The sequence below is a fragment of the Enterobacter cloacae complex sp. HYC003_NIDB genome (assembly GCF_056673375.1).
The window spans coordinates 171273-227587 of sequence record NZ_CP114221.1 but is presented as its reverse complement, the minus strand read 5'-3'; the positions used below and the strand labels follow the sequence as shown (position 1 = coordinate 227587).

Here is a 56315-nt window from a genome sequence, read left to right as displayed (position 1 = left end):
ACTGCCGGTCCAGCCTAAACCGCTCTAATAAGGTTCGATTTGGCGGTAAAATCTCTAGCCTGATAGCTCGAGAGATACAAACTGCCCCACCGCCCCGTTTAAAAGTTGGCAGTGTTGAGCAGTGTTGGATTTGGGGTCGTCAGTCAAAGAGACGACTCTGTGATGGATCGAACAGGCTGGGAGTCAGTGGCGGCGCTCGTTCTGGTGGCAGCTCACGCTGCTTGGCGGCATTCGCCTTGGCTGTTTTCTGTTTCAGATGCTTGAGAATCTGCTCAATGACCTTCGGATCTTCGATGCTGGCAATCACTTTGACGTGACCGCCGCAGTGTTCGCAGACTTCAATATCAATATTGAAGACTCGCTTGAGGCGTTGCATCCAGGTCATGGCGCGGTGGCGCTCTGCAGGACTCTTGTCACGCCAGTTAGTATCGAGACCTTCCGATTTGTCGGGCTTCTTGCCCCGCTTGGCGGGTGTTACTTGAACTCGGTGTTTGCTGTTCGGTGCAAAGACGCCGTGGAAGCGTGTGAGGTTGACTCGCGGCTTAGGTACCAACGCAGCGAGTTTGGCGATGAAGTCCAGCGGCTCGAAGATCACATGGGTGGTGCCATTGCGGTACGGAGTTTTGAGGGCACTGTTGCAAATAGTCGGTGGTGATAAACTTATCATCCCCTTTTGCTGATGGAGCTGCACATGAACCCATTCAAAGGCCGGCATTTTCAGCGTGACATCATTCTGTGGGCCGTACGCTGGTACTGCAAATACGGCATCAGTTACCGTGAGCTGCAGGAGATGCTGGCTGAACGCGGAGTGAATGTCGATCACTCCACGATTTACCGCTGGGTTCAGCGTTATGCGCCTGAAATGGAAAAACGGCTGCGCTGGTACTGGCGTAACCCTTCCGATCTTTGCCCGTGGCACATGGATGAAACCTACGTGAAGGTCAATGGCCGCTGGGCGTATCTGTACCGGGCCGTCGACAGCCGGGGCCGCACTGTCGATTTTTATCTCTCCTCCCGTCGTAACAGCAAAGCTGCATACCGGTTTCTGGGTAAAATCCTCAACAACGTGAAGAAGTGGCAGATCCCGCGATTCATCAACACGGATAAAGCGCCCGCCTATGGTCGCGCGCTTGCTCTGCTCAAACGCGAAGGCCGGTGCCCGTCTGACGTTGAACACCGACAGATTAAGTACCGGAACAACGTGATTGAATGCGATCATGGCAAACTGAAACGGATAATCGGCGCCACGCTGGGATTTAAATCCATGAAGACGGCTTACGCCACCATCAAAGGTATTGAGGTGATGCGTGCACTACGCAAAGGCCAGGCCTCAGCATTTTATTATGGTGATCCCCTGGGCGAAATGCGCCTGGTAAGCAGAGTTTTTGAAATGTAAGGCCTTTGAATAAGACAAAAGGCTGCCTCATCGCTAACTTTGCAACAGTGCCATACTGTGTAGTATCATAATGCATAAATCACGATTTTTGATACTGACATTCAGTACCGTTTTGGGTGGTATCAAAACTCATAACATTTGAGACGGTTAAAAAGAGAACAGAACACCCGTTTACGAAAGGATGCGTGATGGCTGCTGATTTTCTGACCGACAAACAGACACAGAACTACGGGCGTTATGCCGCAGAGCCAAACGAGATCCAGCTGGCACGGTATTTTCATCTTGATGAGCGAGACCTTACTTTCATCAACCTGCGTAGGGGCAGGCATAACCGGTTGGGAATTGCCCTTCAACTCACAACTGCCCGCTTTCTGGGAACCTTCTTGTCCGATCTCATGCAAATACCGCCCGGTGTCCAGTTTTATGTCGCAAGGCAACTTAACATCCGCTATCCAGAGATCATTTCCCGCTATGCTCAAAGGGAAAACACACGTTGGGAGCACCACGGGCTTATCAGGCAGCACTATAGCTATCATGATTTCGGTGATTTCCCGTGGTCGTTCAGACTGAAGCGATTGCTGTATACCCGTGCATGGCTCAGTAATGAACGCCCCGGACTGATGTTCGATTTTGCCACCGCGTGGTTGCTTCAAAATAAAGTGTTGTTGCCAGCCGCATCCACCCTGACGAGAGTCATTGGTGAAATCCGTGAGCGTGCGACCCGCCGCTTGTGGCGAAAATTGGCCGCGCTGCCAAACCGTTGGCAGACCGCACAACTGGCTGGGTTACTTGAAATCCCCGAAGGACAGCGACTCTCAGTGATGGAGCACCTAAAAAGAGGCCCTGTCACTATCAGCGGCCCCGCGTTCACTGAAGCACTTGAACGTTACACTCGCCTGCGCAGCCTGGAGTTTTCCTGTCTGAATTTCACTGGGCTGCCCGCCATACAGCTCCGCAATCTGGCACGCTATGCCGGAATGGCATCGGTGAAATATATCAGCAGAATGCCAGAAGAACGGCGGCTGGCGATCCTTACCGCATTCGTGAAAGCGCAAGAAATCTCGGCGCTGGACGAGGCCGTTGACGTGCTGGATATGCTGATCCTCAATATTACCCGGGAGGCGAAGAAAACCGGGCAGAAAAAGCGACTTAGGACGCTCAAGGATCTTGACCGCGCGGCGTTGCTGCTGGCGCGGGCATGCGCACTTTTACTTGATGAAGATACCGCCGATGATTTGCTGCGAAAGACCATATTCAGCAGTGTGTCTGTCGCCAGACTGGCAGAGTCCGTGGAAAAAGTGAATGAACTGGCCCGCCCCCAGGATACAAACTTTCAGGATGAAATGGTGGAGCAATACGGACGGGTAAGGCGTTTTTTGCCCGCACTACTGCGCGATCTGCACTTCCGTGCGGCCCCAGACGGTGAACATACCTTGGCTGCCATCCATTACCTGGCAGAGCTAAACGGCTCGAAAAAACGGATCCTGGACGATGCACCTGAACATATCATTTCAGGCCCTTGGAAACGCCTGGTGTACGATGCTGACGGTCGGATACAGCGAGCAGGTTACTCGTTGTGTCTGCTGGAGCGACTTCAGGATGCGCTACGCCGTCGTGACATCTGGTTGGAAAACAGCGATCGTTGGGGTGATCCGCGCCAAAAACTTCTTCAGGGGGAGGAATGGCAGGCGCAGCGGGTTCCAGTCTGCCGGGCATTGGGTCACCCCACTAATGGCAGTAAAGCATCGGAGCAATTGGCCGCTCAGTTAGATGAAACCTGGAAAACGGTGGCATCACGTTTTGATCGCAATACCGCCGTGGACATCTGCAATGAAGGTAAACATCCTTCGCTGACCATCAGCAGCCTGGATAAATTGGATGAACCACCGGCGCTGATACAACTGAGCAGCCGAGTCAGACAATTGCTTCCACCCGTTGACCTGACAGAACTGTTGCTCGAGATTGACGCCAGAACTGGCTTCACCCGTGAATTCAGCCATGTCAGCGAGTCAGGTGCCCGTGCGCAGGATCTGCATATAAGCCTGTGTGCGGTGATGCTGGCTGAGGCCTGCAATATCGGACATGAGCCGCTGATCAAGCACAATATCCCTGCACTGACTCGCCATCGTCTGAGCTGGGTGAAACAGAACTACATCCGAGCAGAAACGCTGGTTAGCGCCAATGCGCGGCTGGTTGATTTTCAGTCCTCGTTAGCGTTGGCAGGATACTGGGGGGCGGGGAGGTAGCCTCCGCTGATGGTATGCGTTTTGTCACGCCAGTGAAAACGGTGAATTCTGGCCCCAACAGAAAATACTTTGGTTCAGGGCGCGGCATCACCTGGTACAACTTTGTCTCTGACCAATATTCGGGTTTTCATGGCATAGTGATTCCTGGAACACTGCGGGATTCCATCTTTGTGCTGGAAGGGCTACTTGAGCAACAAACGGGACTAAACCCGGTTGAAATCATGACGGACACAGCAGGTACCAGTGACATTATCTTTGGCCTGTTCTGGCTACTGGGATACCAATTTTCACCTCGTCTGGCGGATGCGGGTGAGGCTGTGTTCTGGCGGGCCGACAAAGCAGCGAATTACGGGGCGTTGGACAAACTGGCGCGGGGTTGTGTTGACCTTTCTAAAATCGAAAGCCACTGGGATGAGATGATGCGGGTTGCCGGTTCGCTGAAGCTGGGCACTATTCATGCGTCAGAACTCATTCGATCGCTATTGAGAAGTACCCGACCGTCAGGGCTTGCTCAGGCAATAATGGAGGTCGGAAGAGTTAACAAGACACTGTATCTTCTCAACTATATTGATGATGAGGACTATCGTCGCCGGATCCTAACACAGTTGAACCGGGGTGAAGGCCGCCATGCCGTTGCAAGAGCCATCTGCTACGGTCAGCGTGGCGAGATCAGAAAACGTTACCGCGAGGGGCAGGAAGATCAGTTGGGTGCGCTGGGTCTGGTGACAAACGCAGTGGTGCTGTGGAATACGCTTTATATGCAGGAAGCCTTGTCGCACCTGCGCAGCATCGGGGAAGGGCCAGAGGATGAACATATCGCGCGGCTTTCGCCTCTGATGCACGGTCATATCAACATGCTGGGACATTATACGTTCACACTACCGGAGGATATTATGAAGGGGGAATTGAGGCCGTTAAATCTCAATTTAAACAATGAATTATCTCCTTAGCGTGGTTTTTTACATCATTGGCCCTCAAACCCCATGATGATGGTTTCGAAACGTCTTAAGGCCAAAGACTATCGAACGGTTTCCACGGGATTTAACGTCCTGAGCTCTAAGCCAGGGCTGATAACTTTGGCCATAGCCCACTCCTATGCCGTCACCTAGCGCATTTTCATAATCCAAATAGGATTTGAGACGCCTACCCCTACCCATGATCGTACCCAAAAAACGACATTGATACGTACCTATATGTGCATTTTATAGTCTCCAACCCTATAACCACACATTCAGTAAGCATACAACATTAGCGTCGTTTTTTGAGAATGGTTACAACTTTAGTGCTTTGTGTACAACTTTATTGTCTTCGGACAGTAGGACCCTCTAAAACCAATAGAATTTACGTAGAAACGCGTTTAGTAAAGGCTTTACTAATTACTAATGACTAACATATTAGCACTTTCAGATCTGTCAGCAATAACCCCGGGCGGCGAAATAATGAGAAGAGTTCTTCCGGAGAGCCTTTTCTTTCTATCTGATTGATTTTTAACACTTTTAAATGTCAGCTTTATGTAAACCTGTGGGATTTACTCCTAATTAAATCCCATAGTATGAAAATTAGGCATTTGCAAACCTTAATGACGTGACGTTGTCACGTAAATCAATGGAATTTAGTCTCTAGTAAAGAGTTAACTAGTGACTAACTGCCTGATCGGTGTGCTTGAACGGTGCACTTCAGGCCGGATATAAAAATTGATGAGAGATATACAGAAAATGATGGACCGGCTTAATAGGGGTCTGACGCTCAGTGGAACGAAAACTCACGTTAAGCAACGTTTTCTGCCTCTGACGCCTCTTTTAATGGTCTCAGATGTCCTTTGGTCACCAGTTCTGCCAGCGTGAAGGAATAATGGCCGAGCATATTGATATGTCCGTGGCAAAGCGGGGAGAGGCGTGCGATATCTTCATCATTCAGTGTTTCACCCTGCGCCCGGAGATGATCCAGGGCTGCCTGCATATAAATAGTGTTCCATAACACGACGGCGTTAGTGACCAGCCCCAGTGTGCCCAGTTGATCTTCCTGACCGTCGGTATATCGTTTTCTTATCTCACCTTTTTGACCGTGACAGATGGCTCTGGCAACGGCATGGCGACTTTCTCCCCGATTAAGCTGGGTCAGAATGCGCCGGCGGTAATCTTCATCATCAATATAATTAAGCAGATACAGCGTTTTGTTGATGCGCCCCACTTCAATGATTGCCTGAGTCAGTCCGGAAGGACGTTCACTTTTCAGCAATGAACGGACCAGCACTGAAACCTGTACTTTGCCCAGCTTCAGGGAGCCAGCGGTCCGGATCATTTCGTCCCACTGAAGGACTATTTTTCGGGGATCTGATTGCCCTCTGGCAATATCATTCAGCACGCCATAGTCGGCATCATGGTCCATTCGCCAGAAAACCGAAGCACCGGCATCAGCCAGGCGTGGAGAAAACTGGTATCCCAGCAGCCAGAAAAGGCCAAAGACAAGTTCGCTGGCACCTGCTGTATCGGTCATAATTTCGGTTGGATTCAGCCCGGTCTCCTGTTCCAGAAGACCTTCCAGCACAAAGATAGAGTCCCTCAGCGTCCCCGGTATAACGATGCCATGAAAGCCGGAATACTGATCGGACACAAAGTTGTACCAGGTGATCCCTCTGTTATTACCAAAGTATTTGCGGTTCGGTCCGGCATTGATTGTTCTGACTGGCGTAACAAAGCGCATTCCATCTGCAGATGCCACTTCTCCTCCACCCCATATCTGTGCCAGTGGCAGCGTTGCCTGAAAATCAACCAGTCTGGCATTAGCGCTGGTGATAGTTTCAGCCCGCAGATAGTTCGCTTTTGTCCAGTTCAGCCGGTGTCGGGTCAGTGCAGGAACATTTGATCTGATCAGTGGTTCCAGACCGATATTGCAGGCTTCAGCCATCAGCACGGCGCTGATGCTGACGGGCAGATCATCAACTCTGGCACTGGCTTCACTAGCATGGAAAAACTCATCAGCAAATCCGGTATGGGCGTTAATTTCGAGCAGCAACTCCGTTAAATCCACCGGAGGGAGTAGATCACTGATCATTTTGCTCAGTCGTTTCAGACTGTCCGGCTCATCAAGACTGGCGAGGGGAGAAATTGTCAACCGGGGCTTCGGGCCAGAAACATCGAGTTCGACAGCCTCATTTTCGCAAAGACGTGCAGCAACCTGTCTGTAACGACTATCAAGCTGATGACCCAGAGATTTTATTGCTTCCTGCGGGTCTGTCGGGTGCCCCAAAGAACGATAAACCTTAATCCGGTTTGCCTGCCAGTCAGCACCCTGTAGTAATCTTGCACGAGGATCTCCCCACCGGTTACTGCCGGTAACGTAGACATCCCTCCGCCTCAGACTATCCTGCAGTTTACTGAGAAAGCAGAGCGTGTATCCCCTGCGGGTGATATGTTTTTCCTTGTTAATCACCAGCCGTTTCCATGACCGACTGATAATTTCCGTTGGTGCGTCGTCAAAAAACTGCCGCCGTGAGCTGAACTCCCGGCTGAGGTAGTCACAGGCATTCAGAGTGGTAACCCCGGCAGGTGCGGATGAAAATTTAACGGTATTCAGCAGATGGGGCAGGAAACGACGAACGCGCCCGTACTGCTCCACCATTTCTTCATGAAAATTATCGTCTGAGGGCCGGGCAATTTCACGGACAAGCGTGATGATTTCAGCCAGCTTTTGCCTTGGGATGTAGCTGAACACCTCAGCACGAATCGATTCGTCCGGTGTTTCTTCTTTCAGCAGGTACGAACATGCGCTGGCGAGCGCCAATGCAGATTTATCCAGATCCTTCAGCGAGCGGAGCCGTTTTTTCTGCCCAATCTTTCTGGCGTCACGGATGATAACGGCCAGCATGGCGTCCAGAACGTCCAATGCATCATCCAGCGCCAGCGTTTCCCATGCAAGGACAAAGGCAACCAGAACCGCCATCCTTTTCTGCGGTGACATCCTGGCAATATTGAACACCGAAGTCATACCAGCATAACGTGCGAGATTTTTCAGGCGCACAGCCGGGAGTGTACTCAGGTTTTCAGCATGCAGGCCAAAATCGTTCAGAGTTTTCCAGCGTTCAATTGCTTCATTAAACGCCGGACCACTGATGGTCACAGGGCCCTTTTTCAGTGATTCCAGTAAAGACAGGCGGCTGCAATCAGTTGGCCCCAGCAGCATCTCCAGCTGTGAACGCTGTTCGGCTGACGGTATCAGTGCCAGTTTGTTCCACAGGCGCAACGTCGCCTTTTCCCTTACCTCTGAAATCAACCGGGTCAGCGTAGTGGCTCCGGGGAGAATAATACGATGTTGCATAAGCCACCCTGTCGCCAGATCGAAAAGCAGGCCAGGACGTTCGTTGCTTATCCAGCTCCGGGTATATAAAAGACGGGTAAGGCGAAATGTCCAGGGCCAGGCAAATTCACGATACTGATAGTGCTGACGTATCAGCGCTGCATGCTCACGGCGGGTATTTTCCCTCTGACCGTATTCTGCAAGAACGGTGATATCACGAATCCCGAGCTGTCTGGCGGTAAAATGCCGGACGCCGGAAGGAATATGATTCATATCGGTGAGGAAGGTGCCCAGAAAACGGACACATCCAATTTGCAGGGCAATGCCCAGACGGTTGTGATCACCTCTGCTTTTTCCGATAAATTCCTTGTCTGCTTCATCAAGGTGAAAATATCGTGCCAGCTGAAGCTCATCCGGTTCACCGGTGAATCTGCCATAGCTTTCAGTCTGCTCAGTGGTCAGAAAGTCAACGGGCATATCGGCCTCCCTGCCTGACGGGCATTTAGTAACATTTTTCCAACCGTACGAAATGTTATAAATTATCGGACATCGTAAAACTGTTACATTAATATGTCTATTAAATCGTAAATTTGTAATAATAGACATGAGTTGTCCGATATTCGATTTAAGGTACATTTTTATGCGACTTTTTGGTTACGCTCGGGTCTCAACCAGTCAGCAGTCTCTTGATCTTCAGGTCAGAGCACTCAAAGACGCAGGTGTGAAAGCAAACCGTATATTTACCGATAAGGCATCCGGCAGTTCAACAGACCGGGAAGGGCTGGATTTGCTGAGGATGAAGGTGGAGGAAGGTGATGTCATTCTGGTTAAGAAGCTCGACCGTCTTGGCCGCGACACTGCCGATATGATCCAACTGATAAAGGAATTTGACGCTCAGGGCGTGGCAGTCCGGTTCATTGATGACGGGATCAGTACCGACGGTGATATGGGGCAAATGGTGGTCACCATCCTGTCGGCTGTGGCACAGGCTGAACGCCGGAGGATCCTAGAACGCACGAATGAGGGCCGACAGGAAGCAAAGCTGAAAGGAATCAAATTTGGCCGCAGGCGTACCGTGGACAGGAACGTCGTGCTGACGCTTCATCAGAAGGGCACTGGTGCAACGGAAATTGCTCATCAGCTCAGTATTGCCCGCTCCACGGTTTATAAAATTCTTGAAGACGAAAGGGCCTCGTGATACGCCTATTTTTATAGGTTAATGTCATGATAATAATGGTTTCTTAGACGTCAGGTGGCACTTTTCGGGGAAATGTGCGCGGAACCCCTATTTGTTTATTTTTCTAAATACATTCAAATATGTATCCGCTCATGAGACAATAACCCTGGTAAATGCTTCAATAATATTGAAAAAGGAAGAGTATGAGTATTCAACATTTTCGTGTCGCCCTTATTCCCTTTTTTGCGGCATTTTGCCTTCCTGTTTTTGCTCACCCAGAAACGCTGGTGAAAGTAAAAGATGCTGAAGATCAGTTGGGTGCACGAGTGGGTTACATCGAACTGGATCTCAACAGCGGTAAGATCCTTGAGAGTTTTCGCCCCGAAGAACGTTTTCCAATGATGAGCACTTTTAAAGTTCTGCTATGTGGTGCGGTATTATCCCGTGTTGACGCCGGGCAAGAGCAACTCGGTCGCCGCATACACTATTCTCAGAATGACTTGGTTGAGTACTCACCAGTCACAGAAAAGCATCTTACGGATGGCATGACAGTAAGAGAATTATGCAGTGCTGCCATAACCATGAGTGATAACACTGCTGCCAACTTACTTCTGACAACGATCGGAGGACCGAAGGAGCTAACCGCTTTTTTGCACAACATGGGGGATCATGTAACTCGCCTTGATCGTTGGGAACCGGAGCTGAATGAAGCCATACCAAACGACGAGCGTGACACCACGATGCCTGCAGCAATGGCAACAACGTTGCGCAAACTATTAACTGGCGAACTACTTACTCTAGCTTCCCGGCAACAATTAATAGACTGGATGGAGGCGGATAAAGTTGCAGGACCACTTCTGCGCTCGGCCCTTCCGGCTGGCTGGTTTATTGCTGATAAATCTGGAGCCGGTGAGCGTGGGTCTCGCGGTATCATTGCAGCACTGGGGCCAGATGGTAAGCCCTCCCGTATCGTAGTTATCTACACGACGGGGAGTCAGGCAACTATGGATGAACGAAATAGACAGATCGCTGAGATAGGTGCCTCACTGATTAAGCATTGGTAACTGTCAGACCAAGTTTACTCATATATACTTTAGATTGATTTAAAACTTCATTTTTAATTTAAAAGGATCTAGGTGAAGATCCTTTTTGATAATCTCATGACCAAAATCCCTTAACGTGAGTTTTCGTTCCACTGAGCGTCAGACCCCTAATAAGCCAGCCTTTCTTGGGATGATTGATGATGTTGAACACGCTATAAAGCGAAAATGCCCCTTTTTAACCTATAGGTTGGGCACTATGAGTAAGATACAATCAAATCGCCAGTCAGATGGCTAATTTCATTTTGACCAAAGCGGGCTATTTCAAGCGTTATCGCTGAGACGAGGCTTCAATGACAAGTACACTTGACCCATCACACAAGCAAATTGAAATGTGGCGCAGAGCTACCGGTTCCGAAGGTGGACTCAACGAATACCGCAACTGGGTTCTGGAAAATAGTATGAGATTTACAGCATACGGTATCCATACCGTTATCGTCGAAGGTGAGGCGAAGCATATAACAGCGCTTGATGATGTTACCCTCTGTAACGAGTGGGCGAAGCTTAAAAGAGAAAACAATAGGCTTTACGCAGCAAATGAAAAAATTTGCTCTGGCTGGCGTGGTTTTGTGTTGCGTTTGTTAGGAATAACACTGTCATGCAGAAAACCGGTCATCTTACTGGGGGCAGACGCGAAGAATCAAAATGATGCCGTGAAAGGGGCTGATTTGTAATTTTCAGGCGAGCCCACCGTTCTTAGAAAGCTGTTCTATGGGTATGTAAGGAAGATAATGTTCTCTGAACGCTCAGTACACTTAATCACTTCCTGTACAAAGGGCAAGAATCATCAGGGCCACGTCTGGCCGACATTGGACATAGATCCAAAACAAACCCCGGACGACGCAGCATATGCCTGGAGTAACATTGTAGACGACGCCAGAAGTAATCAGGCGGTACCGGCATTGTCCTTGTATTCAGGTAATCACTGGTCTACGGCAAAGGAAATTTTAAACTCAACCAGAAATCTGGAGTTGTGGATAATCTCTGCCGGGATGGGGTTTTTAAATAGTCGAGATCGGGTGCCCTCTTACGAGGCGACATTTCATCAAGTACCATTCAGGCATGATCTCTGGTGGAAAGCCATCACAAAATCACTAGGAAAGCATAACCGTTGCGCAACTATAAGCCAGTTAATGCAGTCCAGTCCGAATGATGAATATTTGATTGCGGCTTCGCCTGTTTATATTGCTGCTGTCCAGAATGACATCCTGAAGGGCATTGAGAGTTTGACTCATCCTCTTACGCAACTAACGATCGTGACATCAGGGGCATATGCTGGCCCACTTGAAGAATACTTAATTAAGAGTTCTTCTAGGATGATGAAAGAGCTAGAGTGCAATATGGTGTGCCTGAATATAAAACTGGCTCAATACATACTTAAAAGTGGTAGTCGTTAGAACTAGACTGTTAATGATACAATTCTCCTGTTATTTTATTTTTATAAAAGGTCTCAAATATGCTCAAAAACAGATTTTCTTTATTGTGTCTTGCTGTGGCATCGTCACTTACTCTTACTGCTTGCGATGTAGTTGATGCTGCCTATGACGAGACTTTAAATGATAATGCACCCGAAATTGTAATAGCTGGAGGATTCAAAATTGATATCCAAGGTAATGCAGTTCCGGTTGAGGGATATGATAATTGCTCTTTGAATACTCTTCAGGGAAGCGTTGATACGGATAAATCAAATTGTATTGTTCTGGATAGAACACGTAAAAAAGTACCGGTTCTAGTTCATTTGTCATCCGGTCCCGTCAAAGAAGAATGGAAGATCGAGCACCAGGTTGAAAAAACCAAATCCGGCAAAAATTTCATCCAAACTCGTATGATTAGACCTGACGGTAACTTTGTAGTGCCTGCATCCTCAGAACGAGGGATCTTTAGTGGCAAACATTACAGTCAAGCCAGCTAAGTCAAGTCTATCCGTTCAAACAGAAAAAGGTTTCTTAAAAATGACGTTATCCGCTGCATTGCAAGGCACTTTTAAAGAGATGAGGAAAGACAATACAGTAGGCATCACAGTTCAAACTTGTTCAGATATTTTTGACAGCAATGTTCCTCCGGCTTATGTTTTCTGGCTTTATCGTCTCAAAGCGGGAGAAACTTTGCCGCGCGGAAGGTTCTTCAGAAAAAGAAAGCCAATCATCAATGTTATGGCAGTTGTTCATGATGCTGCATTCGAAAAATAACTGCGCTATCAGGAAAGTTACTTTTATGAACGTAATTGCAGCTGGAATTTTTTGCTTTATTTTTTACCCTACAGCTTTCGCTTATGCTTGTTATAAAAAGAGATGGCTAGAGTGGATTTTTCTTACTTTAATTATAATTTTTGCTTCTGCCATTTCGATTCAACAATACAATGAAGCGAATTTTGTAAGTGAGTTAAATTACCCTATGTTTATCTCCGCCATATATGGCCTGTCACTGGCATGGTTTCCTTTTCCGATTGCTTATGTTGTTCTGCGCTTCCTTCTTGATGATTTACAGCATGAGTACCCTAAACAGTGAGCAGATTTTAAGACTCATGAACAACATCGAAAGCACGAAACAGTCTGCACAAGGAAGATAAGGAGTATTCTTAGCAAGATATCTTTGTACCTGAAGACATAAAGCTGGCATCTTTTTCCTTATAGAGTGTATTATGATTAAGTAAATCCTTATCAAAGAATTAGAAAGTGAGGTCGTATGTCTGAAGCACTCAAATCGTTAAACAATATTCGTACTCTTCGCGCCCAGGGCCGCGAGCTGCCTTTAGAAGTACTTGAGGAAATCCTCGAAAAGCTTAATGTCATTGTTGATGAGCGTCGTCAGGAAGAATCATCCAAAGCTGCCGAACTGCAAGCTCGTCAGGAGAAACTTGACGCCCTGCGTAAGTTAATGGAAGAAGATGGTATCAACCCGGAAGAGCTGCTTGGCTCATTCCAGGCCAAATCTACGGCTACCAAGAAAAGCCGTGAACCACGCCCGGCCAAATACTCATTTACTGATGAAAATGGCGAAACAAAAACGTGGACTGGACAGGGCCGTACCCCCAAAGCTCTGGCAGAACAAATTGCAGCCGGTAAAAGTCTTGATGATTTCCTGATCTAACTTTTGCCACCAGTTTTGATAGAGGCCACTTCGGTGGCCTTTTCTCATACGGAATCAATTTCAGGTACAGAACATATGAAAAATTCAGAACCTAAGAGCTGTGATCCCTATGTGGACAGTTTGATTAGAAATGCAGATGCAAAGGAAGCCAGGTCATTTCTCAAAATATTGAAGCCCTTACCATTCCTTATCGTTATCATCGCTGTATTCTTTTTTTGGGTATCGTTTTCCCGTTTATTATCCCAGGTCGCGTAAAACCTTTTTAAAGACTCTTCTTTACCAGATATGCTCCCTCACCGGGATGGTTTCAACCTCTTCAGTTTCCCATATTGGCAAAACCTTCAGGAAATAAGACGATACCCTCCACGCTTTCCATTAAAGCGGGATGACGACGCCCAGTTCTTACGACCAGACTCCACGTTTTCGATTAGGATGCCTTTGGGCCCTTCTAACGAGGCCACCTCAACAACTCGCACTTTCCGGATCAGTCTTGGATCCACTTCTTCCCAGATCTGGCCAACTGTAATATCTTTTTGGGTTTGCATTTAATCTCTCGCTGTCATTTAGTGAACAAGACTAATCCTCGCCGTGGTTCAGCTTATGGCTTTATTTACGCTGACGATCCTTAGCCTTAAATTTTTGCCATCGTATCCGAAGGTTTTCGATGTTAACCGGAACCTGCATGCGTGTCGTCTCTATCTCATTCCCATGCCATTTCAGGAGATCATCATCCAACTCCCGGGCCTCCCGGCTGAAGTAAATTTTCATAGTGTCAGGGTTTATGGCGCAATGGTCATTGTCGAACAGTGTATGGATATCACGGCGAAGTAAAATTCCGTTCGTTACGTCGGGAATGCCTTCTTCATGACGTGGCGTTAAGTGCGCGGCCTCAGTACGCCAGGGGGACCTTACGCCGGTGACAACACATCGCCCGTAGCAATTCAACCTAACATCCCGGGCGAAAGGACCTTGGTCAGGACTGGTGACAGAAGTACATTCCTGGCCCTCTTTGTAGATACGCTTCGGGAAGTCGATAGTGGTTTGAGCTGTTTGGGAAAGTGACACATACGTAACCCCTTTGTATCTCTTTATCCCACCATTAAAAGTGGTAGGAATCGAGCTGGTTATGGCCACCAGTTTCACATCGCCCATTTCGACGATCTTAAGGCTCTTATTAGCGGCTACATGTAACTGGATGAATTTACCTACGTACACATCATGGTTCTCATCTTGTCTTTCAACACACAGAACGACATGGTCGAAGGTTCTCTTGTCAGAGATTACCCAGTTGCCGGTTTTCACACGGCCTGCTTCACTCACCCCTGCGGTAAGATCGGGTATGAGCGTCCCCTGCATGCCGTCAGTTCGAATTGAAAGAATTTCACCCGATAAACCCAGCTCTGCAAGCTCACTAATAAACGGTCTTTTCATCCGGCTTACCGGTTTTGGCTTCGTCATTTTCATCTTTGCTGTAACACCTCAGTACCCCATTGCTCGTTCCTGGCGGGACAGCCGTTCATCAGCAGCCTGAAGACGCTCATCACGCCGCCGTGCTGCCAGAACCCGTCGTTCTGAAAAAGACATAGCCGCTACGTTTGGTACGCTGAGCTTACCGTCACCGGCACAAACGTCACAGCGAACATCAAATGCTCCGGCAAAATACTTTTCACGCATTTCTGGCTCCCACTCAGCCATTTCTGATTGGGTGAATCCATTTTCAAAGGCCGGGTTTTCCATGGTCCCGTGGCCTTCGCACTGGTGACAGATTATGTACTTAAATTTGCGCATGTAACGCTCCTGTATATGATGGATGAACCACTCTCGTTCAGGGTTATGGCGAAATGTTTATCGCCGCAGCGAGAGATTCAGTCTTGCTATCAATATTCCTGAAGGTTGTCCGCCTGATTTCAGGGAAAGCATTCATTCACTGGCCGGTTCTACCTTATTATTCATACAGATTAAAGTAGTTGTGCCTACTACTGCGGTCACCTTCCTTGACAAAGTAAGCAAAGTTTGAAAAATTTAACACCGACGAAAGGCCATACCTTCGTTAGTGTGCGAAAGCCGCTTGCGAGCGACGGAATAGGTGAAAGCTTTAGTCAGGGTTAATTACCCTGTCTGCGGTGATGGGATGGCTCAGGCGTATATCATCACTCCTTCCAAAGTCCGTACACACTCTTTCAGCCTTTGCAGAAATGCAGGGGCTGTTTCATATCAGACAAGCGCAATGAAATTTTCAAATGCTTTCCAGAAATTCAAAGGCCTTAAGCTTTATCTGTATCTTACGGTCCCCGCACGGAAAGTAACTTTCCTGAACAGGAACCGCCTTGCCAGCCTTAACTTTCTAAACGGTTAAAGTTACACCAGGCTGTAAATGGTGAAACAGTTTTTGAAGCCCATGAAACACCGCTGTCGGAAAGATAACTAGCCCCAAGACGTCTAACTTCTTTTTGATGTAGAGCTAATTCTTTCGGATCGGCAATATCTTCCACCACGCTCATCATGGCAATCTGAACTCCGGGAGATGCCATTTTATAAGCTGTCGAGCTTGCAACTGAATTTTTCAGGATTGCCAATCTTTCTTTTTCTGGTCGCCCGTTGTCAGACGTATTCGCGTACGTTGTACCCGCAACTAACAATGGAAGACTGGCGTTGGCACAGAACTGCATAACGCGTTTTTGCTGGAGCTGTAATTCAGTGGCTGCAAATGCTTTACTGCATCCGAGGATCCCGATAATCATCACTAATGCTGTTTTATACATAAAATTGAAACCGTCCTTATTGAACTTTAAATGTTGCGGTTAACACTGTGTGGAGATGTATGGACTGGATAATACCCACATGCCTGCGCCTGCCAGTATACCGGCTCAGGTATTAAACCTAAGAGATCTGGTGCACCGGATTTTACCTTTTCATTTCGGTTTTATCTTGAGCCTGGCTCTTGAGTTTAAATTTAAAGGTATGGCGCATGCAGGTTTCACTGACGGGTTTTCACACATCCCGGCTGTAACCCATCATTGTTCATGAGCCAGGCCCTGGTATCCTGCCCAGCGTACGGCCAGCCGCTCTAAGTCCAGATCGTACACCAGCGGTGTGATTTTACGGCCTTCAAACAGCTCGCCCAGCTCAATGCCTGGCTTAAAATGAACGGTCAGGGTGGCCGGATCTATGCCCATAAGATCGGCATCAAACAGAGCATGCATTGTTGGAGTCATCAGGATGCCATTAGACGGATTGTACCGGGTTCCATGTTCAATGTGTGCCGCATCCAGGACACCGCCATTAACCCAACCGGTTACCGCACAACGGCCCGCGAAATTCTCGATGAGCAGAGCTTTAAATTTACCCTGTGCCACGCCACTACGTTGCGTCACTACGCGCTCGCAGTGCTCACCCTGGATATCTAGGGGTCGTCTCAGAATTCGGAAAATAAAGCACGCTAAGGCGTAGTCACCCCGTGACTCCCCCGCGCCGATGCAGCGAGCTTCGTTCCGTCTTGCAGTGACGCAATCAGCGGGCAGGAAACGTTCCCTTTCCGCGCATGGCAGGCGCACACCAGTTCAGACAGCACGGCCTCCATGCGTGCCAAGTCGGCCATCTTCTCGCGCACATCCTTGAGCTTGTGCTCGGCCAGGCCGCTGGCTTCCTCGCAATGGGTGCCATCCTCCAGCCGCAGTAGCTCGGCGATTTCGTCCAGGCTAAAGCCCAGCCGCTGGGCCGATTTCACGAACCGCACTCGTGTTACATCCGCCTCGCCATAGCGGCGAATGCTGCCATAGGGCTTGTCTGGCTCCGGCAGCAGGCCCTTGCGCTGGTAGAACCGGATGGTCTCCACATTGACCCCGGCCGCCTTGGCAAAAACGCCAATGGTCAGATTCTCAAAATTAATTTGCATATCGCTTGACTCCGTACATAACTACGGAAGTAAGCTTAAGCTATCCAAACCAAATTTGAAAGGACAAGCGTATGTCTGAACCACAAAAGTCTGAACCACAAAACGGGCGCGGCGCGCTCTTCGCCGGTGGGCTGGCCGCCATTCTTGCGTCGGCCTGCTGCCTGGGGCCGCTGGTTTTGATCGCCTTGGGGTTCAGCGGGGCATGGATCGGCAACCTGACGGTGCTGGAACCCTATCGCCCGATCTTCATCGGCGCAGCGCTGGTCGCGCTGTTTTTCGCCTGGCGGCGCATCTACCGCCCGGCGCAAGCCTGCAAACCGGGTGAGGTCTGCGCGATTCCCCAAGTGCGAGCTACTTACAAGCTCATTTTCTGGATCGTGGCCGCGCTGGTCCTGGTCTCGCTCGGATTTCCCTACGTCATGCCATTTTTCTATTAATCACAGGAGTTCATCATGAAAAAACTGTTTGCCGCCCTCGCCCTCGCTGCCGTTGTTGCCCCCGTGTGGGCCGCCACCCAGACCGTCACGCTGTCCGTGCCTGGCATGACCTGCGCCTCTTGCCCGATCACTGTCAAGCACGCGCTTTCCAAGGTTGAGGGCGTGAGCAAGACCGACGTAAGTTTCGACAAGCGCCAGGCCGTCGTCACCTTCGACGATGCCAAGACCAACGTCCAGAAGTTGACCAAGGCGACCGAGGACGCGGGCTATCCGTCCAGCCTCAAACGCTGATCCGTTAACCGAACTCGGGAGCGACACATGGGACTCATCACGCGCATCGCTGGCAAAACCGGCGCGCTCGGCAGCGTCGTTTCCGCGATGGGCTGCGCCGCCTGTTTTCCTGCCATCGCCAGCTTTGGCGCGGCCATCGGACTGGGCTTCTTGAGCCAGTACGAGGGGCTATTCATTGGCATCCTGCTGCCGATGTTCGCCGGCATCGCGTTACTCGCCAATGCTATCGCTTGGCTCAATCATCGACAGTGGCGACGCACGGCGCTCGGCACGATAGGCCCGATCTTGGTGCTGGCAGCGGTGTTTTTAATGCGGGCTTACGGCTGGCAGAGCGGTGGACTGCTCTATGTCGGCCTGGCCTTGATGGTTGGGGTGTCGGTCTGGGATTTCATCTCGCCAGCACATCGCCGCTGCGGGCCGGACAGCTGTGAATTGCCAGAACAACGTGGCTGACGGCAACAGCCGTAGCCACCACAGAAAAGGAAAAATACATGACCACCCTGAAAATCACCGGGATGACCTGCGACTCGTGCGCGGCTCACGTCAAGGAAGCCTTGGAGAAAGTGCCCGGCGTGCAATCGGCGCTGGTGTCCTATCCGAAGGGCACAGCGCAACTCGCCATTGAGGCGGGCACGTCATCGGATGCGCTGACTACCGCCGTGGCCGGACTGGGCTACGAGGCAACGCTTGCCGATGCGCCACCGACGGACAACCGCGCCGGCCTGCTCGACAAGATGCGCGGCTGGATAGGGGCCGCTGATAAGCCCAGTGGCAACGAAAGCCCGTTGCAGGTCGTCGTCATTGGTAGCGGTGGAGCCGCGATGGCGGCAGCACTGAAGGCCGTCGAGCAAGGCGCGCAGGTCACGCTGATTGAGCGCGGCACCATCGGCGGCACCTGCGTCAACGTCGGTTGTGTGCCGTCCAAGATCATGATCCGCGCCGCCCACATCGCCCATCTGCGCCGGGAAAGCCCATTCGACGGCGGCATGCCACCCACACCGCCGACGATCTTGCGCGAGCGGCTGCTGGCCCAGCAGCAGGCCCGTGTCGAAGAACTCCGTCATGCCAAGTACGAAGGCATCCTGGACGGCAATTCAGCCATCACCGTTCTGCACGGTGAAGCGCGTTTCAAGGACGACCAGAGCCTTATCGTTAGTTTGAACGAGGGTGGCGAGCGCGTCGTGATGTTCGACCGCTGCCTGGTCGCCACGGGTGCCAGCCCGGCGGTCCCGCCGATTCCGGGCTTGAAAGAGTCACCCTACTGGACTTCCACCGAGGCCCTGGCGAGCGACACCATTCCCGAACGCCTTGCCGTAATCGGCTCGTCGGTGGTGGCGCTGGAGCTGGCGCAAGCCTTTGCCCGGCTGGGCAGCAAGGTCACGGCCCTGGCGCGCAATACCTTGTTCTTCCGTGAAGACCCGGCCATCGGCGAGGCGGTGACAGCCGCTTTCCGTGCCGAGGGCATCGAGGTGCTGGAGCACACGCAAGCCAGCCAGGTCGCCCATATGGACGGTGAATTCGTGCTGACCACCACGCACGGTGAATTGCGCGCCGACAAGCTGCTGGTCGCCACCGGCCGGACACCGAACACGCGCAGCCTGGCATTGGAAGCGGCGGGGGTAGCCGTCAATGCGCAGGGGGCCATCGTCATCGACAAGGGCATGCGCACCAGTAGCCCGAACATCTACGCGGCCGGCGACTGCACCGACCAGCCGCAGTTCGTCTATGTGGCGGCAGCGGCCGGCACTCGTGCGGCGATCAACATGACTGGCGGCGATGCGGCCCTGGACCTGACCGCAATGCCGGCCGTGGTGTTCACCGACCCGCAGGTCGCCACCGTGGGCTACAGCGAGGCGGAAGCACATCACGACGGGATCGAGACCGACAGTCGCCTGCTAACACTGGATAACGTGCCGCGTGCGCTTGCCAACTTCGACACACGCGGCTTCATCAAGCTGGTCATCGAGGAAGGTAGCGGACGGCTCATCGGCGTGCAAGCGGTGGCCCCGGAAGCGGGTGAACTGATCCAGACGGCGGTGCTCGCCATTCGCAACCGTATGACCGTGCAGGAACTGGCCGACCAATTGTTCCCCTACCTGACCATGGTCGAAGGGCTGAAGCTCGCGGCGCAGACCTTCAGCAAGGACGTGAAGCAGCTTTCGTGCTGCGCCGGATGAGGAAAAGGAGGTGTTCAATGAGCGCCTACACAGTGTCCCGGCTGGCCCTTGATGCCGGGGTGAGCGTGCATATCGTGCGCGACTACCTGCTGCGCGGATTGCTACGGCCGGTCGCGTACACCACGGGCGGCTACGGCTTGTTCGATGACACCGCGTTGCAACGGCTGCGCTTTGTACGGGCTGCCTTCGAAGCGGGTATCGGCCTGGACGCACTGGCGCGGCTGTGCCGGGCGCTGGATGCTGCGGACGGTGACGGTGCGTCTGCGCAGCTTGCCGTGTTGCGGCAACTCGTCGAGCGTCGGCGCGAGGCCCTGGCCAGCCTCGAAATGCAACTGGCCGCCATGCCAACCGAACCGGCACAGCACGCGGAGAGTCTGCCATGAACAGCCCAGAGCACTTGCCGTCTGAGACGCACAAACCGATCACCGGCTACTTGTGGGGCGCGCTGGCCGTGCTCACCTGTCCCTGCCATTTGCCGATTCTCGCCATTGTGCTAGCCGGCACGACGGCCGGCGCGTTCATCGGGGAGCACTGGGGTATTGCAGCCCTCACGCTGACCGGCTTGTTTGTCCTGTCTGTGACGCGGCTGCTGCGGGCCTTCAAGGGAAGATCATGACCGCTTCCCAGCCAGCCGAGAGTGGGCAGCTTTGAGCTTCGCTACCAATCTGGAGGAGTACCACCATGAACGCAAACGCCCCGAACACTGCCAGTTGCACCACCTGCTGCGTATGCTGCAAAGAAATTCCGCTCGATGCCGCCTTCACCCCGGAAGGCGCGGAATACGTCGAACATTTCTGCGGGCTGGATTGCTATGAACGCTTCCAGGCACGCGCCAAGGCCGCGACAGAATCTGACATTGCGCCTGTCCCTGGCGGTTCGCAGCCGTCAGATTGAGGCATAGCTTAACCGGACACCTCGGCCTCTGTGCCTTTACTGCTTTTCGGTACAACCGTCAAGAACAGGCAGAGCGCTCCGATAGTTATCGCCACATCAGCGAGGTTGAAGGCGGGCCAGTGCGCAAGTCGCCAATGGAAGTCAAGGAAATCAACAACCTGTCCACGCAGCACACGATCCGCGACATTGCCCAGCGCACCGCCGAGGATCAGGCTGTAGCCCATCGCTTCGAGACGTGGCCGTTGCTGGCACAGCATGCGCCCCAGCCAAGCAGAAACAGCCAGACCCAGCGTGATGAAAAAGTAACGTTGCCAGCCACCAGCGTTCGCCAAAAAGCTGAATGCCGCACCCGGATTCAGGACATGAACGAGGTTGAAAAACGGGGTGATTTCGACTTGCTCACCGTAGGCAAACGTGCGGATGATGGCGAACTTCGTGAGCTGATCGGTCATGACAGCACTGGCGGCCACGGTGAACCAGACCCAAGCCGATGTGCGGCGGGCCGATTGCCACACAGGGGCGGCCAACGGCAGCAACCACCCGGCGAGTGCCGTGCAGCTCCATCCCAGCGTCCACCCCGCCAACACATCGGCCGGAAAGTGCATTCCGGCCGCGATGCGCGACCAGCCGACCAATGTGGCGTACAGCATTAAACTGAGACGACCACGGCGGCCCATCAAAGGCCAGAGCGCACCGACCACCATCGCGGCATAGGTGGCATGCCCGCTGGGCAGGCTGTAGTGAAGCTCTTTGTCCCCGATGACGCGCGCCAGGTCGCCAAGGACGGCAGGCGGGCGTGGAAAGTCGAACCATAGCTTCAAGGCGGTGGCGACCAATAACGCCAGCAAGAAGGCCGCGCTAAAACCAATAAGGCGATGCCGAACGGCCGTACCACGCGCCGGGTTTGTAGCCGATTTCGACCACCACCACAGACCCAACAGCATCAGCGGCGCTGTCCAGTAACTTCCCACGAGGCCAAAGAACCATGCCAGTGGTTTCAGCGTGGCGGGCGTGCCTGTGTTGATGGCTTGAAACAACGCGATGTTCAGGCCACCCCAGTCATAGAGAAAGAGTTTCCAGCTCATCGGCGCAACAACCTCAAGCCGTTGCCGACAACAAGCAAGCTGGCACCCATATCGGCGAACACAGCCATCCACATGGTCGCGTGACCCGTGAAGGTGAGCACCAAAAATACCGCCTTGATGCCAAGGGCCAGCACAATGTTTTGCATCAGCACCTGTGCTGTCGCACGCGACAGGCGCACGAAGGTCGGAATCTTGCGCAGGTCATCGTCCATCAGGGCCACGTCGGCGGTTTCAATAGCGGTATCTGTGCCCGCCGCTCCCATTGCAAAGCCAATGTCCGCACGCGCCAAGGCCGGTGCGTCGTTGATGCCATCACCGACCATGCCAACCTTGCCGTTTCTGGACAATTGCTCCACTTCGCGCAGTTTGTCGTCGGGCAGTTGGTTGCCTTGCGCGCGGTCAATGCCGGCTTGTGCGGCGATGGCCTGTGCCGTGTGGGGGTTATCGCCGGTCAACATCACGGTGTTGATGCCCAGAGCATGCAGCTCGGCGATGGCTCTCTTGCTGCTGTCCTTGATGGTGTCCGCAACGGCGAATAAGCCATGTACCCCTTTTGCGCCCACCAGCATCACGACGGTCTTGCCAGCGGTTTCCAGCGCAGCGATGCGCTGCTCCAGCTCTGGTGTGCACTGCCCCAGCTCTTCGAGCATCCGGTGGTTGCCCAGATGGTAGGTCGCACCGTTGATTTGGCCTTGCACACCCCGACCGGGCAGCGCGTTGAATTCGGCCACGTCGAGCAAGGCAACCCCGTCCGTCTGCGCGGCCTGTGCCACCGCCTTGGATACAGGATGGTCCGAGCGGGCCGCCAGACTGGCAGCGATGCTGCGGCTGTCCGAGGCGAGTGCATTGCCCCATGTGACAAAGTCGGTCTGTGCGGGCTTGCCGTGCGTGATCGTGCCGGTCTTGTCCAGAGCCAGCCAGCGCAGCTTGCGGCCTTCTTCCAGATAGACGCCACCTTTGATGAGAATGCCGTGGCGGGCGGCGGCGGCCAGGCCGCTGACGATGCTGACCGGTGTAGAGATCACCAGTGCGCACGGGCAGGCGACCACCAGCAGAACCAATGCACGGTAGATCCAGTCGAGCCATGCCGCACCCATGAACAGCGGCGGCAACAACGCGACGGCGATGGCAACGCCGAATACAACGGGGGTGTACCAGCGGGCGAACTGATCGACAAAACGCTGAGTCGGCGCACGACTACCTTGCGCAGCCTCTACCGCGTGAATGATCCGGGCCAAAGTGGAGTTGTTGGCCAAGGCGGTGACGCGGTACTCGAACGAGCCGGATTCGTTGATCGTGCCAGCGAACACCGAATCACCGGGGGATTTTTCGACCGGGAGGCTTTCACCCGTGATCGGGGCTTGGTTGACGGCAGAGCGGCCTTCCAGCACCTCACCATCAAGGGCGATGCGCTCACCTGGTTTGACCCGGACGCGGGCGCCGATGGTGATTTGCTTGGCGCCCACCTCGCGCCATGTGCCGTCAGCCTGCTGTACCGTGGCCTGTTCCGGGGTCAGGTCGAGCAGGCCACGGATAGCGTTACGAGCGCGATCCAGCGATTTGGCTTCGATTACCTCGGCCAGCGCGAACAGTACCATCACCATTGCCGCTTCGGGCCAGTGGCCGATCAACATGGCACCCGTGACCGCAATCGACATGAGGGCGTTCATGTTGAGATTACGGTTCTTGAGCGCGATCCACCCCTTCTTGTAGGTGGAGAGGCCACCCGTGAAGACCGCGACAAGCGCCAGAACGACAACCGACCAGTGATTGCCGTTGTGGAGCCAGTAGACCGCCTCGGCCGCCGATGCAGTGACCAAGGAGATGCCCAGCGGCCACCAGTTGGTCGGCGTGGTCACAGGGGCGGCGGATGGAGATGCGACCTCTGCCGTGTCCACGACCTGCGCCTCGAATCCAAGCGCTTGCAGTGCCACGAGCACGTCTGGCAGAACCTGGTTCGCATGGCGTACCGACAGCGTGCGCTGCATCAGGTTGAAATCGAGATCAGCAACACCGGCCACGGTGCCGAGCTTGTTGCGGATCAACGTCTCTTCGGTCGGGCAATCCATCTTGGCAATGGACAGCTTGGTCGTCTGCTCGGCCGACGCCTGATCCATGCGCACAGCTTGCATGCCGATGGCCTTCAGCGCCTGCTCGACGGGAGACAACGAAGGCAATTCGTGTCGCACGGTCAAGGTACGTTGCATCAGGTTGAATTCAAGACCCGCCACCCCCGCCAGACCGGCCAGTTTGCTTCGGATCAGCGCCTCTTCGGTCGGGCAATCCATGTTCTCGATGCGGTACACCGCTTGAGCCGATCCGGTTGCCAGCGGGGCCGGTGCCGTGGGTTGGATGATCGGCTCAGTCGTGCAGCCACACCCCTTTGAAGCGCATTCGCTCATGAGTAACTCCTGAAAATCTTCTATTCAGCCTCCATTAAAATCTCTATAGTCACTATAGAGTCAAGTGATAATTGGAGATTGATGCATGGAAATCAGAATTGGCGACCTCGCCAAGCGCTCTGGGTGCGAGGTCGTGACCATCCGCTACTACGAGAAGGAAGGGCTACTGCCAAAGCCAGCGCGAAGCGGTGGCAACTTTCGGTTGTACGGTGAGGCGCACATTGAGCGCTTGCAATTCATCCGTCATTGCCGTTCGCTCGACATGACGTTGAGCGAGATTCGCGCATTGCTGGGTCTGCGAGACAACCCGATGCAGGACTGTGGGGAGGTCATCACGCTGCTGGAGGCCCATATTCAACAGGTGGAAATGCGTGTGTCCGCGCTGTTGCAGTTAAAACGGCACTTGGTTGATTTGCGCGAGAAGTGTTCTGGCTCTCGATCTGTAGAGGCGTGCGGCATTTTGCAAGGGTTGGGCAATTGCCATGGTGAAAGTGCCACGAACAGTCAAACATCTGGGTAAGTAAGGGCTTAGCGTGCTTTATTTAATGAGATGGTCACTCCCTCCTTCCCGGTACTATGCTGAGGACAGGCTTTCATTCGGAGAACTATCATGGAAAACATTGCGCTCATTGGTATCGATCTGGGTAAAAACTCTTTCCATATTCATTGCCAGGATCGTCGCGGGAAGGCTGTTTACCGTAAAAAATTTACCCGGCCAAAGTTGATCGAATTTTTGGCGACATGCCCCGCTACAACCATCGCAATGGAAGCCTGTGGCGGTTCTCACTTTATGGCACGCAAGTTGGAAGAGTTGGGGCATTCCCCAAAGCTGATATCACCACAATTTGTCCGCCCGTTCGTTAAAAGCAATAAAAACGACTTTGTCGACGCCGAAGCTATTTGTGAAGCTGCATCGCGTCCGTCTATGCGTTTTGTGCAGCCCAGAACGGAATCTCAGCAGGCAATGCGGGCTCTGCATCGTGTCCGTGAATCCCTGGTTCAGGATAAGGGCTTTGTTGAATAAATCGAACTTTTGCTGAGTTGAAGGATCAGATCACGCATCCTCCCGACAACACAGACCATTCCGTGGCAAAGCAAAAGTTCAGAATCACCAACTGGTCCACCTACAACAAAGCTCTCATCAACCGTGGCTCCCTCACTTTCTGGCTGGATGATGAGGCCATTCAGGCCTGGTATGAGTCGGCAACGCCTTCATCACGAGGAAGGCCCCAGCGCTATTCTGATCTCGCCATCACCACCGTTCTGGTGATTAAACGCGTATTCCGGCTGACCCTGCGGGCTGCGCAGGGTTTTATTGATTCCATTTTTGCCCTGATGAACGTTCCGTTGCGCTGCCCGGATTACACCAGTGTCAGTAAGCGGGCAAAGTCGGTTAATGTCAGTTTCAAAACGTCCACCCGGGGTGAAATCGCACACCTGGTGATTGATTCCACCGGGCTGAAGGTCTTTGGTGAAGGCGAATGGAAAGTCAGAAAGCACGGCAAAGAGCGCCGTCGTATCTGGCGAAAGTTGCATCTTGCTGTTGACAGCAACACACATGAAGTTGTCTGTGCAGACCTGTCGCTGAATAACGTCACGGACTCAGAAGCCTTCCCGGGCCTTATCCGGCAGACTCACAGAAAAATCAGGGCAGCCGCGGCAGACGGGGCTTACGATACCCGGCTCTGTCACGATGAACTGCGCCGCAAAAAAATCAGCGCGCTTATTCCTCCCCGAAAAGGAGCAGGTTACTGGCCCGGTGAGTACGCAGACCGCAACCGTGCCGTTGCTAATCAGCGGCTGAGCGGAAGCAATGCACGGTGGAAATGGACAACGGAATATAACCGTCGCTCGATAGCGGAAACGGCAATGTACAGAATGAAGCAGTTGTTGGGAGATTCACTGACGCTGCGTGACTACGATGGTCAGGTATCGGAAGCTATGGCCATGGTGCGTGCGTTGAACAGGATGACAAAGGCCGGGATGCCAGAAAGCGTGCGTATTGCCTGAAAATCCAGCCAGCTACAGGGTCGTTCGCACGAAATCTTATTTATTCAACAAAGCCCAGGATAAGGTAAAAACAACCAATCAAATGCATGCTTTTCTGCTGGAATTTGGCATTAGCGTTCCCCGAGGAGCTGCCGTTATTAGCCGACTGAGTACCATTCTTGAGGATAATAGTTTGCCTCTTTACCTCAGCCAGTTATTGCTGAAATTACAACAGCATTATCACTATCTTGTTGAGCAGATTAAAGATTTGGAATCCCAGTTGAAACGAAAGTTGGACGAAGATGAGGTTGGACAGCGCTTGCTGAGCATTCCCTGCGTCGGAACACTGACAGCGAGTACTATTTCAACTGAGATTGGCGACGGGAAGCAGTACGCCAGCAGCCGTGACTTTGCGGCGGCAACAGGGCTTGTACCTCGGCAGTACAGCACGGGAGGTAGGACGACATTGCTGGGAATTAGTAAGCGAGGTAATAAAAAGATCCGAACTTTGTTGGTTCAATGTGCCAGGGTATTCATACAAAAACTGGAACACCAGTCTGGCAAATTGGCCGATTGGGTCAGGGATTTACTGTGCCGGAAAAGCAACTTTGTCGTCACTTGTGCTCTGGCAAACAAGCTGGCCAGAATAGCCTGGGCCCTAACGGCACGACAGCAAACTTATGTAGCATAACGGCAGAAATACACCGGTTTAAAGAATTACTGATCTGGTTTTGCGAATACTGATATTGATGATACTAACGGCCCACCGGCCTGTTGAGGAACCTGTAAAACGGAAAGGCTCATTGAAGCCGTATATTTTCTGGAGGTTCATCAGGCGCGGAACTCATCAAGGCGCGGGAATAAAATCCCATTCAGACGCCGGATAGATTCAAGCAAGCCAACTTGTCGTCAAAATCGGTGTTGCAAAAACGGGAGTGACCATAGATTCCGTTTTCTGAGACGACCCCATCTACGTCAGGTTTCCGCTTTGGTTCGCTGGTGGCCGTCTCAGCTTGTTTTAGGGTGGAACGTGGATAGGCCAGGTTATATGCTGCGCCTGTGGTCATTTGCTCGATGACCGCAGGTGCATAACCTTCTGCTTCCAGCTTACGATATGCAGCCCGGTAGTCTCTTTGGGTTTTCAGCGGGTATATCTTTCCGCCTTTACCATCGAAAGCGATAAACCAGAAATCGTCCGTGCCAGTTTCCAGATTTCTGCAACGTTTCAGATGCCATCCGCCTTCTCTCGCCCAGATGGTACGGTTATTTCTGGCATTCGTTTTGTCATAACCGTTCTCGTCAAGCCAGCTATCAAAGCTGGTCAGCCCCAGATCCTGAACCTCCAGAGAAGGCACTCGAATGACCTGCAAGGTATGGCGGGGTCTTGGCTCTCTCATCTTGATCTCTTCCTAGCGCTGGTCTGGGAAATACGGATATTGCGGGCCATATTCATAGTCATGCGGGCCTGGCTCAACTTCCCAGAATGGACGGCCGCTAATTGTCTTTGGACCGCGCTCGTTTACGATGTCTTCTACATCCTGAATATTAAATGGCATCGTTGCCAGTAACAGCTGATCTTCGGGTGTCAGCGTCACAGTTGCACCGTCGATACGGCTGTAAAGGTCGGCAAACTGTTTACCTGCACCGTGCAACCGGTGCTCCGCTACACTTCTGATTGCGTGTAAGTCCAGCTCCGCCGCTTCCATGCGATCCACGTATAGTTTCATTTCTTTACGCAAAGCGCTCAGCTCACGGGCTTTAATAAACCCGCAGGCGTACCCACCCAGGGCGATAACTGCAATGATTGCTAAAATTGCCATTTTTTTCTCTCACGTGATTGCGGCCGTTACTCTAGTCTTAATGTGAAGTCTGGGAATTCGCTGGATGTTAAGTACGTTTTCATCCCCAGACTGACAGATGCTAAGGCGCGATCCCAACACTCCATTTGTAAGTATCAGGCCCATCTTCTCCGCTGGTGGCATCTGCTACAATCTGTGCATAACGTTCTCCAGCAAGTTCTCTTACCATCTGATCCACGACCCATTGCAGATGATGCATTTCATCGGTTCCGCCGTAACGACAAGCCAACTCAATAGCCCGCTCTATTCTTTTTTGTTCTTCAGTCATACTGAATCCTCACGCTTACATCAGCTATTCTGAAAACATGCACACTATAAATTGCGGCTGTCATTTCTCAGCCAGGCGCCTGCATTGCTGCCTCATTCCATCAAAAATACTTTCCGCAAGCTGCTGGGGGAACTGGTCCGGAAGAAGCCCGCTAACACGTTCAATGACACCCGGGGTTCTGGCGATGATTTCCTCTATCATCGCCTCTGTCTGCTGTTTACTCAGGCCGGTTATCTCACCATGCCTGATCCAGTGGCGTCGTTGTATTCGATATATCTGGTAATAGTTGCTACTGCCACGTACGGCCATCGCCAGTTTGCACTTCTGCCAGGATATCTGATTGTTCCCATGACCGATCACCGGCCATGCCGACAACACATCATAGAGTGGTGTAAGGTGATAACGTCCCTGTGGCCCAATAGAAATACTGAAATTTTTAGCGTGGCCATCTGTTGCGGCCATCATCCAGAAAACTATCTGCGTCATAAAAAACTGCGCTTTGTCACGCTCAGCACGGTCTGAATTACTCAGAACTTCCATAATTTCCGATATACCTGGCCCGCCGTCCGCCTGATATTTTCGTAATGGCGAAATGCCCAGGGCCTGACACATATCCTCCTGGGGTAAACGAATGATCCATTGTCCGTTTCCTGACCATTTTCGGTCAAAACGTTCTACCACCAGCGCTTTCTGATCTTCAAAGTGAGCAATCTGCGTTCTTGCCACGGGGAGCCCGTACTGTTCGAGAAGTACCGAGCAGAGCCATTCATTTTCAACCGACGAGCGCATGTCGGCTTTCATGTTCCCCACAAGTCCGAGCGGTAGCTTGAATATATGCGTCGTTGGTGTATTACCCTCCGGCATACACCACCGATCTTCATGCCACAGTAGGGCTGTTTTCTCCTGAGCACCGGCAATAGATAAACGTAAGTCGTCGTTATCTTCTGGCCTGCCCGGTAGCAATGTCTCCGTGGTATTACGCAAAGTTGCCGCAATTTCTGATTCAGTAAGCGGGTGATACTTCACGGAATATAAATCTGTGGGTTCATCTCCGTCATGAAGCAGCTGTATCGCGCCCACGCAGTCTTTTCCCAGCTCCGTCAGAAGATCAAAAGGCTCCAGGCTATCGGCCTTGTAACGCATTGCCAGACGTCTGCGTATGCCTTCGCTGTCCGGGAGTAAATTATCAAAATAGTCACGTACCACATTTCCACGCCAGACCTGGTTCCCGGGAGTAAAAGGAAGGGACAATGACAGCGGCCTTCCCTGTTCGTCTGCACTCCAGTCAGGAAGGTATTGTAAGCTGTCTACCCCTTTACTTTTTTCCCAGTATCCGACTTTGATTCCGTTCATCCAGATTGCCAGACGCTGCTGTTTCCGGCTCATATCGTTACCATTTCTCCTGTCGTGCAGGTGAGTTTGATTTAAGCATTTCTTCCGTCTGCTTCCCCTCTGAAGAGGCGGTTGTCGAGGAGAAGCTGATTTTTACGCCCAGGATAGAAAACACCTTGAATAGCCGTTCAATGCTCGCACTGGCAGGGTTGGCTTCCAGACGTGAGTATGTCTGTTGAGTGACCCCTAACCTTTCGGACAGGTCTTTTTGCGTCAGGCCATTCGCCTTGCGAAAACCAATGAGCAAGGGACGCAACTGGTTGAGCGTGTTTAACGGGTAATCATTATTGATCATAAGCTGGCCTCAGTAGTTCCTCTGATACACCTTGTACGCTGTTTTCTAAACATACACCCTAAAAGCTGTAATATCAAATTAACAGCCTAAAAGCTGTTAAATAGAGAGTACAACCTTTAGGCTGTTACTAAGTGGCAGCATAAATCTTTATGAGGTTTGATATGAGAGAACTATCAATAATAAGCCGTTACGCTCGTACAGCATCCGGTAAGAGAGCTGACAGATCAGGATCATCGGTAAACGAGAAGCGGAGTATCTTATGGCCCTGTTGTGAGCTGTATAAATAACTACGAGCTACTCTCTGCCTCGGGGAGGAGGCAGAGAGAGTATTAAAAGCAAAGGCAGACATTTTTAGCAGCTGGTGGGCTATGGGGTTCCGGAGGTGCTCCGGTGAATGTTACTTGACTGGCAAGTTTCCTGCTATGATGGTCAATGCCTCGATGCTGTCTATATTGTTCTGAAGCCGTTCCAGTTCTGCCTTTTCAATACCGGCCCAAAGCTTTAAGTGTCGCTGATAAAGGGACCACTTGAGTGAGTGAAAACCATTCCAGGCCAACCCCATCCAGGAGGCGTAATTCGCATTGAGAATATTGCCGGTGATATACATTTTACCTGCGTTAACAGCACTGGAAGTTCCATAACCCAGGGCAAGCATCATCCGGAAGCGTGGATTTAGCCGCAACGGCATGGTATCCAGTAAGGTCTCCCCAAAAGCTCCTTTTCCCAGCGATACCTGTTTCGCCACATAGAAAACCCGCATCAAAACTTCCATTATGCTCATCGGAATACTTGTCACGATAAACTGACGAAAGTCATACCCGTTGACATACATGTACTCTATTTGTTTGCCGAAGTTAGAACTCCCCACAGGGATCCCCTCAAGCATACGAAGTAGCCCCATAAAAGGAGCCGGTAACCCCATGCCACGGTTTCCTTTTGCTGAGGGGGCATTAACATCCGATGCCAGGTGTCCAAACATTCTGGCGATGAGCCTGAAAATATTGGTTTCGTCTGTAACGCCTTTACTGGAAGGATAAACCACGATCTGTCCATTCTGAACCACCGTACAGGTCCCGTTCAGCATATCCTTTATACCGAAAATAATGCCCAGTACGGGATCGTGTGACAAAGCTCTTAAGCGGTGATTTGTGGGAGACAAAACGCCACCGGCCGCACCCACTAAATCGCTGCTGATCGAACTGTCTGGTGCCCCTATAGGGAACAAATCTGAGAGTTTTGTACTCAGGTCCTCCGGCAAAATGGCATTGAAGGCTTTCTGCACCTGTTTATTGAAAATACCATCCACTTCTGCCGTAAAGCTCACCGTAGGTTTTGGCGGGGCTCTGACGCAAAGTAAATCCAGCATGGATGCTATGAGCCCGCATCCGCAGGCAATAGCATAATCCCAGGCGTCGAGTGCGTAGCGATCATTAAATTCTTTAATATGATTCTGGATCCGGGCATCTACAACAGCCAAGTCATCCGTGGAGAGTATTGTGGCCAGTCCAATATCACCGCATACACGCTGGTTAGCCTCGCTATATATAGTCTTGAGACCAGTAGAATGCATGGCAGTATCTGAAGGGGTCATTTCTCGCAGATGATGTTCTTTAAGCGCCAGATGCTCCGCTTCATCAAGTTCAGTGCCGCTGATTAGCCCGGTCAACTGTGCCTTAAGGCTCTCTATATCACTGTTAATTGTCTCGTGAGCGTTCGCGATATCCTGACCACGGAGCTGAATATAACGGATGGCCCTGAACTCATCATCATAAGGAGACTGACTCATGTGTTTACCTCACCGCGACCAGGCTACCTTTTGGAGCTTTCTTAGTAAGCATGTCGATTGTTGCCTTGATGCCAGCAATTTCTGCCTTAAAATATTCCGCATTCGACATCAACCTTTCCTGAACTTCGTAGAGCTTTTGGATGGCCTGACTAAGGGCGGCTGTCAGTTTCGCATTTTTTTTGTGTTTCACTATCGCGTACCCGCCAATCCCTAACACAGCTACAGGTGCGGCCAATACCGCAATGCCTGCAACCATACCGCCACCGACGATAGACCCTGCTGTAGCGAGCCCGGAGGTTATGCCTGCTGCTGACACTCCCGTTGTACCAAGCGTATAGAGAGCACCGAAGGAAGCCGCTGCGCCTACGCCTGACCCCGCCAAAGCTGCTGCGCCCTCAGTAATACCCGGGAACTTATTTTCAAGCGCCTGAAGAGCACTTGTAACTTCATCCATTGCCTTCTTGCGAATTTTTTCGAGCTCTTCAGTTTCGGTAGCGTCCATTACAGGCCTCGTATTCATAACTTGCTGTGTGATAGGTGAAAAAGAGCACCATAAAAGTGATGAAGAAATCATGACTTACTATTGTGGCACTTTCGAGTTCATGTTTGTCAGTTTCAATGCTGTTGCTGTTAGTAAGGGCAGACGCCATATCGGGCAGACCCAAAATAACTATCGTGCCAGCGTCATTTTGGAACTGACTTTGCTAAAAATCAGTAGCGGACTGAACAGACATGTGTGGATTTGAATCTGGGCAGGTTCCAGACATTATTCCAACCAGACTTCCAATGACAAAATGCTCGTCATTCTCGGAGACGACATAGGGTCCACCAGAGCAACCATCGGTGTTGAAATGTGCTATTACAAAGCGAGTTGTGAGATGTTGGGGAGAATGATTTGAGCAATTTAAAGGCCAAATGCCTGAAACTTCACCAGGGAATGTCGAAATTGTTGTCTCATTCATTGGATATCCGACACCCAATGTACCCATGCCAGCTGCGGGAGCCAGGACCTTAAAGTAACTACTTACAGGCTGTTGTATTCCAGCTGGTAATACGATTTCTGCACTGTCAACAAACGGAATGCCGTCTTTAAAGTCTGCCCTGTCATTAGCCTCATTGAGAATGAAATCGACTAGAACAGGCTCTTCGTTCACCAGTCCTTGATGGTTAAGAAATTTGACGTAAAGTTTAAGTGTATTGCTGACGGGATAAATTTTTCCAAGAGCATTGGTAACAACATGGGCTGCGGTGAGAATCTTTTGCTGCTGACCATTATCGAAACCAAACGCAGTTGCTTCGAGATGGCTACTAAAATGAGGATCATTGCTTACATAGATTTTACAAACGTAGTTTTCAAACATTATTTCCTCCTTTTGCCGGTACCTAATCAGTTACACGGCTGCATGTTATAAACAACTAAACTCGCTTCCTGATATTTGAGTTTGTATGTTTTGCCAGGCACCAGCTCACCTCTGAAACACGGTTAGTCTCCTCCATGACATGGTTATGGCGATGGTCAGAAACTGTTATCGACGAAAGGCTGGAATTCCTTTAATGGCATTATCCATTTCAAGTCGTATGTCCTGAACGGGAGCGTATATTTTTATGATTCCAGATCTTAACCCTGAAACATTCCCCGTATCAAAACTGACCCGTTACAGATAAGTCACCACCGGTGCTGTCGATTAATTTAGTGAATTGCATGTCCTCATCCCATAAAGGGTAGGGCCTACCCCCGGCATCGAGCAAACCTGACCACCCTGCCCTTATTAAGACCCCACATGCGGCAATGGTGCCCTGTCCACGCCGCCCGCGAACTTTGAGGAAATGGGGAGAAAATAAAAAGAAAACAAAAAGTTATCGGCTGAAGTACCGGCGCAGATCGGGAATCAGGCGAAGCCTGACAGCACGTTAGGGCCTGGCAGGGGGCTTGAGGGATGAGGACATGCAATTGTGATAACCTTCCCGCCACGGGGTCGGTTAAATTCGTATCCTGCCGGTGCAATTCCAACGGCCGCGTTACCAGTTCGCCGGGTAGCATGGCCAGCAAAGCCAGGCATCGAGCACCCGGGTTTCACTGACGGCCGCTGCATAGACGCCGGTATCCGGGAAGAAATAAACCGGGGTGGCGTTGTTCAGCTGGTCGCCTTCATCGGCCAGAGCGCCGATCACCTCATGAGGCTTAAGCAGCATATCCGTTAAATATTCATCCGGGTGGATGGCATTCAGCGATATGGCCATCTCCAGAAATTCATCCAGGGTATGGCGGGTACGATACCCCCGGAAAACCTCGTATGAAGGCGTGACGCATTCACCATCCAGGGAACAGGCATCGTAACCGGCCAGCTGCTCTTCGGTGAGTCCGGAGGCATGCTTTGCCACAAGATTCGTAAATTGCTCTTTATCGTCCATCACAATCCTTACGCTGTAGGGGCCTGTTTGTGTTATCACTGCTTCCGGTTTTTACTTCGCACAACCCGGCAGGTATCCGGTCGCCCGGGCGTCCTTTGCGGTCTTGTTCGCCCTTCGCCTGAATTACGTCAAATCCCTTTCACTACCCGGCCGCAGGGTGACACCTCCCCTTTTCTCCGGAAGCGAAAGAGGAAGAACAGTTTAACAGCCCGGATCCTCAATAATTTTCGCGTAACGGACTAAATAACCGGTTTATGCAGCTTCTGATAACCACAGACCGCGATAGAATAAAACGTCTGGTGAGGAACCGGAGTGTTATGTAAGCGGGGGGTTTAACTGGGTATCTGTGTAGTCCTATTTAGCCAGATATCCCGAATAAAAACCTCAACGATTAGGTAAACGAAATGGATGGATTCTGGTCGATGTTCTGTTTGTTTGTCGTGGTAGTTTCACTGCATAAAGCCCTTTCTGTAGCAGCAGCACGAGCAGACGCAGCAAAATTAAATATGCTTCTCAGAATGAGAAAGTTTAAAAAGTAGCTTTCAAGACATCTGAGAATTCTTTTAAATCCTCAGAGGAAGTTATATGTTTAGGCTATTTGCAAACTAAGGTTGGAATTCCATCATTCTAGCCTTAGATCTTTGATCAAGTGAAGTTGCTCACTTGGTTGGATTTTACCGTTTCCTGACGGCTTTTCAGAAGCGAGGGCTGGTTGGAATGCCTTCCAGCTAGAAGTCTTGCAGATGCTCTCCGGGCATTAACTCATTGTCGAATCTGCACCAGTATCACTAGGTTGTTGAGCGGGCGATTAGCTTTTTCACTGAGCCGCTGTACACTCGACTGCTTCAAGAAGCACTACTTACCATTTGCCTGCCGTAAGGTCTGTTCTTAGCTGGATTTTTTTGGGAGGATACGCAGTCATGACAACTCAATCCAGCTCAATACAATACGCTTACGCGCTAGACGGCGAGGGCACCCTCACGCACATTGGCGCTGCCCTGCGCTCACATACTTACACCTGCCCAGGTTGTAAGAGCCCCCTGACCCCGGTAATGGGCGAGTTCAACGCTAAGCACTTTCGCCATTCGGAAGAATGCTGTGCCCTTGAAACCTATCTTCACAAGTGCGGCAAAGAAGCATTCTTCTATCGCTACCAACAAGCTCTCAGCCGTGAAATGCCTATTAGCCTTGAGCTGGAGCGCCGGGTTGCCTGTAATGGTTCTCGTTTAGCCTTGGTTAGAGACGAAGCACGTCAGTGCGTAAAATCCGTGCCTGCACGCTACAACTTGACTCAATTTTTCGATCAGGCAGAGCTGGAAAAACACGATAAGGTCACAGGGCTGCGACCAGACGTGATGTTGTATGATACGACTGGCGAAAGGCGTTGCTACGTAGAGATTTGTGTCACACACCCCTGCTCTCAAGACAAGATCGAAGCCGGTATCCCGATTCTTGAGTTTAAGGTCCAATCTGCCTCTGATATTCAGATGTTGCTTACCGGGGCCTACTCGATCAAGGAGAAGATCCTGAGAGTATTCAACTGGCTTCCCCCGTTTCAATCTGTGGACACCTGTAGCGGCGTCTGCTCAGTAGGTAACGTGGATATGTCTGTCTGGAGTTTAAGTGGTTCCGGCCGACTCAACGAACAAACGATGCCGCTCGCTGAAGTGGATTTAACAATCAATTCTGACGTGAACACATGGCCTAGATCGTTAGGGGCCGCTGAGCTGGCTGATAACTTACGAGCTTTTATCCGTCACGCCGATCCTCATTCACTATTTCCCAACTGCATTATGTGCGAGCAAGCAGGCCGATGGGAGGATGGCTATCTGCAATGTCACAGTAAGGCAAAGATCGTTCCCTACACCGAGGCCCGTCAGTGCGCCAATTACAAGGTTAAGGCATGACCAAAAGACTGACTTGGGAGCAGAAAAGTATTGTCAGCCATGACACCGGACATGCGTTGGTAAAAGCCGTACCTGGTAGCGGGAAAACAACCACACTTGTAAAGCGCGTTGAGCGGCTGGTCAAGACGGGAACTGATCCTCGCTCCATTCTGATCCTGATGTACAACAAGTCGGCGCAGGTGAGCTTCACGGAGAACTTGAAGACGGCACTGATGTCGAGCGTGATTCCAGAAATCCGCACGTTCCACAGCTTGGCCTTAAAGATTGTTGGTTACGGAGAACGCCAACAGATAATCAAGAAGAAAGACCTCATTACTCCAAGCGACTACCGCTATGAGCAACTGGTAAAGCAAGCCTACCGCTATGGCTTTGACCATGAGGCGAATTATATTGACCCCAATGAAATTGAAAACTTCGAGCTGTTTATTGCTCGCTGCCGGGCGGCGGCCGTAACTCCTGTTGATGCTGCCAATGATCCAACGTTCAGCAACATCAAACGGGAGTTTATTCACGCCTATGGCCGCTATTGTGAGCTGCTGGAGGAAAACAGTCTGCGAACCTTTGATGACTGTTTGATTGAGGCTGTCGCACTGTTGCGTAATGACAGCAGCCTTGGTGCCCACTTCAAGCACATCATTGTTGATGAATATCAGGACGTTAACCTGATACAGCATGACATGACCCGCTTGCTATCTAAGTCGGATACGTCGGTTATGGCTGTTGGTGATGTTAACCAGTGTATTTATGAGTGGCGTGGTGCTCGACCAGACTTTATCGGCGGACTGTTTGAAAGGCACTACCCGAATACGAAGGTGTTTCAACTGTCATGCACGTTCAGATTTGGCCATGAGCTTTCCTTGATGGCTAACTCGGTAATTCGGCGCAACTCTACAAAGCTGACCAAGCTTTGTGTCAGTCATCCTAGCACCCCCAAAACAGAGGTCAGATTGCACTTTGATAACTGCCTATCCAAGGTGCTATCAAACCTCTCGGTGAGCAGTGGAACACAAGCCATATTGTCCCGCACTAAGGCGAACCTTGCTGAGGCGGAAATTGCTTTACGCCTGTGTGGGCTACCTTATCGCTACCTCAATGGTTCAAGCGCATTACACACCCGCACCGAAATCGGGATACTGGTAGTTGGCGTCTTGCTGTCTGTGTACGGCGATCTGCGGCTACTGGAAAACCATCCCAACAAACAAGCGATTGTTTACGGCTTTCTGAAGGAGGCTGGTTTTAGATGGCAGAAAGGGCAATTCAAAGCGGCGCTCAGTGGATTGATGGCTCCGCACGCCGACCTATGGTCTGCTCTAGGTCAGTTATTCGAGGGCGCACAATACCAAAAAGATCGGCTGGGCAGGCTCGCCACTATCTGCCAGAAAGACGGAGAGGAAACGCCTGCTATCGATGTGTTACGACGCCTGAGTATGGAGGGTTTCATTGATAGTGTTGGCTCTGAGGGTGTAACTCGCACTGGATCGAACGACCAGCAACGAGGGGTCGTGAGGATCGGGGAGCTACTTGACTCCAGTAAGATCGATTCCCGCACGTTTTTAAACCTTATCTTGAATCCAGGCGAGGCTGCTACTGACTGCGATCCCTTCATCCTTTCCACACTGCATGGTTCCAAGGGGCTGGAGTGGGATAACGTAATACTGATCGGGCTGAATGAGCAGGAATTTCCTGGCGGCAAACCCGATGATGTTTACAGCGTTCGCACATCGATGAACACCCCTCCGGCCGAAGAGGAAATCGAGGAGGAACGTCGGCTGTTTTATGTCGGTATCACTCGCACAAAACAGCAGCTAAATCTGGTGGTCCCTCTTGATGAAGGGCTTGCGCGGTGGCTCAAAAACCGCTGGGATAGCACCCCGAAGAAGTCACCGATAGCTACTCGCTTCGTCTATGAGGCTGGCTGGACTGCTTGTGCGGTTACCAGTGATGCGATCTATAACAGCACGGTAGAGAAACAGAAGGCTGACTTCAGCAAGTTTCACCAATGGTATCTAAGAGATCTTCAGCGGCTAAAAGTCTAGGGCTACCGATACTTTTCGATTTCAGACAGGTGCTCGTTATCCAGATCAATTGTGGCTTTTCTTTCAGAAGCGAGCTTCTTCGCTCGCTTTGCATACTGAAGCCCCTTGGCTGGCTGCTCTCCGCGTAGGATCTGTTCAGCCTGCTTGCTCGTGCTGTGCCCCAGAAAGCGTTCGTACTGCTCGTCAGATACCTCAGTGCCGATCAGTCGTTCGATCCAGCCGCTTTTCGGCGGGTAACTTACGCCCAGCGCAAGCAACTGCCTTTTCTGTACCCACTATTTCCGGCGCGGCCGGCTTCAATCAAGGCTTTGGTTAGAACTACAGCCATTTGGGGACTCTCATACACAAACCTGAACCATGCGGGTCTGATTGGCGGTCAAGATAGCAGCGCATCGAAATCAACACTGAACTCTGCTTCTAAGAACTCAATCGTGGCTGGTTGGCTATCGAGCGATGCTTCCCGTGTAGACTCCAGTGCGCACTCCAATCGACGCAGCAGAGTAAACGGCAAAATGATCTTGCCGAAGTCGGTATGCTTGAAATCCCCCCCCACAGGTCTTCCGCGTTCTTCCAAATGAAATCAGCTTGCGAAGCAGCCGAACCTACGAACTCTGCCATCTTGGCCTCCAACCAACTTTTGCACGAAACGGCACATCTTCCAAAAGAGGGTTGTCAACCAAGTTTTGCACAAAACGGACTTTGATCCATTTCTAACTAAAATCTACAATCCAACCTCAGATTGCAAATAGCCTATGTTTATTACAGATGGTATGGTTCGTGTTTTTGTTTATTCGATGGCAACTGTACTCTTTCTGCCGCTTGGCTTGTTGAAAAGCACGTGGTGGTTTTCACCATTGTTTGCGATAGCTGCTATTGATTACTTAATGTTTCTGCGTCGACAAGGCTAGTTGCTGAACCTCATACCTCAGAGCAATCTGTATGTTTTTTACACCACTGGTTAAAAGGTCAGGCTACGTTCCTGACGTTTTTTAAAAAACAGTTTTATGTTTGATGCGTTACTGGTCTGTCTGGTAACCCAGTGGTACATTACCATTATTAAGGCTGGCTGGCGGTGGTGCATCATGCTTAAACGACCCTCTCTGAGCGTACTTTCCGACAGTCCTGTGCACCGCACCACTTACCCGGCAGGCCTATGTCTTGGTTATTCTTCGTTGTACCTTTTTCTTCAGCTTTATCCCTGACATGTCTGTCTGAACAGTTCTAAGCAAACCGGAATGTTGTCATGGCCAAAGTACAAGGGCTCTTTGTTGGATACCGAAAATTCGCTGTTGATCGTGACTGGCTTCGTCAGCAGGAAGAACAACGTTATCGGGATCGCCAGCGACAATTTGATGAATGGTCCAGGAAATGGGTCACTGTAACCAGGCTCAAAGAGACTCGTTTATGGACTGACGGAGCCATCAGGCGATGGTTGGGTGAACCTCAGCAGCAGGGTAAATATAAAGTTTTCCCCGTTGAAGCGGTTTTGGCTGCTGAGAAGTTGAATGAGTTTCGGCTCTGGCTTAAACCCCGACTGGAAAAGAAACGTGCCCAGCACCACCACTTTTTAATTCCATTTCTGTAAAGTAGAAACAACGGCAGTTCCGGCCGCATTCAAGGCTTCGGCATCTGGTCAGAAATAAAGCGCCATTTTTCAGTATAAGGGAGGTTAGATAGTGGAAGGTATTGAGACACTGAGTTTGCAGCTTGATGAGAATGAAACTATGGCCCTTGCTCAATTAGTTAAACGTCTGAGCTGGAGCGATCTTCGTGGCTGTGCTGTGAGTGACGAAGAAGCCTGGGTAATGAAAAGCGCAATTGAAAAATTACAACAGGCGTTAAGGGAAGAAGGTTATGCGCCTCGATGAGGCTGGCTTCGTTCTTTATTCCGATAACAAATTTGCTTAAGGACTAACTATGAGCCAGCACTGGTATGAGGTGAAAAGCAATCAGGGAATTGTTCAGGTGATTGTTGGGAGAAGATATTAATGTAATGCGTTTCTGCATTACATCAAGCAGATTAGCTTTTTCTGGTCAAAATAGACGATGTGATTTTTCTTTAGCCGAAGTCCATCCGCTCCCCACGCAACCGGTAAAGGTTCGCAGGTTTAATAAAGATAGGTTTCGTATCTCCCTAAGGGTGGGATAGGTAAACTCATAATGGCATCTGTGTTTACTATGTAAGTATTCGGGTAAAATTCATCTAATACAGTAAAGTTTAGTTTCTTACAAAAGCTTAATAAATATGGGTTTTTCACGTCTTCTATTACAACATCGCACCAGGGATTCGATTCACAGCAAAGCTTCAGAAAAGACTTAAACCATCCCTTGTTTTGTATTTCTTCCGGAAGCCGTACCACATGTATGGTCAGACAATCTCCATGATAACGATTAGTACTTTGTCTAAGCCCTACAACAATCCCCTTTTCTTGAATCTGTACACCTGCCTGATGCTCTTTCATGTCGGGCGTATAGTGCCTTGCTCTGTTTAACCAGGCCACCAGCTGCTGAGCCGTACTTGGTGATTCTTCAGCTATCCATTTCAGGTACTTGATGCGGTCCATATGCGCCTCCCTGTACGATTTCCAATGAACAAAGGCTCTACAGTATTAAGCTGCTGTAGAGCTCATTCAACCAAGCTCAAACTGTGCGTATTAAAGGATGCCTAACCTTTTTGTTTCATCGATCCACGGTCTGAATTCTTCCAGTAGATTATCATATAACTTTTCATCGCTAATCGAACCGAAATCATCCATGGCAAAGAAGTGGGTGTTATCAACCCGGCGGTCAGTAAAGTCATCCAGATTTTTGAGGATACCGTAGCTTGAACCACCCAGGCCGACAAACTTCCAGAAGATGGGGTAGTTGGCAGAACGCCGGATTGCATCTTTAATCGCCCGGGTCTTGCTGATCCCGCCATCGGTAATAAATACAACATACACCGGGATTTTCGAGTCCTTAAAGTAGTCGACTATTTCTTCCATCACAGGAGGCTCGTTGTTTGTCCCTCCGAGGCCCGGCAGGTTCTCCCAGGCTGAACGCTTTCCAGCCCCGCGAATGGACTGAATATATGTGTCCAGGTTGTCCAGTGTGACGTTTGGATACTTCTTATGCTTCTCTCCAAATCCCCAGACATCCATTTCACCGTCGTCGTCGAACTGGGCGGCAAGAACGGCGATGCGGTCCAGCACAGACTGAACGTTACCCTTACTGAACTGGCCACTCATTGAGCCGGATGCGTCAAGTACAAATGCAACCGCTGCCTCAAGGGTGTCCAGTTTATTTTTAGTAAGACTGACCGAGGCTTTTTTAGCGAGGCTTACAAGGCGCGGAGATCTGGTTTCCAGTTTCTTTTCCAGACTGATACGAGCAGGCTTTGCTGGCTGCGGAGCTGGCTGTGCGACATCAACGCCATAGCTAATGGCCAGAGGCTCAAGACCACCGTTGAAACCCTGCCCGAGCGCACGAAGCTTCCAGGCGCCATTGTGCCGATATACTTCACCCAGGATAATTGCTTTCTCACTGCGGCCCTGAGTCTCAGCCTGGAACTCAGCGATTCCTTGAGCCTGCATGCTCAACGAACTGAGCCCACTGATGGTATCTTCACCATCAATGACAACTGTGATTGCAATTTTACTGATGTTCGCAGGAACACGATCCAGTGCTATCTCAATGCTGGACTGCTGAGAACCGGTAACGAGCTTTACTGCCCCTTCAGGAGAAGACAGATTATTGTAAAAGATAAAGTCAGAATCGCCGCTGACCTTTCCCTGAGCATTAAGCAGGAACAGGCAGGTATCGGGTTCGCCTTTAAAGCCGGATTTGGTAGGGTACTGAAGATTCAGCCTGATCGCAGATTGCTGAAGTGGTATGTTTTGTCCGGATTGTAGATTCACATTAACTCTCCTGATTTTTGATTATTTTAAAGCGCAGCGTTTATATAGGTTCCCCTGGCTTAGTTCAGGACGCTGGATTTCTGGTGAGGCGTATATATGGTGTGACACCATATTTCATCACGTTGAAGTTTCTATACCTGTTGAATTGGAATTTCCATTGGTCGGGTATTTTATCTTCCAGAACCCGTGCCTTCATAAGTCGCAAACGTAACATATATCAGAGGGGCATGCTGTTGATATAAGGCACGGAATACAGGCTTTAACCAGCAACCAGAGAAAAATCCGTTTCCTGCCTTTAAAAGGCTCACGTCAGAATTAACATCTCTCTGCTTTCTGAGATTCCCGAACCCTTTCTGCCCCCCCCCTCCTGATAGCGGATCGCAACCAAAAAAAACCCCGGCATTGCCGGGGTATGATTCAGCGTTATTTTAGATGTTAACGCCGTGCTGGGAGGCAAGAGCCGCCAGGCCACCGGCAAAGCCCTGACCGACAGCTTTAAACTTCCACTCAGCGCCATGACGATACAGTTCACCGAAGACCATAGCGGTTTCGGTTGAGGCATCTTCAGACAGATCGAAACGGGCAATTTCCGTGCCGTTGTCGTTGTTGTAAACGCGCATGAAGCTGTTGCTCACCATGCCGAAGTTTTGTTTACGCGCTTCTGCATCATAGATGGTAACGGCAAACACCAGTTTTTTGATATCTGCTGAGACTTTGGTCAGATCGATTTTGACCTGCTCATCGTCGCCGTCGCCTTCACCGGTACGGTTGTCGCCCTGGTGCTCTACCGCGCCATCAGGGCTGGTTTTGTTATTGAAGAAAATGAAATGCGCATCTGACAACACTTTACCGTCTTCGCCTACTGCGAACACGGAAGCGTCCAGGTCAAAACCCTGACCATCGGTTACACGGGCATCCCAGCCTAGGCCAACCATAGCAACATTCATGGTTGGTGCTTCTTTGGTCAGAGATACATTGCCGCCTTTTACGAGAGAAACTGCCATTTTTAGCTCCTGCAAACAGTTGAATGAGGGCTGCATTAACAGCCCCGGGTAGAAAAGTTACTTTTTGATCAGGACGCGTTAATGCCGTACTGAGCACATACAGATGCCAGACCACCAGCATAACCCTGACCTACTGCGCGGAATTTCCACTCACCATTGTGGCGATACAGCTCGCCGAACAGCATGGCAGTCTCAGTGGACGCATCTTCGGTCAGATCGTAGCGAGCAACTTCAGTCTGGTTATCGTCATTAACCAGACGAATAAACGCACCGGATACCTGACCAAAGCTCTGGCGACGAGCCTGAGCATCGTGGATGGTCACAACGAAGATGATCTTGTCAACTTCAGACGGGACGGCGTCCAGTTTAATTTTCAGCGATTCATCATCACCATCGCCCTCACCGGTGCGGTTATCGCCGGTGTGCGTTACGGAACCGTCGGATGACGTCAGGTTGTTATAGAAGATGAAATCTGAATCGCCGCGCACTTTGCCGTTTGAGGCCAGCAGGAATGCTGAAGCATCCAGGTCAAAGTCCTGACCGTCTGTTGAACGCGCATCCCAGCCAAGGCCCACCAGGACGTTTTTCATTGACGGAGCTGCTTTACTTAGGGAGACGTTCCCGCCTTTGGAAAGAGAAACACTCATAAAATAACCTCTTCGATTAGTAATTGTTCAGGTTAACACTTAAGGGGATTAACTCCCCTTTTCCTCAGATTCAGGTTTGCCCGGGAACATGACGCTTGCGAGAATGCCCAGCGCCAGTACACCCAGTACAACATACAGGCTGGTTGTTGCCGCGATGCTGTAACCATGATGCCAGATGTGATCGGTCGCATTCAGGCCGAGTTTTGCCGCGATGAAGAACAGCAGCACGATAACGGCCTTCTCCAGATGAACCAGGTACTGTTTCAGTGCCTCAAGGACAAAGTACAGAGTACGCAGGCCCAGGATAGCAAACATCATGGCACTATAGACGATAAGCGGTTCACGACTGACGGCAATGATTGCCGGTACCGAGTCAAACGCGAACATTACGTCCGAGAGTTCAACCACAGCCACACACAGGAACAGCGGGGTCGCATACAGCGCCGCTTTTTTACCACGGCCAATGGTGACATCGCTGTTTTCTGGTTTCGCCAGTTCAGCATCCACTTCCTTCTGGTTAAGCAGGAAGGCATGCCCTCTGAGCTTCGGCCAGATAGGGAAGAAGCGTTTAACCATGCGGTAAGCCAGATGCTGGGAGTAATCCTCAATTTCATCATCGTCATCACCGCTTTTAAGCATCATGACCGCTGTCCAGGCAACGATAATAGCGAAGACAACTTCAACATACGGCCCCAGACTCAGCAGGCTCGTACCGATGGCGACAAAGATGCCCCTGAAGACAATGGCACCAATGATCCCCCAGTAGAGAACACGGTGGCGATAACGATCCGGAACGGCGAACCAGGAGAAGATGGCCATCATGACGAACAGGTTATCGACCGACAGCACTTTCTCCAGCGCATAACCCGTGACAAACAGACTGGCAACCTCAGCACCGTGGTGGATATAGAGGAAACCGGCAAATGCCATCGCAACCACAACCCAGAATACGGACCAGAGCGCCGCACTCTTCAGCGAAATAGGCTTGTCATCACGGTGCATAAACAGGTCAATAAAGATGGCACCGACTGAAAGCGCAATAAAAACAATGACCGTTTCAGTCGGGAAGCCGATGTGTGTGGAAACCATATTTTACCCTTAGGGATGTGGATCAGAGGCCAAATTCAGCCGGGTCGAAGCCCAACGCGATAGCGATCTCGCGGGAGGCCAGTTTCTCGTCCTGATCGAAGTTACCGTCACTTTTCGCAACGGCAATACCAACACGTAAGGCCAGCTGAGCGGCCTCAGGCTGATCTTTCAGCGCCAGGATGTATTTCATGGTTTCGCCCTTGCCGATTTCAACATCGAAATCGAAGCTTGAAACCAGTTTATTGAAGAACTCAATCACCTCATTGGTATCGAAGACCTTCAGCTCTTCTGAAGAGCGCAGAAAGCCCATCATTTTCTGCTTTTCTTCCGAACTTACGCCGTCACTCGATACGGCAATACGGGCACATACAGCAACGGTGCCCTGCATGAATTTTTTGTTTTTGAAACGGCCAACCTGGCGGGTCAGTTCGTCACGGCCTGAGTTAATGGCACCTTTAACTTTGTCGAAAAAGCTCATACCTGTTTCCTTTGTTGCTGTGTTATTTAGAACCGGCGCTCCAGCGAAATCCCCAGCCAAATGCCCGGTCCATTTCGTCCTGGCCTTTGAAGTACTGGTTAATTCGCTCGACTTTAATTGCGCCGTTTTCGTTTACGAGTCTGGCAATGGCGCACAATGTGCGACGGTTTTCACCTTCGGTCAGGCGGGTCTCAATGGGCGGTTGATCCGGCACATGAATGGTGACCACACCATCAGTCTTGTCCCAGCTGGGAACACCTTCATAAATAAAGGCGTAAATCAGCACTTCGCGGATATGCTTCCATTCACGTCCATTGATATGCAGCCACTCGCCGTCTGATACATCACCCGTCCGGTCATCGCCCTTGAGCTGAACATACGGTTCATCGCGATAATCACCGAATGCATTACCGAGCGCCTGAATGACCGATTTATACCCGTCCTGAAGCTCAACAAAGGCCCCCAGATCCAGGTCGATTCCTTTGGAGCCGAACATGCCTGCAAAGCCTGATTTGCCGCTGCCCCGGTGCCAGTTCAGGTTGATCCGGATTTCACCGAAGTTATCCCGTTTGGTCAGGCTGATTGCAGGCTTCTCTTTTGTCAGCGATACCTTGCTCAGGCTGATTTTTGTCTCAACTGGCGGAGGGGTTACAACCGGAGGAGTCGGGGCTGCGGGAGCCGGTTCGTCGGCAATATTTACGCCGAAATGCTCTGCCAGCGGTTTAAGTCCACCGTTGAACCCCTGCGCAACGAAGCGGAATTTCCAGTCATTATTACGACGGTAAAATTCACCCAGAATTAAGGCTGCTTCCTGACGGCCGCTCAGTTCGACACTGCCGCTAACCAGGCCGGTAGCCCCTTGCTCCACGTCGATGGAAAGATTACGAAGACCGGACACCGTCTGCCCACCGTCACAGGTCACGGTGAACGCAATTTTCTGGACATCAGGTTTCAGCCGGTTGAGCGCGACAGTAAAGGTTGAGTACTGGCCTTCACTGACCAGGCTGACGGTACCATCATCGTTACGTGGCTGACCATAAAACACCATGTCCGCATCACCCTGCACCTTCCCGTCGGCATACAGGCGAAACGCCGAAGCATCCACCTGGCCGCCCGAGGTGATCCGGACCCGCAACTCCTGGGCTGGAACGGGGGCATTGCCCCCCGGCGTCAGGTTCATTAGCGAATAACCGCTGAAACGATATCGGAGTGCATATCGTCAATTGTGCGGCCGCGACAGGCATGGCCAAGGGCGGTAAAGTCCCAGTTGCCGTTATTACGGCGCAGCGAAGAAATAACGATCCCGGTATGTGAGCCCTGCTCAGTCAGCTTGTAGCGAGCCAGCTCTTTGCCGGTTTGATCGACAACGCGGCAGAACGCGTTTTCGACGTCATTGAACGACTGACCACGGAAGCTGTTTACCGTAAACGCCAGGTATTCAACGTTTGCAGGCAGTCGGGAGAGGTTGACATTAATCACCTCATCGTCACCGTCACCTTCACCGGTCAGGTTATCGCCACTGTGCACAACAGCGCCGCAGGTGGATTCCAGTTTGCGGAACCAGATGGTGTCAATTGTTTTACCGGTGCTGTCCATTAATACGCAGCCAGCATCGAGATCGATTGAGTCGTTGCCTCCAAACAATCCTCCAAGAAGACCTTTTTTCTTAACCGGATCCCAACCGAGACCGAAATGAAGCTGGCTTAATGCAGATGATTCTTTGCTGAGTGATACCGTCTGGTTCTTAACTAATGAAACCATGTTTTATTCCTTAAAATGGTAATGACCGAGACAATCAAAGGTATATTTAGTAACTGACGAAGAAAATCATATCATGATGAAGTTCTCTGACAAGGGAAATTTTGGTAGTTTTCTGTAAAAACACAAAAAGAAATCCTTTTCAGGGTGTTAATTTTCTAAGTTTAATTTAAATATCAATGTGTTATCAGGAATCCAAAAAACCTGACGCACTCCATAACCACAGGAGTTATTAATCATATTATGATTGACATGTAGCTTAGACACTCATAGACTCACTTCTCAATCATAAATTTGCATGGCGTTCCGGATAATTAAAAAAAATGAACAAGAAAATTTGGTTTATGGAAGGTTTATCCTCCCAGCGAGATATTATTCAGGGGGTAAAATCATTTGCAAAAAAAAATAATTTTGCCATTACCGTTTTTGCCTCCCACCGTAACGAAAGAAATGAAATCCTTTCCGTTGCCGACTATTCTTTGACTGAACCTGAAGATCCTCAAAAACGTCTTCAGTTTATCCAGGAAACCATTCAGTCCTACGGCATCCACCATATTCATACTGGCCGTAACAGCCAGTGGTTTGAAGAACACCGTTCAGCCATTGAATCGACCGGTGCCACCCTTACTACCGGTGCAACGGGCGTCGACTGGTTAACTCTGGCTGACGAAAAAGTTACTTTTGCTCAGTTTATGGAGCAAAAGGGTCTCCCGGTCGTACCATCCTGGCGGGTGAATACGCTGGCAGAATTAAAAACACACCTCGCGGCCCCGCCGTTCACTGACAGCCCGGTATGCGTGAAGCCGGTGACGGGTATCTATGGCATGGGATTCTGGCGCTTTGATGACAGTGCTTCGCCTATGGCCGTCTTTAATCATCCCGAACATCGTCTGGTCAGTCCGCAACAGTATATTGCAGCAGCATCAGCTGCTGAGTCGTTTAAACCCCTTGTTTTGATGCCGTACCTGCCAGGCCCGGAATTTTCCGTCGATATCCTCGCGGATAAGGGCGAAATACTCGCAGCCGTGGGACGCCGTAAGGAAGGGGTTATCCAGTATCTGGTAAACGAAGGAAGCGCCTGGGAACTGGCGTGTGACTGCGCCAGGGTTATGAAGGCCGACGGGCTGGTGAATGTTCAGACGCGAAACGATGTGAATGGCAACCCGGTGCTGCTTGAAACCAACATGCGTCCGTCAGGGGGGGTGGGTTATACCCTTCACAGCGGGGTGAACCTTCCTGGGTTATTTGCTGCCTTTAAGCTCGGTCTGATGTCTGAAGATATGGTGCGCCAGAGCGCTAAAAACACCTTTTCTCCGGTTGCGGTGAGATCCATTACGGATGTAATTGCATACCCGGAATCACTCTCTAACCTTCTGAATTAAGGCGTATTTATGTCTGATATCCTCGAAGATATGATTTATCGCCGTACCCTCTCATGCGGTACGATTCAGGTAACCCGCGACCAGGGTGAAGTTTCGCTCGATGACCTGTTTGACATCGCTGAAAGACGTAACCCGAAACGCGCCTTTCTGTTTGTCAGCAAAGTACTCGGCAGGCACATTCCCGTGCCACCCTCAGTCATGCGGCAGGCCTACAGACAGCTTGCCAGCCAGTTCCCCTCGACACTGACAGGACCCGTACTGTTTATCGGTATGGCTGAAACCGCCGTTGGGCTTGGGGCCGGTGTATTTGATGAAGTGCGCCACCAGCATCCTGAATCTGTCTATCTGACCTCTACCCGTCACCCGGTTGATGGCACGTTGCTTTGCGAGTTCAAGGAAGAACACAGCCACGCCACCGATCATCTGATCTATCTGCCAGATGATGAAGAGAAAAGACGTCGTGTTACCAACGCACGAACGCTGGTTTTGATTGATGACGAGGCAACCACCGGTAATACCTTTATTAACCTGCTTTCAGCCCTGCGTAATACCGGCAAGCTTCAACATATTGAACAGGTTATAGCCGTTACGCTTACCGACTGGAGTGGCAAAGCCTTGTCCGAGCGCAGCACCTTACCAGTCACTTCGGTTTCTCTTGTAAGCGGTAAGTGGGGATGGACCCCATTACCTGATGCACCTGTCCCGGACATGCCGAAAGTCAACGTAACTTCACGAGGAGAATGGGACATCCAGGGAAAACAGTCCTGGGGCCGACTGGGGATGCTCGCACCTGCGGCCGATCTCGGCCATGAGGTCTCCGTCCACAAGGGGGAACGTATTCTGGTTCTCGGGACCGGGGAATTCGTCTGGGAGCCGTTCCTGCTTGCTGAACGGCTCGAAGCTGCCGGAGCACAGGCATTTTATGGATCGACCACCCGCTCCCCTATCGCCGTTGGTTATGCCATTGAGTCCGCCATTTCCTTTACGGATAACTACGGGCTGGGCATCCCCAATTTTGTCTATAACGTCGCCCACCAGCAGTTTGACCGCATTCTTGTGTGTACTGAGACACCCGCAGAAAGTATTGACACGCAGCTTCTTAAAGCGCTGGCTGAGGTTGCGGCCGTCGTGGAGATTGTTACCTATGAATAAACCCGTTGTTCTGAGCGACCTTGACGACACGCTCTTTCAGACCCGTCGTAAAATGGTGGACGAGCTGGCCCTGGAGCCATTCCGTACCGGTGCCGTTGATCGCACCCTGAATCCACGAAGCTTTATGACGGAAGAACAGTCCATGTTGGTGGACTGGCTCCTGGAGCAGGCTGAACTCATACCCGTTACCGCACGGGGAACTGAAGAAATCAGCCGCGTACGGATCCCTTTCCACTCCTGGGCAATCACCACTCACGGGGCCGTCATTCTCACGCCAGAAGGCAAACCCGACGAGGAGTGGAAGGCCCATATGCTCGGCCAGCTGGCTCCCTATCAGGAAAAGCTGACATCGATGCAGCGTCTGATCACTGAAATGATGGACGCAAAAGGGATCAATGCCTGGGCAAGGCTGAACTTCGAATACGGTGAAACGGCGGTTTATATGGTGATGAAGCACCGCGACAGCACCCGCCTTGACGAGCTCAATGCCATTGCAGATGAGATAGAAACGGTGTTTCCGACCGAGGGCTTCTACATCCACCGCAACAGTAATAACGTGGCCTGGCTTCCCACCGCGGTTGAGAAAGGGCTGGCAGTCAGATGGCTTCTTGAAAAACTTCGGGCTGAACGCGGAGTCTTCCCCGTAATTGGTCTGGGCGACAGCCTGAGCGATCATCGTTTTATGAAACTGTGCAGCTGGTTTGGCATCCCGCGTCAGAGTCAGTTTGCAGATGCCATTTCACAGCGAATTTTTGGAGAAAATTAAAATGCAGCCACATGACACATTTACCGGCTCATACCAGCCCGGTGACGTGGAATTTCTGCTAAAGCCGGTAGTCATTGAGATGACGCCGGTTGAGCAAAAAGAAGAGCTGATTCAGTCAGGGAAGAAACATTATTCGGACATGCTCAGTCAGGAGCCAGCGCCAACACAATGGCATCTTGATTTGTTTCACCGGGCGCTGGATCGGGGCGCAGAGAGACTTGCAAAAGAAGTCACACAGCTCGCTATTGCTCTGGCCGAACGCTTCGGTGATGAGCCCATTGTACTGGCCAGTCTCGTCAGAGCTGGCGTGCCGCTCGGCGTTATGCTGCACCAGGCCCTGCGTGACATGGGGAAAACCTCATGGCATTACGGTATCAGCATTATCCGGGATCGTGGAATTGACGGTGCAGCCCTCGACGTCATTGAAGAGCGCCATGGTACCAGCGGTATTGTCTTTGTTGACGGATGGACAGGTAAAGGCGCAATTACCGGAGAGCTTGTACGCGCACTGAAAGATCGCCCGGGCTATCCTGAGCAGCCGCGACTGGTTGTCCTGGCCGATCCCTGTGGCTGCTCCTGGCTTGCAGCCAGTGATGATGACTGGCTCATTCCTTTTGGCATCATGGGTGCGCCGGTATCAGGCCTGATCTCCCGGTCAGTATGGTCCTCTGAAGGATTACATGGGTGCATGGTTTGCGAGCATCTCAGTGAATTCGAATGCAGCCGGATGCTTGTCGATACCGTCGCCCATTTCCGTAAGAAGTTAACCCCGTCATCCCTCGCTACCCTGAGCTGGAATATGGAGTCAGCCCGGGTCTTATGGCAGACAAGTCGCGACGTTATCGCGTTCCTGGCCGATGAATTTAAAGTGGACAGCGTCAATCGTATTAAACCCGGTATTGCTGAAGCAACCCGGGCTGTATTACGTCGGGTACCGGACCATGTATTTGTGCGTTCTATTGACGACCCGGACGTTGCCTTGCTTGTAGGGCTTGCTCGTGAAAAGGGAATAGTTGTTACAGAAATGGGGGGAACCCTCGGCCAGTATCGGGCTGTAACCATTATCAAGAAGGTACTCTGATGAAAAATCGTCTTTCTCCCTGGAATCTGGGAGCCACGCTATACATGCCTGCAACACGGGAAGATATTGCTGATGCCGTCCTGCACGGGAAAATCCCGGGTTTGCGCTCTCTGGTGATTTGCCTGGAGGATGCTGTCAGTGAAGCAGACATCCCCATCGCCCTCAAAAATCTGGAGCACCTGCTGCACGAGCTCAGTAACAGCATGCGTAGCCTGGGTAAAAATGACTGGCCTCTGGTGTTCATTCGCCCTCGGCATGCCGAAATGGGCAGATGGTTAAAAGCGCATTATGATCTTTCCGCTGTCGATGGGTTTGTGTTGCCGAAATTTACCCTCAGTTCGTTAGCTGAATGGTGGGATATCATGGGCGGGACTCACCTGTGCATGATGCCAACGCTGGAAACAGAAGACGTCTTTGACGTGGTTCAGATGCGCGAGCTGGCCACTCGCCTGGTGGAACATCCCTGCCACGACCGCATTATTGCGCTTCGAATCGGCGGCAACGATCTTATGAACGTTGTGTCGCTTCGCCGCCCCCGGGACCTGACGCTGTATGACAGCCCGATGGGCTACGTCATCAAAATGCTCGTTTCAGTCTTCGGCCCGCGTGATTTTGCCCTGACCGCGCCCGTATGTGAGCATATTGACGATCATGCCGTTATGGCCAGAGAGCTGGCTCTTGATATGGCACATGGGCTTGTTGGGAAAACGGCCATTCACCCGGGTCAGATAGAGGTCATTCAAAACGCGCTGATGGTCACTCAGGGTGAGTATTCTGACGCTCTGCGGATCCTGAACTCTACCCAGGCCGTGTTTAAGTCGCAGGGAGCAATGTGTGAACCCGCCACACATCGCCGCTGGGCGGCTGGCATTCTGGACAGAGCTCGTTTTTATGGGTTACAGAACGAGCAAAGCGCTGATGGAATCAGATTACTTACCGTGACCCAGCATCATTAAGGAAATCATAATGGGGTTCAGGTTCAGAAAGTCGATCAACATTATTCCTGGCGTTCGCCTCAACCTGAGTAACGGTGCACCGAGCCTGAGTGTCGGGCCGAGAGGTGCTTCCGTTTCTTTTGGTAGCCGGGGGACCTATGCCAATCTGGGCTTGCCCGGTACCGGGCTGAGTTACCGTACCCGGCTTGACCGGGCCGCGCGTTCCGGAGGTGGAAACCGGACGGCAACCGACCCGGGGCTCAGACAGGCGCTTGAGCAGGAAGCCGCTGAACTCATGTCAGCGGTAACCGCAATCCGTAATATTCACGAGCTGACGCCGGATCCAAAAACAGGCATCAGCTGGGCAGAGCTGGAAGCAGTATACCTGCATAACAGAACGTCGCCTTTTCAGGTTCCGGCACCGGTGCGTCCAGAAAAGCCAGACTACCTTGCATTGCCGGAAAAGCCTGCCGAGAGCGAAGGCATTAGTTTTCTGGGTAAATGGTTTGAATCGGAATCAGCTAAAGCTGAGCGCCACGCCGAAAATCTTCGCCGGTGGCAGCAGGAGCTGATTGATGTGGAGCGTGAGAATACCCTTCGACAGCACCGGTACCAGCAACAACGGACGGCCTGGGCCGAACAGTATGCAAACTGGAAGTTTGAAGCAGAAGAACATGAAAAACGGCTCGCCACGGCTCAGGCAGATGCCCGGCAGCAGTTCCGGACAGACGCCGCGTTTTTCGAATCATACCTGGCGGGTGTGCTGGCAGAAACTGAATGGCCGCGTGAAACGATTGTTGCATTTGAAGTAAAGCCGGAGCTATCAGCAGTCCTGCTGGACGTTGATTTAGCTGAGATTGAAGATTTCCCTGATAAGATTTACGGCGTTAATGCCCGGGGCACGGAGCTGACGGAAAAAGCCATGACGCAAAAAGCCGTACGCGAAAACTATGCCCGCCACGTCCATGGCTGCTTGTTCCGCCTGGTCGGTATCGTTTTACATACGCTACCTTTCGACAACGTGATTGTGTCAGGCTTTACGCAACGGGTCAGTAAGCGGACCGGCTATCTGGAGGATGAGTATATCCTGTCCTGCAAATGCACTCGCAGCCAGATGTCGTCAGTAAATTTTGCAGGCATAGAACACATTGATCCGGTTGAAGCGTTAGGCGATCACCCGGTTATTCGAAAGATGAGCAGTACCTTCATTTTTCAGCCTATTGAACCACTAACCCTTTAAGCAGGCTAAATCTTACGATGCAATTAAATACCAGACAGGCCCGGATTTTTAAGCTTGCCAACTTACTGGGCACCGGCAAGCCCGTTTCCGCTGCCGACATTATAACCAGTCTGGAATGCTCAGAGCCGACATTAACCCGGGCCCTCAAAGAGCTACGCGAGTCATATTCTGCGGAGATCAAATACAGCAAGGCAGGTCATTCCTACCATCTCGTTAATCCGGGCCAGCTGGATAAAAAGACCCTTCGCCGGATGAATGAAGCGCTCGCACAGAATGCTGAACTGAAAACCGGTGAGTCTACAGGGAAGGTCGTACTCGATAAGGATAAAAAAACAGCCGTGTCCTTATCGCTACGCATGCGGATCTTAAGAAAAATTGACCGTCTGGCTGCGCTGAGTGGCTCGACCCGAAGTGAAGCGGTAGAGAAGCTGGCTCTGCACTCCGTTGACGAACTGATAAAAGAATACAGCGCTAAAAAGTCCTGACGCTAAATCTCAGACCGGGGTGAAAACCCCGGTTTTGTCATATTTTACCTCTGTATTGGCGTGACGTAGTTTTGATCTATTCTCCTCCCGCAATGCCAGCAGCGCCTTACTGACTACAAAACCTGGTGTCTTGACATCCTCTTGTGCTACACATCAATCTTTGGGCGTTTTACACTCCATTCATGCAGATCTGTGATGTATGATGAATTTCATACATAAGACAGTTTATTTGTCCGAGTTTTTTCAGAAATCTTATATTCCAGTCCGGTCTGAATTATTTTTCTGTTGATAAGAGGCCATTCACATGTCGGTAATTCTATGGTGGTTAACTTATTTCTTTAATGCCGCTTCTGAGTATTTAATCTCCACCCGACAGATGTCGTGCCGTTTTATCAAATCAACAAACCCTGGCCTCTTCCTGAAACTACTCTCCTCTTCCGATCTCTTAAGAAGGAATTACATTTGAGACGCTTACCCGTATATCTGCTACTCGACACGTCCGGCTCTATGCACGGAGAGCCTATCGAAGCGGTTAAAAATGGCGTTCAGACGCTGCTTACCACGCTGAAACAGGATCCGTATGCACTCGAAACGGCTCACGTGTCAGTGATCACCTTTGATTCTTCAGCCCGACAGGCAGTCCCCCTGACAGACCTCCTGAGTTTCCAGATGCCAGCACTAACAGCCAGCGGCACCACGTCTCTTGGCGAAGCGCTTTCCCTCACGGCCAGCTCCATTGCCAAAGAAGTACAGAAAACGACGGCTGACACTAAAGGTGACTGGCGTCCCCTTGTATTCCTGATGACGGATGGAAGTCCGAATGATGACTGGCGTAAAGGCCTGAATGACTTTAAAGCGGCCAGAACCGGCGTTGTTGTGGCATGTGCAGCCGGGCATGATGCCGATACCAGCGTCCTCAAAGAAATCACTGAAATCGTGGTTCAGCTCGATACAGCTGACAGTTCGACGATTAAAGCTTTCTTTAAATGGGTCAGTGCGAGCATTTCGGTAGGCAGTCAGAAAGTGGAGTCCAGCAAAAAAGAAGTGATCGGTCTTGAAGACCTGCCACCGCCGCCGCCAGAAGTAAATGTGGTCTTATAATTTTATTGATTAAGGGGATATCATGTCTGTCAGTCTGAGCAAAGGCCAGGGCGTAAGCCTGAAAAAAAATGAATACGATCTCTCGTCCGTTACTATCGGCCTCGGTTGGGATATTAATGAGGAAAAGAAAGGTTTTCTCGGCGGGATCTTTGGTAAAAAAGAAGAAGAATACGACCTTGATGTGATCGCTTTCCTGTGTAATTCAGCCGGAAAGGTGACCGATCTCGGCAATGTGGAAAATGGTAAACCAACGCTTGTGAATGGCGATATCATCTTTTTCAACAGCCTTCGCCATAAGTCAGGCAATATCTGGCTGACGGGCGATAACCGAACCGGAGCCGGTGACGGTGACGATGAGCAAATTATTGTGCGCCTGAATTCCCTTGACGCTCAGTACGAGAAAATTGTGTTCATCGTTCAGATCTACAATGGTGAAAAGCTCCAGCAGCACTTTGGTAAAGTTCAGAATGCCTTCATCCGGGCAGTAGATGCCCGTAATATTGAAATGGCACGATTCGATCTTTCTGGCGGACCCGCCTTCGCCAGCCAGCGCTCCATGGTCTTTGCCGAGCTGATACGCGAGGCTACAGGCTGGAAACTCAGGGCAATTGGTGAGCCTTCAGAATCAGATTCGTTTGTCTCGCACCTGAGGAATTACATGTGATGCGCCGCCTGCCTGTTTACCTTGTTATCGACACATCCGGCTCGATGCGCGGTGAGTCAATCCATTCCGTTAACGTTGGAATTCAGGCGATGCTTAGCGCTCTTCGCCAGGATCCCTACGCCCTCGAAAGCGTTCATATCTCCATTATCACCTATGACAATGAGGCGCGTGAGTTCATTCCTCTCACGCCGCTGGAAGACTTCCAGT

Annotated in this window: 58 protein-coding genes and 7 pseudogenes (1 of these 65 only partly in view); 36 read left to right on the top strand and 29 right to left on the bottom strand. The window is 51.1% G+C overall.

Annotated features, from left to right (window positions below; genetic code table 11):
* Positions 1 to 139: 139 nt before the first annotated feature.
* Positions 140 to 628, bottom strand: a pseudogene (locus O1722_RS24705) (transposase); the annotation flags it as partial.
* A gap of 63 nt (positions 629 to 691) precedes the next feature.
* Between O1722_RS24705 and O1722_RS24700 the strand changes: the two are divergent.
* Together O1722_RS24700 and O1722_RS24695 are read left to right on the top strand one after the other, a co-directional pair.
* Entirely contained in the window at positions 692 to 1396 is a 705-nt protein-coding gene (locus tag O1722_RS24700; protein WP_001067855.1) for an IS6-like element IS26 family transposase, read from the top strand.
* A 188-nt stretch (positions 1397 to 1584) separates the two neighbouring features.
* Positions 1585 to 4592: pseudogene (locus O1722_RS24695) on the top strand (Tn3 family transposase).
* Between the two features lie 36 nt (positions 4593 to 4628).
* Here O1722_RS24695 and O1722_RS24690 read toward each other — a convergent pair.
* Both O1722_RS24690 and O1722_RS24685 read right to left on the bottom strand, forming a co-directional pair.
* Positions 4629 to 4799, bottom strand: a pseudogene (locus O1722_RS24690) (TnsA endonuclease N-terminal domain-containing protein); the annotation flags it as partial.
* 610 nt (positions 4800 to 5409) lie between these two features.
* Positions 5410 to 8415, bottom strand: coding sequence for a Tn3-like element Tn3 family transposase (locus O1722_RS24685; protein ID WP_001143760.1), 3006 nt, complete (start codon positions 8413 to 8415; stop codon positions 5410 to 5412).
* A 163-nt stretch (positions 8416 to 8578) separates the two neighbouring features.
* Here O1722_RS24685 and O1722_RS24680 point away from each other — a divergent pair, with 163 nt between their 5' ends.
* The 8 genes from O1722_RS24680 (at position 8579) to O1722_RS24645 (ending at position 13305) form a co-directional block, all read left to right on the top strand.
* Positions 8579 to 9136: a recombinase family protein gene (locus O1722_RS24680; protein ID WP_001235713.1), complete on the top strand. Its 558-nt coding sequence runs from the start codon at positions 8579 to 8581 to the stop codon at positions 9134 to 9136.
* A 182-nt stretch (positions 9137 to 9318) separates the two neighbouring features.
* Positions 9319 to 10179, top strand: coding sequence for a broad-spectrum class A beta-lactamase TEM-1 (locus O1722_RS24675; protein WP_000027057.1), 861 nt, complete (start codon positions 9319 to 9321; stop codon positions 10177 to 10179).
* A 329-nt stretch (positions 10180 to 10508) separates the two neighbouring features.
* Positions 10509 to 10889 (top strand): hypothetical protein, encoded by a 381-nt coding sequence (locus O1722_RS24670; protein ID WP_001371925.1) that lies wholly within the window; start codon positions 10509 to 10511, stop codon positions 10887 to 10889.
* A gap of 57 nt (positions 10890 to 10946) precedes the next feature.
* Entirely contained in the window at positions 10947 to 11612 is a 666-nt protein-coding gene (locus tag O1722_RS24665) for a hypothetical protein (protein ID WP_000490638.1), read from the top strand.
* A gap of 59 nt (positions 11613 to 11671) precedes the next feature.
* Entirely contained in the window at positions 11672 to 12127 is a 456-nt protein-coding gene (locus O1722_RS24660; protein WP_000916941.1) for a hypothetical protein, read from the top strand.
* Positions 12099 to 12404 carry a hypothetical protein gene (locus O1722_RS24655; RefSeq protein ID WP_223152485.1) on the top strand — a complete coding sequence of 102 codons (306 nt, stop codon included), beginning with the start codon at positions 12099 to 12101 and terminating at the stop codon, positions 12402 to 12404. Before O1722_RS24660 ends, O1722_RS24655 begins: the two co-directional genes overlap by 29 nt.
* A 25-nt stretch (positions 12405 to 12429) precedes the next feature.
* Entirely contained in the window at positions 12430 to 12723 is a 294-nt protein-coding gene (locus O1722_RS24650) for a hypothetical protein (protein ID WP_001100635.1), read from the top strand.
* Between the two features lie 177 nt (positions 12724 to 12900).
* On the top strand, positions 12901 to 13305 hold the full coding sequence (locus O1722_RS24645) for an H-NS family histone-like protein (RefSeq protein WP_001287391.1): 405 nt from the start codon (positions 12901 to 12903) through the stop codon (positions 13303 to 13305).
* 606 nt (positions 13306 to 13911) lie between these two features.
* Here the strand turns inward: O1722_RS24645 and O1722_RS24640 are convergent.
* The 4 genes from O1722_RS24640 to O1722_RS24625 form a co-directional block, all read right to left on the bottom strand.
* Complete coding sequence (locus O1722_RS24640) at positions 13912 to 14769, bottom strand: HNH endonuclease signature motif containing protein (protein WP_000784387.1); 858 nt, start codon at positions 14767 to 14769, stop codon at positions 13912 to 13914.
* A gap of 15 nt (positions 14770 to 14784) precedes the next feature.
* Entirely contained in the window at positions 14785 to 15093 is a 309-nt protein-coding gene (locus O1722_RS24635; protein ID WP_001224686.1) for a hypothetical protein, read from the bottom strand.
* 548 nt (positions 15094 to 15641) lie between these two features.
* Positions 15642 to 16067 (bottom strand): hypothetical protein, encoded by a 426-nt coding sequence (locus O1722_RS24630; protein WP_000278471.1) that lies wholly within the window; start codon positions 16065 to 16067, stop codon positions 15642 to 15644.
* Between the two features lie 252 nt (positions 16068 to 16319).
* Positions 16320 to 16520, bottom strand: coding sequence for a hypothetical protein (locus O1722_RS24625; protein ID WP_065945227.1), 201 nt, complete (start codon positions 16518 to 16520; stop codon positions 16320 to 16322).
* A gap of 33 nt (positions 16521 to 16553) precedes the next feature.
* Between O1722_RS24625 and O1722_RS24620 the strand changes: the two genes are divergently transcribed.
* On the top strand, positions 16554 to 16712 hold the full coding sequence (locus O1722_RS24620; protein ID WP_223230173.1) for a hypothetical protein: 159 nt from the start codon (positions 16554 to 16556) through the stop codon (positions 16710 to 16712).
* Between the two features lie 32 nt (positions 16713 to 16744).
* Here the strand turns inward: O1722_RS24620 and merR are convergent, their stop codons facing one another.
* Positions 16745 to 17200 carry an Hg(II)-responsive transcriptional regulator gene (merR, locus tag O1722_RS24615; protein WP_001166628.1) on the bottom strand — a complete coding sequence of 152 codons (456 nt, stop codon included), beginning with the start codon at positions 17198 to 17200 and terminating at the stop codon, positions 16745 to 16747.
* A 71-nt stretch (positions 17201 to 17271) separates the two neighbouring features.
* On the opposite strand from merR, the gene merT reads away from it, so the two are divergent.
* From merT to O1722_RS24580, 7 genes and pseudogenes are all read left to right on the top strand, one after another.
* Positions 17272 to 17637, top strand: coding sequence for a mercuric ion transporter MerT (merT, locus tag O1722_RS24610; RefSeq protein ID WP_001294656.1), 366 nt, complete (start codon positions 17272 to 17274; stop codon positions 17635 to 17637).
* A 15-nt stretch (positions 17638 to 17652) separates the two neighbouring features.
* On the top strand, positions 17653 to 17928 hold the full coding sequence (gene merP / locus O1722_RS24605; RefSeq protein WP_000732275.1) for a mercury resistance system periplasmic binding protein MerP: 276 nt from the start codon (positions 17653 to 17655) through the stop codon (positions 17926 to 17928).
* Between the two features lie 27 nt (positions 17929 to 17955).
* Positions 17956 to 18381 (top strand): organomercurial transporter MerC, encoded by a 426-nt coding sequence (gene merC / locus O1722_RS24600; protein WP_000522996.1) that lies wholly within the window; start codon positions 17956 to 17958, stop codon positions 18379 to 18381.
* A 38-nt stretch (positions 18382 to 18419) separates the two neighbouring features.
* Entirely contained in the window at positions 18420 to 20105 is a 1686-nt protein-coding gene (gene merA / locus O1722_RS24595; protein WP_000209297.1) for a mercury(II) reductase, read from the top strand.
* A gap of 17 nt (positions 20106 to 20122) precedes the next feature.
* Entirely contained in the window at positions 20123 to 20488 is a 366-nt protein-coding gene (merD, locus tag O1722_RS24590) for a mercury resistance co-regulator MerD (RefSeq protein ID WP_001277466.1), read from the top strand.
* The gene (gene merE / locus O1722_RS24585; protein ID WP_001087807.1) at positions 20485 to 20721 is read left to right on the top strand and encodes a broad-spectrum mercury transporter MerE; all 237 of its coding nucleotides are present in this window, start codon (positions 20485 to 20487) and stop codon (positions 20719 to 20721) included. The genes merD and merE overlap by 4 nt, the downstream gene beginning before the upstream one ends.
* A 50-nt stretch (positions 20722 to 20771) precedes the next feature.
* Positions 20772 to 20999, top strand: a pseudogene (locus O1722_RS24580) (DUF3330 domain-containing protein); the annotation flags it as partial.
* Positions 21000 to 21007: 8 nt separating this feature from the next.
* On the opposite strand, the gene lspA reads toward O1722_RS24580, so the two are convergent.
* The gene (gene lspA / locus O1722_RS24575; RefSeq protein ID WP_000118563.1) at positions 21008 to 22084 is read right to left on the bottom strand and encodes a signal peptidase II; all 1077 of its coding nucleotides are present in this window, start codon (positions 22082 to 22084) and stop codon (positions 21008 to 21010) included.
* A complete protein-coding gene (locus O1722_RS24570) occupies positions 22081 to 24486 on the bottom strand; it encodes a heavy metal translocating P-type ATPase (protein ID WP_001287661.1) in 2406 nt (801 codons plus the stop codon). Before O1722_RS24570 ends, lspA begins: the two co-directional genes overlap by 4 nt.
* Positions 24487 to 24571: 85 nt before the next feature.
* Here O1722_RS24570 and cadR point away from each other — a divergent pair, with 85 nt between their 5' ends.
* The 4 genes and pseudogenes from cadR to O1722_RS24550 all read left to right on the top strand — a co-directional run.
* The gene (gene cadR / locus O1722_RS24565; protein WP_000405672.1) at positions 24572 to 25006 is read left to right on the top strand and encodes a Cd(II)/Pb(II)-responsive transcriptional regulator; all 435 of its coding nucleotides are present in this window, start codon (positions 24572 to 24574) and stop codon (positions 25004 to 25006) included.
* A 90-nt stretch (positions 25007 to 25096) separates the two neighbouring features.
* Positions 25097 to 25495, top strand: a pseudogene (locus tag O1722_RS24560) (IS110 family RNA-guided transposase); the annotation flags it as partial.
* 32 nt (positions 25496 to 25527) lie between these two features.
* Positions 25528 to 26496: an IS5 family transposase gene (locus tag O1722_RS24555; RefSeq protein WP_072202995.1), complete on the top strand. Its 969-nt coding sequence runs from the start codon at positions 25528 to 25530 to the stop codon at positions 26494 to 26496.
* Positions 26497 to 26551: 55 nt separating this feature from the next.
* Positions 26552 to 27166 (top strand): annotated as a pseudogene (locus tag O1722_RS24550) (IS110-like element IS4321 family transposase); the annotation flags it as partial.
* Positions 27167 to 27347: 181 nt separating this feature from the next.
* Here O1722_RS24550 and O1722_RS24545 read toward each other — a convergent pair.
* The 9 genes from O1722_RS24545 to O1722_RS24505 all read right to left on the bottom strand — a co-directional run bounded on the left by O1722_RS24545 (position 27348) and on the right by O1722_RS24505 (position 34487).
* Positions 27348 to 27872, bottom strand: coding sequence for a hypothetical protein (locus tag O1722_RS24545; protein WP_001805097.1), 525 nt, complete (start codon positions 27870 to 27872; stop codon positions 27348 to 27350).
* A gap of 12 nt (positions 27873 to 27884) precedes the next feature.
* The gene (locus tag O1722_RS24540) at positions 27885 to 28295 is read right to left on the bottom strand and encodes a hypothetical protein (protein WP_000985909.1); all 411 of its coding nucleotides are present in this window, start codon (positions 28293 to 28295) and stop codon (positions 27885 to 27887) included.
* A 100-nt stretch (positions 28296 to 28395) separates the two neighbouring features.
* The gene (locus O1722_RS24535; RefSeq protein WP_000134171.1) at positions 28396 to 28602 is read right to left on the bottom strand and encodes a hypothetical protein; all 207 of its coding nucleotides are present in this window, start codon (positions 28600 to 28602) and stop codon (positions 28396 to 28398) included.
* Between the two features lie 60 nt (positions 28603 to 28662).
* Positions 28663 to 29988 carry a type II toxin-antitoxin system HipA family toxin gene (locus tag O1722_RS24530; protein ID WP_000088044.1) on the bottom strand — a complete coding sequence of 442 codons (1326 nt, stop codon included), beginning with the start codon at positions 29986 to 29988 and terminating at the stop codon, positions 28663 to 28665.
* Positions 29989 to 29992: 4 nt separating this feature from the next.
* A complete protein-coding gene (locus O1722_RS24525; protein WP_012477377.1) occupies positions 29993 to 30286 on the bottom strand; it encodes a helix-turn-helix transcriptional regulator in 294 nt (97 codons plus the stop codon).
* Between the two features lie 400 nt (positions 30287 to 30686).
* A complete protein-coding gene (locus O1722_RS24520) occupies positions 30687 to 32075 on the bottom strand; it encodes a hypothetical protein (RefSeq protein WP_012695445.1) in 1389 nt (462 codons plus the stop codon).
* Positions 32076 to 32079: 4 nt separating this feature from the next.
* The gene (locus tag O1722_RS24515; protein ID WP_000340139.1) at positions 32080 to 32577 is read right to left on the bottom strand and encodes a membrane protein; all 498 of its coding nucleotides are present in this window, start codon (positions 32575 to 32577) and stop codon (positions 32080 to 32082) included.
* A gap of 202 nt (positions 32578 to 32779) precedes the next feature.
* Positions 32780 to 33436: a trypsin-like serine protease gene (locus tag O1722_RS24510; protein ID WP_000462754.1), complete on the bottom strand. Its 657-nt coding sequence runs from the start codon at positions 33434 to 33436 to the stop codon at positions 32780 to 32782.
* Positions 33437 to 34094: 658 nt separating this feature from the next.
* Positions 34095 to 34487 carry a hypothetical protein gene (locus O1722_RS24505; RefSeq protein ID WP_000341066.1) on the bottom strand — a complete coding sequence of 131 codons (393 nt, stop codon included), beginning with the start codon at positions 34485 to 34487 and terminating at the stop codon, positions 34095 to 34097.
* Between the two features lie 920 nt (positions 34488 to 35407).
* On the opposite strand from O1722_RS24505, the gene O1722_RS24500 reads away from it, so the two are divergent.
* Both O1722_RS24500 and O1722_RS24495 read left to right on the top strand, forming a co-directional pair.
* A complete protein-coding gene (locus O1722_RS24500) occupies positions 35408 to 36394 on the top strand; it encodes a competence protein CoiA family protein (protein WP_000211823.1) in 987 nt (328 codons plus the stop codon).
* Complete coding sequence (locus O1722_RS24495) at positions 36391 to 38430, top strand: ATP-dependent helicase (protein WP_000166877.1); 2040 nt, start codon at positions 36391 to 36393, stop codon at positions 38428 to 38430. The genes O1722_RS24500 and O1722_RS24495 overlap by 4 nt, the downstream gene beginning before the upstream one ends.
* A gap of 2 nt (positions 38431 to 38432) precedes the next feature.
* On the opposite strand, the gene O1722_RS24490 is transcribed toward O1722_RS24495, so the two are convergent.
* Complete coding sequence (locus O1722_RS24490) at positions 38433 to 38687, bottom strand: hypothetical protein (protein WP_000880375.1); 255 nt, start codon at positions 38685 to 38687, stop codon at positions 38433 to 38435.
* A gap of 140 nt (positions 38688 to 38827) precedes the next feature.
* Positions 38828 to 39048: pseudogene (locus tag O1722_RS24485) on the bottom strand (type I restriction-modification system subunit M N-terminal domain-containing protein); the annotation flags it as partial.
* Between the two features lie 625 nt (positions 39049 to 39673).
* Between O1722_RS24485 and O1722_RS24480 the strand changes: the two are divergent.
* The gene (locus O1722_RS24480) at positions 39674 to 40015 is read left to right on the top strand and encodes a hypothetical protein (protein ID WP_001151572.1); all 342 of its coding nucleotides are present in this window, start codon (positions 39674 to 39676) and stop codon (positions 40013 to 40015) included.
* A gap of 91 nt (positions 40016 to 40106) precedes the next feature.
* A complete protein-coding gene (locus O1722_RS24475) occupies positions 40107 to 40298 on the top strand; it encodes a DUF7706 family protein (RefSeq protein WP_000398479.1) in 192 nt (63 codons plus the stop codon).
* Between the two features lie 240 nt (positions 40299 to 40538).
* Here the strand turns inward: O1722_RS24475 and O1722_RS24470 are convergent, their stop codons facing one another.
* From O1722_RS24470 to O1722_RS24435, 8 genes are all read right to left on the bottom strand, one after another.
* On the bottom strand, positions 40539 to 40994 hold the full coding sequence (locus O1722_RS24470) for a hypothetical protein (RefSeq protein ID WP_000374058.1): 456 nt from the start codon (positions 40992 to 40994) through the stop codon (positions 40539 to 40541).
* 90 nt (positions 40995 to 41084) lie between these two features.
* Complete coding sequence (locus tag O1722_RS24465) at positions 41085 to 42326, bottom strand: vWA domain-containing protein (RefSeq protein WP_001053340.1); 1242 nt, start codon at positions 42324 to 42326, stop codon at positions 41085 to 41087.
* Positions 42327 to 42754: 428 nt separating this feature from the next.
* Positions 42755 to 43330, bottom strand: coding sequence for a TerD family protein (locus O1722_RS24460; RefSeq protein WP_000301247.1), 576 nt, complete (start codon positions 43328 to 43330; stop codon positions 42755 to 42757).
* 68 nt (positions 43331 to 43398) lie between these two features.
* The gene (gene terD, locus O1722_RS24455) at positions 43399 to 43977 is read right to left on the bottom strand and encodes a tellurium resistance membrane protein TerD (RefSeq protein WP_000116680.1); all 579 of its coding nucleotides are present in this window, start codon (positions 43975 to 43977) and stop codon (positions 43399 to 43401) included.
* 48 nt (positions 43978 to 44025) lie between these two features.
* Positions 44026 to 45066: a tellurium resistance membrane protein TerC gene (gene terC / locus O1722_RS24450; protein WP_000255079.1), complete on the bottom strand. Its 1041-nt coding sequence runs from the start codon at positions 45064 to 45066 to the stop codon at positions 44026 to 44028.
* A gap of 22 nt (positions 45067 to 45088) precedes the next feature.
* On the bottom strand, positions 45089 to 45544 hold the full coding sequence (locus tag O1722_RS24445) for a tellurite resistance TerB family protein (protein ID WP_000007449.1): 456 nt from the start codon (positions 45542 to 45544) through the stop codon (positions 45089 to 45091).
* 22 nt (positions 45545 to 45566) lie between these two features.
* A complete protein-coding gene (locus O1722_RS24440; RefSeq protein ID WP_001054786.1) occupies positions 45567 to 46724 on the bottom strand; it encodes a TerD family protein in 1158 nt (385 codons plus the stop codon).
* A complete protein-coding gene (locus O1722_RS24435) occupies positions 46724 to 47305 on the bottom strand; it encodes a tellurium resistance-associated protein TerZ (RefSeq protein ID WP_000254137.1) in 582 nt (193 codons plus the stop codon). The genes O1722_RS24440 and O1722_RS24435 overlap by 1 nt, the downstream gene beginning before the upstream one ends.
* Before the next feature lie 320 nt (positions 47306 to 47625).
* On the opposite strand from O1722_RS24435, the gene O1722_RS24430 reads away from it, so the two are divergent.
* The 10 genes from O1722_RS24430 to O1722_RS24385 form a co-directional block, all read left to right on the top strand.
* Complete coding sequence (locus O1722_RS24430; protein ID WP_012695441.1) at positions 47626 to 48684, top strand: ATP-grasp domain-containing protein; 1059 nt, start codon at positions 47626 to 47628, stop codon at positions 48682 to 48684.
* A gap of 9 nt (positions 48685 to 48693) precedes the next feature.
* Complete coding sequence (locus O1722_RS24425; RefSeq protein WP_001280115.1) at positions 48694 to 49836, top strand: phosphoribosyltransferase domain-containing protein; 1143 nt, start codon at positions 48694 to 48696, stop codon at positions 49834 to 49836.
* Positions 49829 to 50602: an HAD family hydrolase gene (locus tag O1722_RS24420; RefSeq protein ID WP_001040058.1), complete on the top strand. Its 774-nt coding sequence runs from the start codon at positions 49829 to 49831 to the stop codon at positions 50600 to 50602. Before O1722_RS24425 ends, O1722_RS24420 begins: the two co-directional genes overlap by 8 nt.
* 1 nt (position 50603) lies before the next feature.
* Entirely contained in the window at positions 50604 to 51683 is a 1080-nt protein-coding gene (locus tag O1722_RS24415) for a cysteine protease StiP family protein (RefSeq protein ID WP_001585166.1), read from the top strand.
* Entirely contained in the window at positions 51683 to 52639 is a 957-nt protein-coding gene (locus O1722_RS24410) for an HpcH/HpaI aldolase/citrate lyase family protein (RefSeq protein ID WP_011152965.1), read from the top strand. The genes O1722_RS24415 and O1722_RS24410 overlap by 1 nt, the downstream gene beginning before the upstream one ends.
* Positions 52640 to 52649: 10 nt before the next feature.
* Positions 52650 to 53858 carry a DUF4236 domain-containing protein gene (locus O1722_RS24405; protein ID WP_011152964.1) on the top strand — a complete coding sequence of 403 codons (1209 nt, stop codon included), beginning with the start codon at positions 52650 to 52652 and terminating at the stop codon, positions 53856 to 53858.
* Positions 53859 to 53875: 17 nt separating this feature from the next.
* Positions 53876 to 54343: a tellurium resistance protein TerW gene (terW, locus tag O1722_RS24400; protein ID WP_001176767.1), complete on the top strand. Its 468-nt coding sequence runs from the start codon at positions 53876 to 53878 to the stop codon at positions 54341 to 54343.
* Positions 54344 to 54805: 462 nt separating this feature from the next.
* Positions 54806 to 55444, top strand: a complete 639-nt coding sequence (locus tag O1722_RS24395; protein ID WP_001253657.1) for a vWA domain-containing protein — start codon at positions 54806 to 54808, stop codon at positions 55442 to 55444.
* A gap of 22 nt (positions 55445 to 55466) precedes the next feature.
* Entirely contained in the window at positions 55467 to 56108 is a 642-nt protein-coding gene (locus O1722_RS24390; RefSeq protein ID WP_000116681.1) for a TerD family protein, read from the top strand.
* On the top strand, positions 56108 to 56315 hold the 5' portion of the coding sequence (locus tag O1722_RS24385) for a vWA domain-containing protein (RefSeq protein WP_001253658.1). Its footprint extends 431 nt past the window's final position; the window shows 208 of its 639 coding nt (coding positions 1-208); it begins with the start codon at positions 56108 to 56110; its stop codon lies off the right edge, out of view. The genes O1722_RS24390 and O1722_RS24385 overlap by 1 nt, the downstream gene beginning before the upstream one ends.

Excerpts from the sequence above, each read along its gene's own strand:
- O1722_RS24700 (WP_001067855.1), top strand. The coding sequence starts at position 692 with ATGAACCCATTCAAAGGCCGGCATTTTCAGCGTGACATCATTCTGTGG.
- O1722_RS24685 (WP_001143760.1), bottom strand. The coding sequence starts at position 8,415 with ATGCCCGTTGACTTTCTGACCACTGAGCAGACTGAAAGCTATGGCAGA.
- O1722_RS24680 (WP_001235713.1), top strand. The coding sequence starts at position 8,579 with ATGCGACTTTTTGGTTACGCTCGGGTCTCAACCAGTCAGCAGTCTCTT.
- O1722_RS24675 (WP_000027057.1), top strand. The coding sequence starts at position 9,319 with ATGAGTATTCAACATTTTCGTGTCGCCCTTATTCCCTTTTTTGCGGCA.
- O1722_RS24670 (WP_001371925.1), top strand. The coding sequence starts at position 10,509 with ATGACAAGTACACTTGACCCATCACACAAGCAAATTGAAATGTGGCGC.
- O1722_RS24665 (WP_000490638.1), top strand. The coding sequence starts at position 10,947 with ATGTTCTCTGAACGCTCAGTACACTTAATCACTTCCTGTACAAAGGGC.
- O1722_RS24660 (WP_000916941.1), top strand. The coding sequence starts at position 11,672 with ATGCTCAAAAACAGATTTTCTTTATTGTGTCTTGCTGTGGCATCGTCA.
- O1722_RS24650 (WP_001100635.1), top strand. The coding sequence starts at position 12,430 with ATGAACGTAATTGCAGCTGGAATTTTTTGCTTTATTTTTTACCCTACA.
- O1722_RS24645 (WP_001287391.1), top strand. The coding sequence starts at position 12,901 with ATGTCTGAAGCACTCAAATCGTTAAACAATATTCGTACTCTTCGCGCC.
- O1722_RS24640 (WP_000784387.1), bottom strand. The coding sequence starts at position 14,769 with ATGAAAATGACGAAGCCAAAACCGGTAAGCCGGATGAAAAGACCGTTT.
- O1722_RS24635 (WP_001224686.1), bottom strand. The coding sequence starts at position 15,093 with ATGCGCAAATTTAAGTACATAATCTGTCACCAGTGCGAAGGCCACGGG.
- O1722_RS24630 (WP_000278471.1), bottom strand. The coding sequence starts at position 16,067 with ATGTATAAAACAGCATTAGTGATGATTATCGGGATCCTCGGATGCAGT.
- O1722_RS24625 (WP_065945227.1), bottom strand. The coding sequence starts at position 16,520 with ATGACTCCAACAATGCATGCTCTGTTTGATGCCGATCTTATGGGCATA.
- O1722_RS24620 (WP_223230173.1), top strand. The coding sequence starts at position 16,554 with ATGTTCAATGTGTGCCGCATCCAGGACACCGCCATTAACCCAACCGGT.
- merR (WP_001166628.1), bottom strand. The coding sequence starts at position 17,200 with ATGCAAATTAATTTTGAGAATCTGACCATTGGCGTTTTTGCCAAGGCG.
- merT (WP_001294656.1), top strand. The coding sequence starts at position 17,272 with ATGTCTGAACCACAAAAGTCTGAACCACAAAACGGGCGCGGCGCGCTC.
- merP (WP_000732275.1), top strand. The coding sequence starts at position 17,653 with ATGAAAAAACTGTTTGCCGCCCTCGCCCTCGCTGCCGTTGTTGCCCCC.
- merC (WP_000522996.1), top strand. The coding sequence starts at position 17,956 with ATGGGACTCATCACGCGCATCGCTGGCAAAACCGGCGCGCTCGGCAGC.
- merA (WP_000209297.1), top strand. The coding sequence starts at position 18,420 with ATGACCACCCTGAAAATCACCGGGATGACCTGCGACTCGTGCGCGGCT.
- merD (WP_001277466.1), top strand. The coding sequence starts at position 20,123 with ATGAGCGCCTACACAGTGTCCCGGCTGGCCCTTGATGCCGGGGTGAGC.
- merE (WP_001087807.1), top strand. The coding sequence starts at position 20,485 with ATGAACAGCCCAGAGCACTTGCCGTCTGAGACGCACAAACCGATCACC.
- lspA (WP_000118563.1), bottom strand. The coding sequence starts at position 22,084 with ATGAGCTGGAAACTCTTTCTCTATGACTGGGGTGGCCTGAACATCGCG.
- O1722_RS24570 (WP_001287661.1), bottom strand. The coding sequence starts at position 24,486 with ATGAGCGAATGCGCTTCAAAGGGGTGTGGCTGCACGACTGAGCCGATC.
- cadR (WP_000405672.1), top strand. The coding sequence starts at position 24,572 with ATGGAAATCAGAATTGGCGACCTCGCCAAGCGCTCTGGGTGCGAGGTC.
- O1722_RS24545 (WP_001805097.1), bottom strand. The coding sequence starts at position 27,872 with ATGAGAGAGCCAAGACCCCGCCATACCTTGCAGGTCATTCGAGTGCCT.
- O1722_RS24540 (WP_000985909.1), bottom strand. The coding sequence starts at position 28,295 with ATGGCAATTTTAGCAATCATTGCAGTTATCGCCCTGGGTGGGTACGCC.
- O1722_RS24535 (WP_000134171.1), bottom strand. The coding sequence starts at position 28,602 with ATGACTGAAGAACAAAAAAGAATAGAGCGGGCTATTGAGTTGGCTTGT.
- O1722_RS24530 (WP_000088044.1), bottom strand. The coding sequence starts at position 29,988 with ATGAGCCGGAAACAGCAGCGTCTGGCAATCTGGATGAACGGAATCAAA.
- O1722_RS24520 (WP_012695445.1), bottom strand. The coding sequence starts at position 32,075 with ATGAGTCAGTCTCCTTATGATGATGAGTTCAGGGCCATCCGTTATATT.
- O1722_RS24515 (WP_000340139.1), bottom strand. The coding sequence starts at position 32,577 with ATGGACGCTACCGAAACTGAAGAGCTCGAAAAAATTCGCAAGAAGGCA.
- O1722_RS24510 (WP_000462754.1), bottom strand. The coding sequence starts at position 33,436 with ATGTTTGAAAACTACGTTTGTAAAATCTATGTAAGCAATGATCCTCAT.
- O1722_RS24505 (WP_000341066.1), bottom strand. The coding sequence starts at position 34,487 with ATGGACGATAAAGAGCAATTTACGAATCTTGTGGCAAAGCATGCCTCC.
- O1722_RS24500 (WP_000211823.1), top strand. The coding sequence starts at position 35,408 with ATGACAACTCAATCCAGCTCAATACAATACGCTTACGCGCTAGACGGC.
- O1722_RS24495 (WP_000166877.1), top strand. The coding sequence starts at position 36,391 with ATGACCAAAAGACTGACTTGGGAGCAGAAAAGTATTGTCAGCCATGAC.
- O1722_RS24480 (WP_001151572.1), top strand. The coding sequence starts at position 39,674 with ATGGCCAAAGTACAAGGGCTCTTTGTTGGATACCGAAAATTCGCTGTT.
- O1722_RS24470 (WP_000374058.1), bottom strand. The coding sequence starts at position 40,994 with ATGGACCGCATCAAGTACCTGAAATGGATAGCTGAAGAATCACCAAGT.
- O1722_RS24460 (WP_000301247.1), bottom strand. The coding sequence starts at position 43,330 with ATGGCAGTTTCTCTCGTAAAAGGCGGCAATGTATCTCTGACCAAAGAA.
- terD (WP_000116680.1), bottom strand. The coding sequence starts at position 43,977 with ATGAGTGTTTCTCTTTCCAAAGGCGGGAACGTCTCCCTAAGTAAAGCA.
- terC (WP_000255079.1), bottom strand. The coding sequence starts at position 45,066 with ATGGTTTCCACACACATCGGCTTCCCGACTGAAACGGTCATTGTTTTT.
- O1722_RS24445 (WP_000007449.1), bottom strand. The coding sequence starts at position 45,544 with ATGAGCTTTTTCGACAAAGTTAAAGGTGCCATTAACTCAGGCCGTGAC.
- O1722_RS24440 (WP_001054786.1), bottom strand. The coding sequence starts at position 46,724 with ATGAACCTGACGCCGGGGGGCAATGCCCCCGTTCCAGCCCAGGAGTTG.
- O1722_RS24435 (WP_000254137.1), bottom strand. The coding sequence starts at position 47,305 with ATGGTTTCATTAGTTAAGAACCAGACGGTATCACTCAGCAAAGAATCA.
- O1722_RS24430 (WP_012695441.1), top strand. The coding sequence starts at position 47,626 with ATGAACAAGAAAATTTGGTTTATGGAAGGTTTATCCTCCCAGCGAGAT.
- O1722_RS24425 (WP_001280115.1), top strand. The coding sequence starts at position 48,694 with ATGTCTGATATCCTCGAAGATATGATTTATCGCCGTACCCTCTCATGC.
- O1722_RS24420 (WP_001040058.1), top strand. The coding sequence starts at position 49,829 with ATGAATAAACCCGTTGTTCTGAGCGACCTTGACGACACGCTCTTTCAG.
- O1722_RS24415 (WP_001585166.1), top strand. The coding sequence starts at position 50,604 with ATGCAGCCACATGACACATTTACCGGCTCATACCAGCCCGGTGACGTG.
- O1722_RS24410 (WP_011152965.1), top strand. The coding sequence starts at position 51,683 with ATGAAAAATCGTCTTTCTCCCTGGAATCTGGGAGCCACGCTATACATG.
- O1722_RS24405 (WP_011152964.1), top strand. The coding sequence starts at position 52,650 with ATGGGGTTCAGGTTCAGAAAGTCGATCAACATTATTCCTGGCGTTCGC.
- terW (WP_001176767.1), top strand. The coding sequence starts at position 53,876 with ATGCAATTAAATACCAGACAGGCCCGGATTTTTAAGCTTGCCAACTTA.
- O1722_RS24390 (WP_000116681.1), top strand. The coding sequence starts at position 55,467 with ATGTCTGTCAGTCTGAGCAAAGGCCAGGGCGTAAGCCTGAAAAAAAAT.